The following is a 57,671-nucleotide window of genomic DNA, read 5'->3' on the forward strand; positions in this document are numbered from 1 at the left end:
GATGAAACGCCGCTAGGCAGCCAGTCTGGCGGCGTTTTCCCCTGCCCACTTGACAAATCGATCTCCATATCAGGATGACGTAGTGGGTCGCGCAGGATGACGTGGTGGGTCGCGCGGGGCGCGGGGGCGCGGGGCAGCGTGGCCCGGGGCAGCGGGGCGCGGGCTACATCAGGTCGCGCACGCGCACCGACAGGCAGGTCGGGCAACCCTCGAGCTTCTCGTACTCGCCGATCTCGACGGTGGTGACCGTGTATCCGAGTTCGCGCAGCAGGTCGGCGGTCTTGGGGGCAGACGCTGAGATGATCAGCTCGTTGTCGCCCAGAATCACGACGGCGGTGCCGTGCGGCTCGGGCACCGGCAAGAACCGGTCGAAGACGGCGGGGTTGTCGACGAACTCGGGGTAACCGATGACGGTGCCGTCGGGCAGCGCGGTCACGGCGGTCTTCAGGTGCAGCACCTTCGTGACGGGCACGGCGACGACCTTCGCGCCGAGCGGAGTGAGGTGGCGGCGCAGCTGCGCGATACCCTCGCCGTTGGTGCGGCCACCGCGGCCGACGTAGACCGTGTCGCCGATCTTGAGCACGTCGCCACCGTCGAGCGTGCCAGGCTCGCGAATCTCTGCGATCGCGCAACCGAGCTCCTCGAGCGCCTTGCGGGTGCCGTCAGTTTCGGGCTTGCGGCTGTCGGCACCGGGGCGGCTAATCACGGCAACGTTCTTGTACATCACGACGGTGTCTTCAATGAACACCGAGTCAGGGCAGTCGTCTGCGGGCTCAACCTCGATGGTCTCCCAGCCGTGCGCCTGCAGCGTCGCGACGTAGCCGCGCCATTCTTCGCGGGCGCGGTCGATATCAACCGTCACCTTCTCGATGTTGTCGACGATTCCGTCGTCGAGCTTCGAGCTGGGCTGGCGTACGAGGGCGATCTTCGACATGACTTCTATGCTTTCGGTTCTGCGGCTGGCTAACGTAGTAAGCGTACCTGCTGGGACAGCACCCCAGTAGTGGGAGGGGCAACGTGGCAGCGCGCAGCATGTTTCAGCGAGACCGGTCTGAGTTTGACAGGGGGCTCGGTTTTTTCGACGCGATTTACGGGTTCGCCGTCACGCTACTCATCGCCAACGTCGACCTGCCGCCGGCAGAGTTTTGGGCGAATCCAGTGCATCTGCTTTCGAGTGGGCTGGGCACCCAGCTCACGGGCTTTGCCATAAGCTTCGTGGTGATCGCCGTGTTTTGGTACAGCAACACCGAGCTCTTGGGCAAATTTCGGGGCATCGACGGCCCGATCATCGCGGCGAACCTCGTGACAGCGTGTCTGATCGTGGTGTTGCCGTTTACGACCCAGGGCATCAGCGACCCGAGCACGGCAGAGTTGCCGCTCGCGACGGCGATCTACGCGGTAAACGTGGCGCTCGCAATGGTGTCGCAGTCGGTCATGTTTGAGCTGGGGCGTGCCCGAGGGCTCATCGGCGAGGACGTGCCGCGCGCCGCCTGGTGGGCGGGGCGGCTCGATCTGGCGGCCCGCGTCACAGTGTTCGCCGTGTCGATCCCGGTCGCCTACGCTGCCGGGCCGACCTGGGGTCAGTTAAGTTGGTTGCTGCTGGTGCCGGTCGGTGTGATGATGGGCGGTTGGAGCGCTAAGGTCGCAGCCCGCGCGGCGTAGCCGCTGATCCGGTGCTGCGTGGCTCTGCAGCGTGAGCAGAGTGAGCAGAGTCGGTCTCGCGGGCGAGTGCTGTGAGGCCAGCGCCCACCAGCGACAGCACCGTCGCCCCCAGAAACAGCAGCCAGAATGCGCCCGCGGCCGCCACGAGGCCCGCACCGATGACGGGCCCGAGCAGCTGTCCGAGCGAGGCCGTCACGCCGACGACGCCCAGGTCGCGTGCGTTATCGCGTGAGCTCGGCAGCAGATCGGTCGCGAACGCGAGGCCGACGGTCGAGAATCCGCCGTAGCCCACGCCCATGAGCGCCGCCGCGACCATCGTCGCCGCAAACGTGGGCGAGGCGAGAATCACGACGCCCGCGCTCGCCTGCACGACCGCGCACGCGATCGTGAGCAGTCGCCTGTGCCCTACGCGGTCTGAGAGGAGTCCCACCACGATCGACGCGAGCACCACAAACACGGTGTACACGACGATGAGCAGCAGCAGGTTCTCTTCGGCCGCAGCGTGCTGTTGCCCGAGCCCATAGAGCAAAAAGAACAGCAGCAGCGCGGTGCCGAGAGCATTGCCGACGTTGACGATCAGGCGGCCGACGAGCATCCACCGAAAATCGCGGTCGGCGAGCGACGCCCGCAGGCTGCGGGCCGCCCTCGCTGCGATCAGCTCCGGATCGGTGGGCCCGGGCGCTGTAGGCTCGGCCGAGAACTGGGGCGAGAGCTCAGGCGAGAGCTGCGGCGAGAAACCCACGTTGCGCTCGGCAACGGGCGCCGGGACGGTGTGCCCGGAATCTGCGCGCAGTGGCGCGGGCGGATCGGGCAAGAGCAGCGCGGTTGCGGTGCCCACGACTGCGATCATGGCGGCGAGCAAGAGGTAGCCCGCGAGCACGCCGAGGCCGAGCAGCACGACAGCGCCGACGCCCAGCACGATGCCGAGCGCCTGAGATGAGCCGACGGCAGACGACGCGGCGCCGCGCTGCGCGACGGGCAGCTGGTCGGCGATCATCGAGGTGAACGCGGCAGAGGCCGTCGCGATGCCCACAGACACCCCCACCCACGAAGCGCCCACGAGCCAGGGGCCCGAGCTGAACCCGGTGAGCACCAAGCAGCCGGCCGCGAGCCACGCACCGCCGAGCGCCCACGGGCGGCGGCGATGCCCACTACCGCGGTCAGAAAGGGACCCGGCGACGGGGCCCGCGATCACGCCGGCGAGCCCGCCCACCCCCAGTACGATGCCCGATGACACGACCCCAGACACCCAGCCAGAGGCGCTGTCTGGGGTGTCGAGCTGCAGCGGTAACAAGAGCTGCAGCGGGGTGAGCTGCGCCGTCCAGATCACGAGCCACGCGAGCGTAAACAGGGTCAGCCACCACCCGCCCACCCGGCCTGACTTGTTCGAGCCCGTAAGCGATATTGCGGCCCGGGGCGTGCCGGGCACCTGCGCGGTCATGGCAGTAACCGCGAGACGTCGATACGCGAGTGCGCAATGACCCCGCGCAGCCAGTCATACGACGCCTTGGGGGTGCGCTCACCGGTCTCAAAGTCGACGTGCACGAGCCCAAAGCGCTGCGTATACCCCGCCGCCCACTCGAAGTTGTCGATGAGTGACCACACGGTGTACTCCTCGACGTCAACGCCCGCCGCGATCGCGTCTGCCACCGCCTGAATATGCCCCGCCAGGTACGCGATGCGGCGCTCGTCGGTAATGCGCTCGTCGGCCGTGGGGTCGTCGGTGTTGCGCTCGGCGGGGGCGGGCCCGGCTTGATCCGGAGCAGCGGCCTGGCGCGTGAGGTGATCGGGCTCGGGGAACGAGGCGCCATTCTCGCCGATGATGATGGGCGGCAGCGCCGCGCCGTAGGTATCGCGCATGCCGGTGAGCAGTTCGGTGAGCGCCGCGGGCACGATCGGCCACATTTCGCCGAAGCCCGTCGTCTGCGCGCCCGGAGTGGGCACGAGATCGAACGGCAGCGGGCTGCCCTCGGGGGCCGCGGCCACGGTCGTCGGGTTATAGAAGTTCACGCCGTAAAAATCGGGGCGCGCGCTGATCAGCTCCATGTCGCCCGGCTGGGCGGGCATCTCGGGCAGCCCCAGCGCAGCGAGATCTGGGTACTGGCCAGTTAGCACCGGATCAGCAAATACCCGGTTATGGATCACGTCGTAGGCACCCGCCGCGATCAGGTCGTCGACGGAATCTGTGAGCGGGCGCACGAGCGTGTGATTGTTGGTGAGGCCAACCTGCTGCGCGCCCGCCTCGCGCAGCACCCGCATGGCGAGCCCGTGGGCGAGCAGCTGGTGGTGCGCGGCGGGGAGTGCGCCAAAGAGCTCCTGCCTGGCGGGGGCGAGAGTACCGATCGCGTACCCCTCGAGCGCGGTCATGGCGGGCTCGTTGATCGTGTACCAGTGCTTCACGCGGTCGCCGAGGTGCGCGGCCACGACCGCCGCATACTCTTCGAACCTGTACGCGGTGTCGCGGTTCAACCAGCCGCCTGCTGCTTCGAGTGGGCTCGGCAGATCCCAGTGGTACAGGGTGGCAAAGGGGGTCACGCCCGCCTCGAGTAGTGCGTCGACGAGCCTGTCGTAGTAGTCGAGGCCCGCGCTGTTCACGGCCCCAGACCCCTCGGGCACCACCCGTGCCCACGAGATGCCGAAGCGGTAGCGGTCGAGGCCGAGCCCCTGAGCGAGGGCGACGTCTTCTAAGTAGCGGTGGTAGCTGTCGGGGCCGGGGTCTGCGGTCGATGCGTCTAACACCGCTCCAGGGGCGTCGACGAAGTCGTCCCAGATGGTGCGGCCGCGGCCGCCTAACGTGCGGGCACCCTCAACCTGAAACGCCGCGGTGGCCGCTGACCAGCGAATGCGGGGCGGGGCGCCGTCTTGAAGGTCTGGTTCAGCGGGGGTCGAGTGTGCGGTCACGGGCGTCCCTTCGATATACGACGCCCACAGCTCTCGTCGAACGAAGGCGTGACCGCGCACCGTTGCGCGGCGTGAAATTTACTGTATCCGCAGTGGTGCGAATAGGTAAGAGGCGATAAACTTGAGTCATCAACACTCAAGTTTGTTGGAGGGTGTTGCGCGGCACGGCTTGCGGGCGGTGACGCGCAGCGCTGATCCGGCGCTTGCACACAGAGAAAGGACCCCACATGCAGGCAAATTGGCAGCCCGCCCAGGGCGAGGGCGGCGACAGCGCGCTCGAGCAGTTCGGCGTCAACCTCACCGAGGTGGCCCGCTCGGGCAAGCTCGACCCGGTGATCGGTCGTGACGCAGAGATTCGGCGTGTCAGCCAGGTGCTCACGCGCCGCACCAAGAACAACCCGGTGCTTATTGGCGAACCAGGCGTTGGTAAAACGGCCGTCGTCGAGGGGCTCGCCCAGCGCATCGTCGCGGGCGACGTTGCAGAGTCGCTCAAGGACAAAGAGCTGATTTCGCTCGATATTTCAGCGCTCATCGCGGGGGCCAAATACCGCGGCGAATTCGAGGAGCGCATGAAGGCGGTGCTCGCCGAGATCAAGGAATCAGACGGCAAATACATCACCTTCATCGACGAGCTGCACACCCTCATGGGGGCAGGCGGGGGCGAGAGTTCGGTCGCCGCATCGCAGATGCTCAAGCCCATGCTCGCGCGCGGTGAGCTGCGGCTCATTGGCGCGACCACCCTCGACGAGTACCGCGAGTACATCGAGAAAGACGCTGCACTCGAGCGGCGCTTTCAGCAGGTGTACGTCGGTGAACCGACCGTCGAAGACACGATCGCGATCTTGCGCGGGCTGAAGGAGCGCTACGAAGCGCACCACAAAGTGACGATCGCCGACTCGGCGCTCGTGGCCGCCGCGGCGCTGTCGAACCGCTACATTCAGGCGCGCCAGCTGCCCGACAAAGCGATCGACCTGATCGACGAGGCAGCGAGCCGGCTGCGCATGGAGATCGACTCGGCCCCGGTCGAGATCGACGAGCTGCGCCGCGCCGTCGATCGGTTGAAGCTCGAAGATCTCGCGCTCAAGCGTGAGAAAGACGCGGCCTCGAAAGAGCGGCTCGCGAAGTTGCGCGAAGACCTCGCCGCGAAGCAGGCCGAACTGGACGTGCTCGAGGCGCGCTGGGAGCGCGAGCGGGCCTCGCTCAACCGCGTCGGCGAGCTGCGCGAAAAGCTCGACCAACTGCGCATGGAGGCAGAACTGGCGCAGCGCGAAGGCAAGCTCGAGAAGGCCTCGAAGCTGCTCTACGGCGAGATCCCGGTCATTCAGAAAGAGCTCGCCGAGGCTGAGCGCGCAGAGGAAGCGGGATCCGGCGCTGACGGCACCGGCGGCACCGGTGGTTCCGATGGCGATGGCGGCGAGCCCGCCGAGCCGCGCATGGTCAGTGACCAGGTGACCGACGAAGAGATCGCGGGTGTCGTGGCGGCCTGGACGGGCATTCCCGTGGGGCGCCTGATGCAGGGCGAGACCGAGAAACTGCTGTCGCTCGAGCGTGAGCTCGGCAGGCGGCTCATCGGCCAGGCCGACGCGGTTTCGGCGGTCGCCGACGCGGTGCGCCGCACGCGCGCCGGGATTGCCGACCCTAACAGGCCCACCGGATCGTTCCTGTTTCTCGGGCCCACGGGCGTCGGCAAGACCGAGCTCGCGAAGGCGCTCGCCGAGTTTCTCTTCGACGACGAGCACGCCATGGTGCGCATTGACATGTCGGAGTACGGCGAAAAGCACTCGGTGTCGCGGCTCGTCGGCGCCCCTCCGGGGTACGTCGGCTACGAGCAGGGCGGCCAGCTCACCGAGGCCGTGCGGCGTAGGCCGTACTCGGTCGTGTTGCTCGACGAGGTTGAGAAGGCGCACCCCGAGGTGTTTGATGTGCTGCTGCAGGTGCTCGACGATGGCCGGCTCACCGACGGGCAGGGCCGCACGGTCGACTTCAGAAACGTGATTCTGATTCTCACGTCGAACCTGGGCTCGCAGTACCTCATCGACGCCGACCTCACCTGGGACGAAAAGGAGGGCGCGGTGCGCGAGACGGTGCGCCGCGTGTTCAAGCCCGAGTTCATCAACAGGCTCGACGAGATGGTGATCTTTCACCCGCTGTCGGTCGAGGACCTCGCGCAGATCGTCGAGCTATCGATCGACCGCATGCAGGCGCGGCTCGCTGAGCGACGCCTCACGATTGGGGTCACCCCCGCCGCGCGGGCCTGGCTCGCGCAGGCCGGCTACGACCCCGTCTACGGTGCGCGCCCGCTGCGCCGGCTGATGCAGAAGCAGATCGACGACAAGCTCGCGCGCGCGATCCTCGCGGGCGACGTGCGCGACGGCGACACCGTGCGGGTCGACGTGGCGGCCGACGGCGAAGGCCTCGTCATCGCTTAGCGCCCTGTGATCCGGATCGGTGGGCCCGTGGGCTTCGATGTCCCGGGCCCACCGTTCCGGCCCCGCCGTTCTGGGCCTCGTTCTGGGCCTCGTTCCGGGCCCCGTTCCGGGCCCCGCCGATCCGGGCCCCGCCGTTCCGGGCCCCGCCGTTCCGGGCCCCGCCGTTCCGGGCCCCGCCGTTCCGGGCCCCGCCGTTCCGGGCCCCGCCGCACAGATGCCCCAGAAAGTTTGATACTGGGGCCCCTAAACCGAACTAACTGGGGCATTCGTGAGCCCGCGTGTTTGTCAGCCCGGGCCGTATCGCCAACACGAGTATCCTTAAAGCGTGAGTGGCGGGCTTGGACCGACCACGTACACATTCGGAAGCCCCCAATGCTACGGCAGCGGGGGTTTCTTGTTGGCGTCTGTTCCGAGCGACTCTTGTGCCGCCAAACTGGTTGTCGCGGTGCGGCAAAAGCTTCGGTACGAATATTGTGGTGTTTTGGCCTGTTCCGTTCGATATTTGTACCGAAATGCGACCACTCGCGGGGCGTACGCGTGCACACGCAAAACTGCCCATGATCGGCGGCCCTCCGTTCCGGGCCCGCCGTTCCGGGCCCGCCGTTCCGGGCCCCGCCGCACAGATGCCCCAGAAAGTTCGATGCGGGAGCCCCTAAACCAAACAAACTGGGGCATTTGTGGCGAAGTCGACCGTGTGGGAGTCCCGGGCCCACCGATCCGGCGTGAGGACCGCCACTGCGCTAAGCGCGCGGGGCCGCGGTCGAGCTGCGCACGATGAGCTCGGGCGCGATTGTGGGCAGCTCGCCCGCGGGAGCGCCCTCGAGCATCGCGATGAGTCGCAGCGCGGCGGCGCGGCCGAGATCTTCGAACGGCTGCCGCACCGTCGTGAGGGCGGGGGAGGCGTAGGCCGAAAGTGGAATACCGTCGACGCTCACCACCGAGACGTCTTCGGGCACCCGTTTGCCAGCCTCGTGCAGCGCACGCAACACCCCAAACGCCATTTCGTCGCTCGACACAAACACCGCGGTCGCGTCAGGAATAGCGGCGATCGTGCGGCCGGCCCGGTACCCAGACTCGGGGGTCCAGTCGCCCGGAATCACGGGCGGGGGCGTAATGCCGTGCGCTTCGAGCGTGCGCTGCCAAGAGGCGCGGCGCTCGTCGGTCTCAACCCAGTATTCGTCGCCTGACACGTGCCACACGGTCTCGTGCCCGAGGGCGAGCAGGTGTTCGACTGCGAGCTGCGCGATGCGCGACTGGTCAACAGCGAAGGGGGACTGCGGGTCGAGTTCGCTGCGCTCACTACGCACGGTGGGGGTGCGGTCGGTGCGGGTGCGCATCGCCGGGGTGTCGAGATCGATGGGCACTCCGAGAATGACGCCCTCGGCGCCCTGCCGTTCGAGCCGATCGAACGCCTCAAGAAACGCGTCGGTAGAGGCGTGCTCGGCGACCGCGGCGGTGGTCACGGTGTAGCCGTGTGCGGCGGCGGCCTGCTCAATGCCGACGCCGAGAGCGCCGAGCGAATAGCGGTCGTTCGAAACGATGATCACGCCGAGCAGGCGGGTGCGGCCCGAAGCGAGTGACGCGGCGGCGGCGTGAATGCGATAGCCGAGCTCGTCGACCGCCGCGAGCACCTTGCGGGCCGTGTCAGGGCGCACGCTGCCCTGGCCCGACATGACGCGCGAAACGGTTTGGGTGGAGACACCCGCGAGCTTGGCGACGTCGACCTGGCTGGGGGCTTTGTCGTGAGATGGGCGGCGGGGTGGCATGTGATTAATGGTAGCGATCAATCGCCCTCGCTGCCTAGCAAATTGTGTGCATCATTGCGATAATGTGAACGCAAACATTTTTCGAGGAGCCACCCACATGACTTCAACGCACAGCGTCAGTGTTGACGCGAACGTAGCGCCGCTGCTCACTTGGCGCGACGGCCAGCTGTACAGGGGCGACAAGCCGCACCGCATCCTCTCGGGGTCGATGCAGTACTTCAGGGTGCACCCCGATCAGTGGGAAGACCGGCTCATGCGTCTCAAAGCGCTCGGCCTCAACACGGTCGACACCTATGTGGCGTGGAACTTTCACGAGCGCCGCGAGGGCGAGATGGTGTTCGACGGCTGGCGTGACGTCGAACGCTACATCACGCTTGCGGGCGAGGCAGGGCTCGACGTGTTTCTGCGGCCGAGCCCGTACATCTGCGCCGAGTGGTCGAACGGCGGCCTGCCGCATTGGCTCACCGCCCGCACGGCAAACCTGCGCACGAGCGACCCCGTGTACCTGCAGGCCGTCGATGCCTGGATGGACGAGTTGATCGCACGCGTCGCCCCACTGCAGGCTGCCAACGGCGGCCCGATCGTCGCGCTGCAGGTCGAGAACGAGTACGGTTCGTTTGGCAGCGACCGCGCCTACCTCGAGCACCTGCGCGACGGGCTGCGCGCCCGCGGCATCACCGAACTACTCACGACCGCCGACGGCACGACGCGCGACATGCAGCTGCACGGCCAGGTCGCGGGCGCAATGCCCACGTTCACGTTCGGCTCAGGGGTCGACCGCGCCCGCGCGCTCCAGGACCCCGGCGTACCGTTTATGTGCAGCGAAATGTGGGGCGGATGGTTCGACCACTGGGGCGAAAACCACCACGTGCGCAGCGCCGCCAGCATGATGGGCACGATCGACGAGATCCTTAAGATCGGCGGTTCGTTCAGCCTGTACATGGCCCACGGCGGCACCAACTTTGGCTACTGGAACGGCGCCAACTACGACGAAATGCTGCAGCCCACCGTCACCAGCTACGACTACCACGCCCCCATCGGCGAAGACGGCACGCTCAACGACCGCTTCGACGCACTGCGCGCGGCGCTCGCCCCGCTCCACGACGCCCCGCTGCCAGCGCCCCCGGCAAACCCGCGGCTGCAGCCCGCAGCGAAGGCCCGGCTCGCGCACACCGCCTCGCTCACACGGGTGATCGAGGGCGCCCAGCCCGCGGGCGACCCAAGCGCGGCATCGCCTCGCCCGCTCACGTACGAGCAGCTCGGGGCCGAGGACGGCTACGTCGCTTACGAGGCAAACGTGTCATTCGAGGCCGGATCGCGCCTCGCCATCGACGGACTGCACGACCGCGCGGTCGTGCTCCTGAATGGTGCACACGTTGGGGTGCTCGCCCGCGACGGTGCGACCGAGCTCGCGCTCCCGGGGTCAGCCCGCGAGGCGCGTCTCACCCTGCTGGTCGAGAGTCTCGGTCGCATCAACTACGGTTCGCTCACCGGCGAGGGCAAGGGCATCATGCAGGCGGTGCGCATCGGCCGCCGCATCGTGCACGGCTGGACCCACCGCGTGCTCGGCGACGAGGTGCCGCGCGCCCACGCCGCTGCAGAGCTTGTGGGCTCTGCTGAGACCGTGGGCTCTGCTGTCTCAAGCTCCGGATCGACGGCCGACGCTGCCCTCTTCACGGCTGGGCCCGCCGACCCCTCGGGCGACGTCGCAGCAGCACGGCCTACTGGTTCAGCGGCCGCCACCCTCAGCGTGACCGAGCCGCTCGATGCGTGGCTCGCCTTCCCCGGCGGGGTGAAGGGGTCGGTGTGGCTGAACGGATTCTTGCTCGGCCGCTACTGGGAGGTCGGCCCGACCCACACGCTCTACGCCCCCGCGCCGCTGTGGCGTGCTGGCACAAACGAGATCGTCGTGTTTGACGCTGAGCGTCTGCCGTCGGCAGTCGAGGTGCGCGAAGGCCCCGAGTTCGGCCCCGAAGAGGAGTTCATCGGGGTGTGACCCGACCCGTGAGAGTTGGATCCTGCGATCGACTTCGTCGCCGCAGGATGACGTGGCGGTGTGGGGTGTAGCACGGTGCAGAGTCCTGCGGCCCCTCCCGTCATTCTGCGGGCGCCCTCTTTTGGTCATTCTGCGGGCGCCCTCTTTTGGTCATTCTGCGGGCACGGAGTGCATCGCAGAATCCAGCCCTGTCGATGAAGTTTGTGTGGGGTGTGGATCCTGCGATCGACTTCGTCGCCGCAGGATGACGTGGTGTGGTCGCCAGCCGCAGGATGACGTGGTGAGGTCGCCGGCCGCAGGATGACGTGGTGAGGTCGCTGGCAGCAGGATGACGTGGTGGTGTGTGGCGTACGATGGTCGCACCACCGACGTGAACGGGCGAAGGCCCGGTCTCACCGCTTGGTTGGGTCTGGCAGGAGCGGCGGCGAAGCCTGCGCGACCGGAGAGCGGTGAGACCGGGCCTTCGCCCGTTCACGTGACTACTTCAATTCCCCGCGCAGCTATCCCTTGACGGCGCCCGCGGCGAGGCCCGAGCGCCAGTAACGCTGCAGCGTGAAGAACAACGCGATCAGGGGCAGCACGCCCAGCAGCGCACCCAGCATCACCGCACCCTTGTCTGGGGAGAAGTAGTTCATCATGCCGTATAGGCCGAGCGTGACAGGCTTCAGCTCGGGGCTCGACACCATCATGAGCGGCAGCAAGAAGTTGTTCCACGTCGCCACAAAGATGAACAAGAAGATCGTCACCATCGCGGGGGCGAGTAGCCGCAGCACGATCGTAAAGAAGATGCGCGCCTCGCTCGCACCGTCAATGCGTGCCGCCTCGATCAGCTCGTCGGGCACCGACGACTGTGCGTAGACCATGCCCAGAAACACGCCAAAGGGTGAGGCCGCCGACGGCACAATGATCGCCCAGATCGAGTCGGTCAGCCCGAGCGCGTGAAACTCGATGTACAGCGGCACCGTGAGCAGGGCTACGGGCAAGAGCAGCCCACCCATGATCAACCCGACCATCAGTTTCTTGCCGGGGAAGGCGAACTTTGCCACCGCGTATCCCGCCATCACCGCGAGCAGCGTGCCGATCGCACCGGCCGCCGTCGAGTACAGCACCGAGTTGCCCACCCAGCGCCAGAACAGGCCCTGGGTCCAGCTCATCAGGCTGTCGTAGTTCGTGTCGAGGTTCCAGTTCGCAAACCAGAACCCAAACGACCCCGTGAGATCGGCGTTGTTCTTCGTCGACGCGACGATCAACCAGAACACGGGCACCAAGAAATAGAGCGTCGCAATCGAGAGCGCGACGATGCCGGCAACGCGCACCGCGGTCGACGGCGCCAGCGACCGCGGCGGCACGTCGGCCTCTGCCGCACGACGCCTGGCGCGGGCCGCGGCCACGGCGCGGCGATCTGCGGCAAGGGCCGGATCCGGATCGCTGGGCACGGTCGCGATGATCTTCGTCGTGTTGCTCATCAGTTTCCCTTACCGCGCTGCAGCAGCGCGTAGACGATAGCGAGCAGGCCCGCGATGAGAGCCATGAGCAGCGAGAGCGCCGAGGCGGGGCCCGCGCCCGAGGGGGAGACCTCGCCCATCATGGTGTTGTAGGTGAGCATCATGGGGGTGAAGTCCTTGCCCATCCACGAGTTCGCGCTCGCCATGATGACGGGCTCGTTGAACAACTGGATCGTGCCGATGATCGACAGCAGTACCGCGAGCAGAGCTGCGCCGCGCACCAGCGGCACCTTGATCTTGAGCGCGACCTGCATGCCCGAGGCGCCGTCGATGCGGGCGGCCTCGTAGAGTTCGCGGGGAATCGCCTGCAGCGCCGCGAGGAAGATGAGCATGTTGTAGCCGGTGTAGGTCCAGGTGGTCATGTTGGCCATCGACGCGAGCACCGTGCCGGGGCCCATGAAGTTGGTGCCCTCGGGGAGGAACGGCAGGATCGGTGAGACCTCTGGCGTGTAGAAGTAGAGCCACATCATGGCCGCGATGATGCCGGGAATCGCATAGGGCAGAAAGAACGACAGTCTGAAGAGGCCGGGGCGGCGCAGAATGAAGGAGTCGAGCAGCAGCGCGAGGCCGAGCGCGACGACGATCATGACCGGAATCTGGAACGCGGCGTAGAGCACGACGCGGCCCATGCCCGCCCAGAACGAGACGTTTTGGGCGGCGACCACGAAGTTGTCGAGGCCCACGAACGTGTCGACGAGCTCACCGCCGCCGTACAGCCCGCCGCCCGCCGACACCTGGGCGAAGAACGCCTCGCGCACCGACACAATAATCGGTACGAGAAACACGAGCAAGAACAGCAGCGCGAACGGCGCCATGAATGACCAGCCCGTGAACGCCTCACGGCGACGCTTGGTGGGGCGTCGCCGTGAGGGGGCACTGGCAGTGGCAGTGCGAGACATCAATACCTACTCTGACTGATTCTTAATTTACTCGGCGACGGGGAGGCCGAGGTCCTTGAGCGCTGCCACCATCGTGGTGTCTGCGGTGGTGAAGATGTCTGCCACCTTCGCCGAGCCGCTCGCGGCTGCGGCCGCCGTCTCATTCATCTTTGCGAGGGTGGCGAAGCCCGGGGCGTAGACGAAGTCGGGGTTGAGGTTCTCGGTGGCGGTGCCGAGCTCGGCGAGCACGTCTTGGCCACCGAACTGCTTCAGCATCTTCTCGCTCGTCTTCGGGGTGCCGGTCGTGGCGGCGACCACGAGGCCCTGCGAGCCGAGGTCATCGACCTGCGTGTTGAACCAGTCGTTGAACTGCATCGCCTGCTCGACGTATTCGCAGCCCTTCAACACTGCGACGCCCGAGCCGCCGTCGGGGCCGGTGAGCTGACCCGCGCCAAAGTCGGGCAGCTGCGCCACGCGCCACTGTCCCTCGGCATCGGTGCCGTCGAGCGAGTCGAGCATGAAGCCCGCCTCCCAGGCCGCACCAATGTGGCCGATTAGGCTGCCGTCGTCAATGGCCTTGGTGAAGCCCTCGCCCCAGCGCTCGGTGGTGAGGGTCTGCTTGTTGTCGATGAGCCCCTGCCAGAACGAGGCGACGCGCTCGGTGCCCGCGCCGGTCGTGTCGACCTGCCACTCGTCGCCGGCCGTCTTGAACCACGCGTCGCCCGCAGACGCCGCCTGCGCGGTGAGCCAGTTCTGCGCCTCGTCGGGGGTGAACGCGGTGACAAACTTGTTCGCATCGGCGGCGGTTGCAGACGCTGCGGTCAGATCGTCGAGCGTCTTGGGGGCTTCGATGCCCAGCTTCTCGAACTCGGCTTCGTTGTAGAAGTAGACGAGCGGGCCCGTGTCTTGCGGCAGACCGACAACGGCGTCGCCCACCTGCATGCCGGCGTAGGCGCCGCTCGAGAAGTTGCCCTTGTACTTCTCGGCCTCTGCGGCGACGTCTTCGAGCATGCCCTTCACGTACAGCTGCGGCACCTCGCCGTAGCCGACCTGTGCGAGGCAGGGCGCGTTGCCCGCCTTCTGGTCAGTCTCAAGCTTGAGCACCATGTCTTGTGGCTTGCCATCGAACTTGGTGGCCTTGACCTGAATCTCGGGGTGCTCGGCGTTCCAGCGGTCGACGATGTCGCCTACCGGGGTCATGCCCTCGCCATCGGGAAGTCGGTGCATGTACTCGATCGTGACGGGATTGTCGGCCGAGGCCGCTGCGTCGCCGGCCTTGCCGCTGTCGCCGCTGCTGCAGGCCGCGAGGCCAAACGCCGACATTGCGCCGACCGCCACGATGGCGGCCGTGCGAGTGAGTCGTTTGTGAGGTGCCATCTTGCTCTCTCTTCGTTGAGGGTGAGTGTCTCGTTGGGGTGCTTCGGTAACGGAGCTGATGCGGTGCCGTGAAAATCTGCCGCGTGAGTGGCGTGAATCCTAGGGGCCGTACACAACATTAAAGCGATAAATGTTTGCGTTCACAAGTCTAATTTTTGAGAATGTCAAAATGCCCCAACGCCAATGGCGCCGGGGCATACGTGAGAATTGCGCGGGCTACTGCTCGCGCGCGGCCCCTGCGCCCGGGATGACCGCAAACACGTGAGGAGTCGTGAGCCCTTCGCGCGCGAATGCCGCCAGCACCGCCGCGGTCACCTGTTCGGCGAGGGAGACGTCAATGAGTGCGATGGCCGCGCCGCCAAAGCCGCCGCCGGTCATGCGTGCCCCGAGCGCCCCCGCCGCGATTGCCGCCTCGACGGCGAGATCGAGCTCGGGCACCGACACCTCGAAGTCGTCACGCAGCGACACGTGGGACGCGGTGAGCAGTGGGCCGATACTGCGCGGGCCAGTCGCCGCGAGCTGCGCGACGGTCTCTTGCACGCGCGAGTTCTCGGTGACGATGTGCCGTACACGCCTAAACGTCACATCGTCGAGCGTGTGCTCGGCGCCGGGCAGGTCTGCAATCGTGACCGTGCGCAGGCTAGGGTGGCCGAGCGTCGCGGCCCCCTTCTCGCACGAGGCACGACGCTCGCCGTATCCGCCCGTCGCGTGAGCGTGGCGCACACGGGTGTCGATGACGAGCAGCTCGAGGTGTTCGTCACCAAAATGCAGTGGCACGAGATCAGTGGTGAGGTCGCGGCAGTCGATGAGCACGCCGTGGTCGACTTCGCCAAGCAGCGTGGCCGTTTGGTCCATGATGCCGGTGGGGGCACCCACGGCTTCGTTTTCGGCGCGCTGCCCCGCGCGGGCCAGCGTGCGACGGTCAAAACCGAGCCCCCACAGCTCGTTGAATGCGACGGCGGTGGCGCTTTCGAGCGCCGCCGACGACGAGAGGCCGGCGCCCAGCGGCACGTCAGAGGTGAAGAGCAGGTCGTAGCCGGTGAGCGGGCCGGTGTCTGTGGCGGTCTCGGTGTTTCTGCCCGTGTCGGGATGTGAGCCGGTGTCAGTGGTGTTGCTAGCGCCGCCGTTGCTGCCGCCGTTATTGCCGCCGGCCTGCTCGAGCAGCGCCCACGCGACGCCGAGTGGATACGCCGCCCACTCGGGCACCGGGGGCAGATCTGCCGCCCCTGCATCTTCACGCCGCGGAAACAGCCTCGTGAGATCAGCGATGCCTACCTCGACGGCGTCTGCGAACGCGTCGGTCGCGACGCGCAAGCGTGCGTCTGCGCGCGGCGCGGCCGCGACAAAGGTGCGCTGACCGATCGCAAACGGCAGGGCAAAACCCTCGTTGTAATCGGTGTGCTCACCGATCAGATTAACGCGGCCGGGCGCAGACCACACGCCTGCGGGCTCCCGGCCAAACCGTGCGAGAAACTCGGCCGCAGCACGAGGGCCCGCGGGCTCTAGGGGGGATGAAATGGCGTGTGCGTCGCTCATCGGGCGGAGTCCTCTGATTTGGGTGTTGGAAAATCTGGGTACTGAGAAGCTGTGGGTGTTTGGGAGGCGCGGGCGCCTAGTGAGCGGCGTGCGTAGCGGCTGGCGCGACGTCGACCGGCCACGGGGTGCGCTCAAGCGCGGCGCGCAGCGCGGCGGCGGCGGCTTCGGGCGCGACGTCACCGATCCAGGCCCCCATTGCGGCCTCTGATCCGGCGAGAAATTTCAGTTTGTCGGCCGAGCGGCGGGGAGATGTGAGCTCGAGCCGCAGCCGCACTGCATCGCGGCCCACGGCGACGGGCGCCTGGTGCCAGGCGGCGATGTAGGGCGTGGGGGTGTCGTACACGCCGTCGACGGCGCGCAGCAGCCGCAGGTAGAGCGGGGCGAGCTCGTCGCGCTCGGAGGCGGTGGTCTCGGCGAGGTCAGCGATGTGGCGGTGCGGCATGAGATGCACTTCGAGCGGCCAGCGCGCGGCAAACGGCACGAATGCGCTCCAGTGCTCTCCCTCGAAGATGAGGCGCTCGGAGGCGCGCTCGGCGTCGAGCACGCGCGCGAACAGGTCGCGGCCGTGGGTCTCGATGCTGCGCAGGAGCCCGCGGGTGCGCGGCGTGATGACGGGGTAGCCGTAGATCTGACCGTGCGGGTGCGGCAGCGTCACACCGATCTCGCGGCCGCGGTTCTCAAACGGAAACACCTGCGCAATGCCGGGCAGCGCCGAGAGCGAGGCCACGCGATCTGCGAGCGCCTCGATGACGGTGCGGGCGCGCGTCGGCGTGAGGGAAGCAAACGACCCCTCGTGCTCGGGTGAGAAGCAAATCACCTCGCATCGACCGTGTGAGGGCTGCGCAATGCCGGTCGCTGGGTCGGCTGCCTCGAGCGGCACGCCGGTCTCGGTGCGTAGCGCCGGATCAAATTCCCCGGGCAGCGTCGGGCCGAACGACGGTGAGCGGTTCTCAAAGACCGCGACGTCGTACATCGACGGTACCTCTGACGGGTTTGACGGGGTCTGCGGGGCGAGCGGGTCGAGCTCAGCTGGTGGCAAGAAGGCGCGGTTCTGGCGGTTGGTGGCCACCGAAACCCAGTCTCCCGTGAGCACGTCGTAGCGCATGTGCGCGGTCTCGGGGCGCGGGTCGAGCGGGCGGGGGTCGACGTGCCGTTCGGCTGCGAGCCGCGTGTTGGGGTCGTCGAAGTAGATGAGCTCGCGGCCGTCGGCGAGCTGTGTGGAACGCTTGGTGACGCCCGCGCCAAGCTCTGTCACTCGCGCCGCTGCAAGAGTAGTGCTCGGCTCGCTGGCGGGGGTGCTGGCGGGGGTGCTGGCAGAGGTGCTGGTAGCGGTGCTGGCAGCGTCGGCAGCGTCGGCGGCATCAAAAATGTTCACGCAAACATCGTACGGTTTGGCGGGGTGCGCGGTCAATGCGTGGGGTCATTGTGCGCGGCAGGCAGGCGGTGTCTGGTCTCGTGCGCCAGGTTGTGGGCTGAAGGCCCGGCATCGAAATAATGAGACGGCACGTTAAATACGAAATTACCGTGGTGTCTCGATATCTACGTGCCGGGTCGTTCGACCGAGTGCTAAAGTGCCGCGATGCGCCACGTCACCTCGTGCGATGCACCCGGTGCGAGGGTCACGAGCCCCGTGTCGAACGGGTAGGCGCCCGCGTTGAATGCGTCGGGCGCGCAGGTTTGCGGCTCAACCGCGAGTGCGGCACGGTTGCCCTGTACCTCGTCGCCCAGATCGCAGGTGAACACCTGCACCCACGGGCAGGTGGAGTCCCAAGTGAGTTCGACGCCGGTAAAGCCGTTGCCGTTCTCGTTGTCGTTGCTGTTGCCGGGGGCCGGGGCGGTCACGCGGGCGCGGGCTGTGCGGCGGACCGCGCTGCTCTCGCCCGCGCTGCCTGCGCTGCCCGCGCTGCTCTCGCCCGCGCTGTCCGCGTCGTCCCCCCAAGCGATGCCGGTGAACGCGTGATCGATGCGTGAAGTGCCCAGGGGGGCCGCGAACCCGGCCCACGGGGCGAGCCGTTGCGGGATCAGGCGATCCGGCGCGACCTCGAGACGCGAAGCGACCTCGAGCTCGAGGGTCCAGGAGTCGACGGGCCCCTCGCCCGCGATGAGATAGGGGTGCGTGGCGGCGCCGTAGGGCGCGGGCTCGCGCGAGAGGTTCTCGGCGGTGAGGCCGTAGCGCAGGCCGTCGTCGCCGAGCGTGAAGTGTGCGGTGAGGCGCAGTTGCCAGGGGTATCCGGGGGTGGGTTCGAGCGTTGCCGTGAGCTCGAGCGTGTTGGCCGTGTGCGGCCTCGCGGGCGCGAACGTGAGCGCGTGCGCGAGACCGTGTATGGCGTGGTGTCGGCCCTGCTCGTTGATGGGTAGCTCGCGCACCTCGCCCGCGAACAGGTAGCGGCCGTCGACCACGCGGTTGGGCCAGGGCGCAAGCAGAGCGCCCGCGAAACCGGGGGCGTGGGGCGCGTCGGCGGGGGCGATAAGGTCGCGGCCGGCGTGGGTGAGCCTCGAGAGGGTGGCGCCCGTGGCGAGCACTTCGGTCGCGTAGTCGCCGTGGGTGAGGCGGTAGCTGTGCTGAGCGTTAGGTGCATGCTGGTTGTGAGTCACCGGGTCTCCTCGTGGTCGGAGCTTGTGTGGTCTAGGGCTGGCGGGGCGAACCCCTGCCCCGACTCTACGGCCGGGCGGTCAGCGGCGTCTATGGCCGTGAGCGCGCAGCAGACGAATCAAAAACCAATGTCACAAAACGATAACGAATTGGGTTAGGCTGTCTGAAATTGCGCAACGAAGCGCAAGAGAGAGGCGCACATGCAGACGAGTTCTTGGCAGCGGTTACCACCGCGCACAGGGCTGATTGCGTGGTTGCTCGTCACCGCGCTTTTGGTGTTGTTTGGCGCCGCTCCGCAGGCTTCAGCCTCGAGCATTATGCAGCTGCACGGTGCGCTGCACCGCGATGGCAGCGTCAGTATCGTCTCGCACAGGGGCGCGGCCGCGCTCGCCCCCGAGAACACGCTCGCTGCCATGCGCGTCGCCATCGATCAGGGCGTCGACTTCGTTGAAACCGATGTGCAACTCACGAGCGATGGAGTGCCGGTGCTGCTGCACGACCTTACTCTTGATCGCACCACCAATGGCAACGGGCCCGTCGCGATGCGTGACTTCGCTTACGTGCGCTCCCTCGACGCGGGGTCTTGGTTCGATGCCGCCCACGCGGGTGAACAGGTACCCACGCTCGAAGAGTTTCTTGACGTACTTGAGACCGCCAACGTGCGTGCGCTCGTCGAACTCAAGGGGGAGTGGACGAGCGAACAGCTCGCCGCTGTGGGTGACCTGTTGCAATCGCGCTACATGGTGAACCGGGTAGCACTGCAATCGTTCGACGAAGCGACGCTGCGCGGGCTACAAGAAATCGCGCCGCAGTTTGCGCGCGTGATGCTCACGCGGGAATGGGACGAGGCGATGGTGCAGCTCGCGCGCGAGCTCGAAGTCTCGGCGGTGGGCGGGCGGCCGAAGCTCATTGACCGCGACCGTAGCCTGCTGGGTGACCTGCGCAGCGCTGGCATTGGTTCGCTCGCCTACACGCTCAACAAGCCCGGCCGGTGGGACCGCGCGATCGAGCGGGGTATCGATCTGATCGTCACCGATGACCCCGTGCATCTGGGGTCGTGGCGCAGCGACTTAGAGGCGGCCGCAATCGAGGGGGCAGAGGTGTAGCGTGGAACACATGGAGACTATTTCGCTGTCGAATCTAGCAACAGAGCTGTTGGTACTCGCGCGCGCGGCTTCAAATAAGCGCTTCGCCCGCACCCTCTACGGCGGGCGCGGGCGGGCACTGCGGCAAACGGTCATCGCCATGCGTGGCGGCGAACGCATGGCCGAGCACAAGAGCCCCGGCGAAGCGACGCTGCAGCTCATCACGGGCCGGATCGAGCTGCGCGGTCTCACCGAGTCGTGGCTGCTTACGCCTGGCGACATCGTCGAGATTCCCGACGAGGTGCACTCGGTCGAGGTGCCCGAGGATTCAGTGTTCTTGCTCACCGTTGTCAAGGTCGAAGCCGCGCAGGCGGCTTAAGCGCCCCGCCGCTAAATAGTCGCCCCCGTCGACACCTCACCCACTCACCCAAGGAGCACCAGTGCAGCCTCTCCTCTTGCCGCCCAACCCGATTCAGCATTTCTACCGGGGCGGCGACCGCATCGCGGCGCTGCGCGGCATCGAACAGGCCACCGAGTTTCAGCCCGAGGAGTGGATCGGATCGACGGTGTCGCGCTTCGGTGAACCCGGGGTGGGGCCTGCGATCACGGCCGAGGGCCCGCTCGCAGACCTCGTCGCTGCGAACCCCACTGCCTGGGTGGGCCCCACGGCGAGCAGCGCAACCAGCACGGCAAACCCAGCAGACGTCGGCGTACTCGTGAAACTCCTCGATGCGCGCCAGCGGCTGCCGGTGCACGTGCACCCCGACCGCGCGTTCGCGGCCGCCCACCTCGACTGCCCGTACGGCAAGACCGAGGCGTGGTTTGTGCTCGACGCCGAGCCCGGCAGCGCGCTCTACCTGGGGTGGAAGGACGACGTTGACCCCGCCGAGCTCGCCCGCCGCCGTGACGCTCAAGACAGCGAGTGGATGCTCGCGCACATGAACGAGATTGAAGCCCGCGCGGGCATGGGCGTGCTCGTGCCCGCCGGCACCGCGCACGCGATTGGCACGGGCGTCTTCGTCGCCGAGCTGCAAGAGCCCACCGATTTTTCGATCTTGCTCGAGTGGTCGGTCACCACCTCGACTCGTGACGAGTCGCACCTCGATCTCGGCTTCGATACCGCGATGGGAGCTGTCTCACACGCCCGCCTCGCGGCCACCGATCTCGCCGCCCTCATCGTCGAGACCGACGCCCCGCAGCCCGGGCCCGTGCCCCTGCTGCCCGCCGCGGGCGACCCGTTCTTTCGGCTCCTGCGCGGCACGGGCGGCAGCGGCGAGCTGCCAGCTTCGTACGCGGTCGTGATCGTGACATCCGGATCCGGATCCCTGCGCTCTGCCGCGGGCGAGACCGCGGTCGCGAGCGGTGAAGCCTACGCGGTACCGCACGCATTTGGCCCGTGGCGGGTGACGGGCGACGCGGTCGTGCTGGCGTGCCTGCCGGGCGCGGGCTGGCCGGGCACGCTCTCTGCGTAGCGCCGCGGGCTCTTGCCCGCACACTACCAGGGCGCAGCACCTGGGAGAATAGGCGGGTGACTCACGCCGAAGATCCCACCAACCAGCAGTCCGCCGCCGCCCAGCAGCTCGACCCCGCCGCCGGCGTAACCGGTGCGGCAAGCGCAGCTGGCGCGCACCCCGAGCGCAGCACCTGGGGCGTCGGCCCGTGGCCCGGCGGCGAAACCGAGTGGCCCACCGAGGAGTTTTACGACCGCGAGTTGCTCGCGCACGGCGACTCGCGCAACGTCATCGACCGCTACCGCTACTGGACGATGGACGCGATCATCGCCGACCTCGACGAGCAGCGTCACAGTTTTCACGTGGCGATCGAGAACTGGCAGCACGACATGAACATCGGCTCGATCGTGCGCAGCGCCAACGCGTTCGCCGCCGACACCGTGCACATCGTCGGCCGCCGACGCTGGAACAAACGCGGCGCCATGGTCACCGACCGATACCAGCACGTCGAGCACCACACAGACGTCGAGGCGCTCACCGCCTGGGCGCGCGCGGAGGGTATGCCGATCATCGCGATCGACAACGTGCCCGGCTGCGTGCCGATGGAGACCTTCGACTGGCCCGAGCGCTGCGTCATGCTGTTTGGGCAGGAGGGGCCCGGGCTCTCTGACGAAGCGATCGCGGCGGCCGAGGCGGTCGTCGAGATTACACAGTATGGTTCGACCCGTTCGATTAACGCTTCGGCCGCCGCCGCGGTCACGATGTATAGCTGGGTGCAGCAGCACTCGGCACTGCGGCCGCGGTAACGACCAACTCCAGGCGCCTACTCGACGTCGCCGCGCCACCGCAGTGCCCAGCCCGCGGCGACTGCCACGGCGGCGAGCCCGGCCAGCACCGCGAACCCGGCCCAAATGCCGAGCGCGGCTGAATGCTCACCCGCGGCTGAGGGATCGAGGGCGGCCATGTTGTTCATGACGCTGGCGCCCACGAACGCATCGGTGGCGGCGCCGGGCAGAAACTTGGCGACCTGCGCGCTCCACTCCCAAAACTGGGCGCCCATGCGAGCGACGGGCTCGATGAACTGCGTGAACACGAGCGCGAGCACGATGGCGAAGGCTTGGTTCTTGACGAGCACGCCGACGCCAAACCCAAACACGGCCCACACACCGATCGCGAGCACCACGCGAGTAAGCAGCGCCCAGGTCTCGCCGGTGCCCAGCATCGGGTCGGTGCCCGTCGCGCTAAACACGGGGAGTGCGGCGGCGAGGGCACCCGCGACGCCTGCGACACCGAGTCCGAGGCCGACAGCGAACACGGTGACGGCCTTGCTGGCGAGCACGAATCCGCGGCGCGGCTCGAACAAGAACGCGAGCCCGAGGGTGCGGTGACGTAGCTCTCCCGTCACCGCGAGCGCACCAAACAAGAGCGGTACGACGTAGCCGAACGTCGACACCGACGAGTAGACGAGATTAGCCAGTGTCTGCGGGGGGAGCGCGGCGCCCGGGGCCGCTGCGGCTCCTGCGGCAGCGGCTTCAGCGGCTCCAGCGGCAGCCGCTTCGGGCATCGCGTTAAACATAAACACGAAGACGGCAGCCATCATGGCCGAGTACGCGGCAATGACGAGCGCGAGGATCCACCACAGTTTCGTGGCGCGCACCTTGCGCAGTTCGGCCGACAGGCTGCGAGCGAAGCGGGTCATGATGCGGCTCCTTCGGTGAGCTCAAGGAAACTCTGTTCAAGCCCCGACTCGGGGGCGCTCAAATGCGCGAGCGGCACCCCCGCCGCGAACGCGATCTCGCCGACCTGCTGCGGTGCGAGGCCTGCCACGCTGAGCGGCTCGCGCTGCGCTGACAGTGCCGACAGCGCTGACGGTGCCGACTGCGGTGCCTCTGCTGGCGGCGATGACCGCGGTGCGTGCGCGCCCGGCAGGAGCTGCTCGGGGGCGGGCGATGATCCGGAGCCTTGCGCGTGTGCGCCGTGACCCGCGGTGTCGGTGACGGTCGCGCCCGCTTCGGCGAGGGCCGCAGCGAGCCTCGCGCGGCCCTCGCGCGTGGCCGCGTCGACGAGCACGGTGCGCGTGCCCCGCTGCAGATCGGCGAGCGGGCCCGCGAAGGCGAGCTGGCCGCTCCGGATCACGACGACGTCGTCGACCGTGTGCTGTGCCTCGCTCAGCAGGTGCGACGACAGGAGTACGGTCTTGCCCTGGCTGGCGAGGTGGCGCAGAAAGAGTCTGATCCAGCGGATGCCCTCGGGGTCGAGGCCGTTGACGGGCTCGTCGAGCACGAGTACGTCGGGGTCGCCGAGCAGCGCCGTGCCGAGGGCGAGGCGCTGGCGCATGCCGAGGGAATAGCCGCCGGTCTTACGCTCGGCCGCGTGGCTGAGGCCGACCAGGTCGAGCACCTCGTCGACGCGGGCTTGTTTCGCCCCGATGGCGCGGCGTGCAATGTCGAGGTGGGCGCGGCCGGTATGAGCGGGGTGAAAGTTAGCCTCGAGCGAGGCACCGACGGTGAGGGCCGGGCGTTCGAGCTCGGCGTAGCGCTTGCCGCCGATGGTAGCGGTGCCCGAGTCGGGGCGGGCGAGCCCGAGCAGCATGCTGAGGGTCGTGGTCTTGCCTGAACCGTTGGGCCCGAGAAACCCGGTGACGCGGCCAGCGTGCGCGGTGAAGCTCAGGTTTTGCACGGCGTGAACCGTGCCGAACGATTTGGTGAGGCCTGAGACCTCGATGGTGTGGGGCATGACGCCTCTCCTGGTTTTATAGTTGTATTAGAACTATAACAAACAGGTATTGGCTGGCGTCAAGTGGCTGGCATGGAAAATATGCGCGAGAAGTTCCGCTTATGAGTGGAGCTAAAGCGGAAGTTCTCGCGCATATTTTTGTGCACGGGGCCTGGCCGGGGCCGGCCAGGGGCCGGGAGCCAGGGGCTAGCGGCTAGTGGCCGCCGCCCGTGTACGGGCCGAGCACTGCGAGGCGCTCCATGTGCGACTTCAGCGCGAACCGGGGGTCGACGGTCGTGTCCTCGCCCGCGACCAGCTGCGCTGCCCACTCGCCCAGCTGCGGCACAAACTTGAAGCCGTGACCCGAGAGCCCCGCAATCGTTACGATGCGGCCCGAGTCGGTGCGATCGACGACGGGCAGACGGTCTGGCGTGTACGCGCAGTGGTGCACGCTCTCGCGCACGGGCTCGGGGTTGATGCCGTCGAACAGTTCGGCGGCGCGCTGCCCGATACGGATCAGCTGCTCACGCGTGTGGTGCTTGGGCACCTCTGAGACGTCGCGGTAGACGGGCCAGTCGGGGTTCGTGCACGCCTTAAACGCGTAGCCGTCGAAGCTCGGCGCACCAAAGAAGTGCACCGACCCCACGTCGCGCAGAAACACGGGAAACCGCTCGGGTACGAACAGTTCGGGGCGCTCGGGCATAAACCACGTGAGTCCGAGTACCTGCAGGCGCAGCAGCTCGTCGAGCTCGGGCGAGAGCCTGGACGACCATGATCCGGAGGCGACAACGACCCGCTGGGCCAGCCAGGCCCCCTGCGTCGTACGCACGACGACACCGTTCGGGCGCTCTTCAACATCGATCACCGAGGTGTTAAAGAACAGCTGGGCGCCGTTCGCCTCGGCCACGTTGAGGGCGCTCATGATGGCGACCTCGGGGCGCAGGCCGCCGCCGTGCGCGTCGAGCAGTGCGACGTCGCCGTCGTTGATGCGGTGCTGCGGGTACTCGCGGCGCAGTTCGGCCGTGTCGAGCAGGCGGTGCTTCAGATCGAACTCGCGCACCGTGCCGAGTGCGGTCTCGAAGTCAGGAAAGCCCTCGGGTGCGATCGACAGGCAGCCGACCTCGGTGTAAATGTTGCGGCCCGAGTCGGCCTCGAGCTCGCGCCACAGCGAGCGCGAGCGCTGAATCATCGGCACATACGTGCCGCCCTCGTGCACGGCCGTGCGAAACACGCGCGATTCGCCGGCGTATGAGGCGTGTGAATTGACGCGGCCGTACTGCTCAATGCCGACGACGCTTAAGCCCTCGCGCTTGCTCAGCTGCCACAGCGCCATCGCGCCGACGCTGCCCGCGCCGATGACGAGAACATCGGTTTTCTGGTAATCCATGATGGTTCGCTTTCAAATTTGAGTCGGTGAAAAGTAGGGCCGCAGCGCTAGGCGAGCGCCGGCGTCTCCCACAGGTTGAGCGACGTACCGATGCCGAGCTTCACGGCGTTGCGGTACACGTGGGTCGCCCAGGCGACGTCTTCGACGGGCATACCACCCACCGAGAAGATGAACACCTCGTCGTCGTTCTGGCGCCCGACGGCCGAGCCGCCGATGATCTCACCCAGGTCGCCGAACTCTTCGCGCGTCATGCGGCCGTCGTTCACGCGGTCGACGAGGTGCATGCCCCAGATACCCACGGTCTCGTGCACGGGAGAAGGGATCTCTTCGGCCCACGCCTCGTAGATCTTGCGCGCGTCTGCCACGTGGCGGGCGCGCTGCGTGAGCGACTCCTCGAGCGCGAGGTGTGCCGAGCAGCAGATGAACGCGCCGGGCTTGACCCACTCATCGGCCACGTAGGGGTAGTTCTCTGACCCCATCTTGCTGGGCACCGCGATACTCACGATGTCTGAGTCGCGCACCGCCTGCTCCATGCCATCGACCTGCTCGATCGTGGTGATCTGCGGAAACTTCTCGCGCGCCCACGCGATAAACGTGTCGATGCCGCCCTGGCTGCGGCCCGCCACCTTCACGTGGTTGATCTCGGGGCGCACCGCCATGAACGCCTCGAGCGAGGTGCGGTTCATGGGGCCGGGGCCCACGATGCCCACGACCTTCGCGTCTTCGCGGGCAAGGAATCGGGCGCCCACGCCCGGAATCGCGCCGGTGCGGTACGCGCTCAGCAGGTTTGCTGACATGAGCGCGAGCGGGGCGCCCGTGTCTTTGTCGTTGAGCGTGAACATGAGAATCGAGCGGGGCAGTCCGCGCTGCTTGTTCTCGACGTTCGAGCCGTACCATTTGCAGCCGGTCACCTGGTAGTCGCCGCCGAGATAGGCGGGCATCGCCATGAACCGGCGGTCGGGCCCGTCGACGGGCATGCCGGGGTGCGTCTCGGTCTCGGGGAAGTACACCTGCGCACCGTGCGCGTTGTTCTCGGGGCCGGCCATGCGGTAGTCGCCGCGGGCAAACAGGTCGAGCACGTCGGTCATCGCGTCGACGCACGCGGGCATGTCGGTGACCCCGGCTCGAATCATGTCGGGCTCGTTGAGGTACAGAAAATCGATCTTGGTGTCTGGCACGGCTGCGTGTCCCTTCGGTGGTCACCCGGCTGCTGTGCCGGGTGCGGGGCAACAACGCCCCGCGAGTAGCGCCAGCCTAAAACTATCCAAATGGATAGTCAAGTTCGCGCGCCAAATTGCGCGCTCATCTGCGCGCTATTTTCGCGCCGGATCGCCTCCCGGTGCGGACTACGCGGGGATGGCCTGTCTCACGAGCGTGCGCACGTGCTCGAGCGCGGGCGCGGCATCACCGGGTGCCACGAGCTGCTTAAACACGATGCCGTCGAGCGTAAACCAGATGAGGTCTGCGAGCGGGGAATCGTGTACCCCGAGCCTGGCAAGCTGCGCGACGATCGCGTCGCGGTACGCGGTGTAGTGGCGCGTGGCGAGCTCGTGCAGCTCGGGCCGCCTGCGCGCCTCGAGTAGCAGTTCGTACTGAAACGACTGGATCTCGCTCTCGCGTTCTGCGAGCGAATCGATGCCCGCCGCGAAGTCGTCGACGCTGGTGACAGCCTCGACCATGTTTGAGCCCGCAAGGCTCTCGCCGATCGCAAACTCCATGGCCTCGGCGATGAGCTGGTCGCGCGTACCAAAGTGGTGGCGCACGAGCCCGTGCGAGACGCCCGCCTCGGCCGCAACGGCCCGGTATGTGAGCGCGCGCAAGCCACCACCAGCTACCACCACGATGGTGGCGCGAAGAAGCGCCTGGCGCCCCGCTGCATCAGTCATGCCTCGAGCGTAGCGCTTCGGTGCTCACCGGGCGCCCACCAGCAAACCGCCAGTCGCCCACCAGCAGGCGCTAGCCGATCGCCGCGAACCGCTCGACGTCGGCGGCAGTGCCGCTCACGATGATCAAATCGCGCGGCGACACGACGGTGTCTTGGGTCGCGTGTGTAAACGGCTGGCCGGGTGTTTTTACCCCCACCACGGTAATGCGGTAGCGGGTGCGCACCCCGCTCTCGGTGAGCGAGCGGCCTCGAATCGAGCGCGGCGGGTACATCTTCGCGATCACGTAATTGTCGTCAAACTGAATGAAGTCGAGCATGCTGCCGCTGAGCAGGTGGGCGACGCGCTCGCCTGCCTCGCGCTCGGGGTAGATCACGTGATTTACGCCGATACGCTCGAGGATCTTGCCGTGCGACAGTGAAATCGCTTTCGCCCAGATCTGCGGCACCCCGAGGTCGACCAGGTTCGCGGCGATGAGCACGCTCGACTCGATTGAAGCGCCCGTCGCGACGACTGCGATCTGAAAGTCGTCGGCGCCGATCTGTCGCAGCGCCTCCATCGAGCGCGCGTCGGCCTGCACCGCGTGGGTGACGCGGTCGGCCCACTTCTGTACGAGGCCCGCGTCGGTGTCGACGACGAGCACCTCACGGTCTTGACGGTCAAGCTGGCCCGCGGTGGCGGCGCCAAAGCGGCCGAGGCCGATCACAATTACCGGTGCATCACTGCGAATATCAACCAACGATCGGCCTTTCTTCGGGGAGGGTAAACAGCCTTGAACGGCTGGTAGCGGCAACGGCCGCGGCCAGGGTGACGGTGCCCACGCGGCCAGCCCACATGGTGGCCGCGAGCACATACTTGCCCGCATCGGGCAGCTCGCCAGACAGTCCAGTCGACAGCCCGCACGTGCCAAAGGCAGAGATCACTTCAAACAGCACCACGTCGAGAGATCTGCCGGTCATCTGCATGAGTACGACCGTAGAGATGAGAACGATTGTGGCGCCCCAGATGAGCACCGATACCGAAACACGCAGCACCTCGTTGGGGATCCGGCGGTCAAAGACCTGCATGTCTTTGTAGCCGCGAGCCTCGGCGTAGGCCGCGAGAAACAGCACCGCGATGGTCGTCACCTTGATGCCGCCCGCGGTCGAGGCAGAGCCGCCGCCCACAAACATGAGCATGTCCATGACCAGCATGGTCGACCCGTTCATGTCGAGCGGGTCGACAATGCCGAGCCCACCAGAGCGGGTCATCACCGACATGTAGGCCGAGCTGAACATGGTTTGGCCGAGGCCCTCGTTGCCGAAAGTGGCGGGGTTGTTCCATTCGAGGCCCGCGATGACGAGCCAGCCAAACACCACAAAGATGAGCGTGGTCGTGAGGGTTAGCTTGGTGTGCAACCCGAGGCGTTTGTGCGCGCGCCAGCCGCCGCCCACCACGTAGCGGTACAGCGCAAAGATGACGGGAAACCCGATCGCACCGAGAAACACGCCGATGCCCAACACGCTGAGCATGTACATATCGGTCGCGAACATGTCGAGGCCGCCCTTGAGCGGCACGAAACCCGTGTTCGTGAAGGCCGAGGCAGCGAGGTAGAAACCGTTCCACAGCGCGTGCCAGAAATCGTAGCCCGCGGCCATGAGCCGCGGCGTTATGAGTAGGGTCAGCGCCAGTTCGATGACAACCAAGCTCGTGGCGACGGCAGCGAGCAGCCCGCCAATGTCGCCGAGCCCCACAGCCTGGCTCTCTGACACGTCGCGCCCCATGCGCATCGGGTTCGTGTCGCCCGCCGCCATGAGTCGCTGCCGCAGCCCCAACCGCCTGGTCACGGTGAGGCCCAGGATGCTCGCGAGTGTGAGCACGCCGATGCCACCGATCTGCAGGCCCGCCAGGATGACTATTTCGCCAAACAGCGACCAGTGCAACGCCATGTCGACCGTTGAGAGCCCGGTCACACAGATCGCCGAGACGGCGGTGAACAGGGCGTCGGCGAGCGGGGTGATATTGCCGTCGCGGCTGGCGAACGGGAGTGAAAGCAGAGCCGTCCACAGCAGAATGAGAGCGGTAAACACGAGCAGGGCGAAACGCGCCGGCGATGAGTGGATCATGGCGCTGACCCACGCCTTGGGAGCGAGTGCGACAGAGCCGCGACGGCTCAATCTGAGTGCCCTCACTGCAACTTCTTTCTGCGCGCGTGACGTGCGAGACATCGGGGTGTTAGTGGGCGCATACTGCCGCGCCCAGAGGTTTCATCGTACACACGGTGGCGCTCAGTGTGAAGCGGGGCGCCGGGGCGCCGGGGCGCCGGGGCCACGCGGGCGGTGGCCCCGGCTGCGCCCCAGGCCGTAGCCCTGCAAGTCAGAGCGAGTCGACTACGCTTAGGGTATGCCAGACATTTTTGGAGTCATCGCCGACCAGACGCGGCGCGACATCCTGCAGGCGCTGCTTGAGCGACACCGCACCGATGCCGAGATGAGCGTGTCTGAAATCGTGGCGCAGCTCGAGATTAGCCAGCCCACCGTTTCGAAACACCTCAAAGTATTGCGCGAAGCCGAGCTCGTAACCGTGCGTGAAGACGGCCAACACCGCCTCTACTCACTCAACATCGAGCCGCTCGAAATGGTTGAGGACTTTGTGATCCCGTTTCTTACCGCCGGGTTTGATACCGAGGTGACAGTCGAATATCTCTCAGAGTCGGGCGAGCGGCTGGAAGGCCCGGGTGACGTCGATTCGTTTCAAGAGTTTGACGAAGACGGCGACCCATTGCTGCCCGAAGAAGCCTTTGCTGCGGCCGAACGCATGGGGCGCGCGGCCGCTCGCGCCGAGAGTCGTGTAAAGGAACTGGTTGCGCGTTTCAAGCTGCGCGGCTAAGTTTTCGAGCCGATTGGCAACGTTTTGCGGCGAGTTTGCTTGTGAATTCGCGCTTGGGGTTGGCGATCAGGTACGATAAGTGTTTTGTGGGCCCCGAATCCGACGGCCCTTTAGACGTTGTGAGGTGACCGTGGGTTCAGTAATTAAGAAGCGCCGTAAGCGTATGTCCAAGAAGAAGCATCGCAAGCTGCTTCGTAAGACGCGTCACCAGCGTCGCAACAAGAAGTAGTCGAGGCGCGTAACGCGCAATCGATGGTGGGCGTCGAGTCTTTGGACTCGGCGCCTTTTGCTTTGTTCGCCGCGTAGACTTAAGGCTCGTGAGTACAGTTCAGATCACCCTCATTGGCAAACCCGGCTGCCACCTGTGTGACGACGCACGTGCAGTGATCGAGACGGTGCGTGACGAACTAGCAGCGCGCAACGTGGCGACGACACTCACTGAGCTGAACATCCTGAACGACCCGGCACTCGCGCGCAAGCACTCCGAGCACATTCCGGTCGTGCTCATCGGCGCACGCCGCCACGCGATCTTGCGCGTGGACCAGGCAAAACTCACCGCCGCCATCGAGAAGGCTGCGGCGCGGCCGTCGTGGCTGCGTCGGCCGTAACTCGCCACGCTATCGATACTCCCACCTCGAGTCTCGACCTCGTGTCCCGGCTTCGAGCCCACCGAAAGGACCACCATGACCCTGCGTCACATTGTCAACTGGAAGCTCAGCGGCGACACCCGTGAGGCGCGCGACGCCCATGCCACCGAGATCATCGCGGCGCTTACGCCGCTCGCTGAGCTGGTGCCCAGCGTGCGCGCGCTCTCGGTGCACCGCAACGAGCTGTTCGACGGCGACAACTGGGACGTTACGCTCATTTGTGACTTCGACGACGCGGCTGGCCTCGCCGCCTACGCTTCCCATCCGGATCATGTCGCAGCCGGTGCGATCATCAAGGGGCACGCGATCGGCCGCGTCGCCACCGACTTCACGCTGTAGCGCATGAGCGAGACGGGGGAGCAGTGCACCGCAGCCGGGGGCGTGCCGCAACCAGGGGAGCCGACGGCGCAGCCGCGATCAGAGCAACCGCAGCTGAAGCGCAGCCTGCAGGCGCGGCACTTGCAAATGATCGCCATCGGCGGAGCGATCGGCACGGGGCTGTTTCTCGCCTCGGGTGGCACGATCGCGCAGGCCGGGCCCGGCGGCGCGCTCGTCGCGTATGCGGTGATCGGCATCATGGTGCTGTTCGTGATGCAGTCGCTCGGCGAAATGGCGACGCACCTGCCCGTCTCGGGGTCGTTTCAGACCTACGCCACCCGCTATGTGAGCCCCTCGTTTGGGTTTGCGACGGGGTGGAACTACTGGTTCAACTGGGCGATCACCCTCGCCGCCGAGCTGGTGGCTGCTGGCGTGATCATGTCGTATTGGTGGCCGAGCGTGCCTGGCTGGGTGTGGGCGGCGATCTTCCTCGCCGTACTCACCGGGCTCAACGCCATGTCGGCGCGCGCGTTTGGCGAGGGTGAGTTCTGGTTCGCCGCGATCAAAGTGGCGACCGTGCTCGTATTTCTCGTGCTCGGCGTACTCATGATCCTGGGTGTCATGGGCGGCAAAAGCCCGGGGTTCTCAAACTGGACTACCGGTGACGCGCCGTTTGCGGGCGGCTGGCTGTCGATCGTGTCGGTGTTCATGATCGCCGGGTTTTCGTTTCAGGGCACCGAGCTCGTGGGCGTCGCCGCCGGTGAGAGCGAGAACCCGCGCAAGAACATGCCGCGTGCGATTCGCACGATCTTTTGGCGCATCATGCTGTTCTATATCGCGGCAATCGCCATCATCGGGTTTCTGCTGCCCTACACCGACCCGAGCCTCATTGCGTCGGCCGACGGGGGGAGCGTCGCGGCCTCACCGTTCACGATGGTGTTTGAACGCGCGGGCATCGGTGTCGCTGCGGGGCTCATGAACGCGGTGATTCTCACGGCGGTACTGTCTGCCGGCAACTCGGGGCTCTACGCGTCGACCCGTATGCTGCAGGCGCTCGCGGTCGAAGGCAAAGCGCCGCGTGTATTCGCCAGGCTCAACGAGCGCGGAGTGCCCATCATGGCGCTGGCCGCCACCGCCGCGATCGGCATGTTCGCGTTCGTGTCAAGCATCGTCGGCGACGGCGCGGCCTACGTGTGGCTGCTCAACGTTTCGGGGCTGTCGGGCTTCATCGTGTGGGTGGGTATTTCGTGGTCCCACTTCAGGTTTCGCAGGGCGTGGTTGAAACAGGGTCACTCGTTGAAGGAGCTGCCCTATGTGGCGCCGCTGTTTCCGCTCGGTCCGCTGCTCGCGCTGATCGTCATCATCGTGGTCATACTCGGCCAAAACACGCAGGCCGTGATCGACGGCCGCGTACTCGAGGTGGTCTCCTCGTACATCGGCCTGCCCGTGTTCTTGCTCGTGTGGGCGATTCACCGCATCGTGGTGGGCCGCCGCGCAGGCCTTGTGCCGTTGCGTGATGTCGACGTGCGCGGCTTCGACGCAGAATGACGAGGGAAAGGCGCGCCCCCCACCCCGTCATTCTGCGTGAGCTTGCGAATCGCAGAATCCAGTAGGGCTGCTAGGAATCGCTGCGACCTCGCCCGCTACGCGCTCGCGAGCGCGGGGCTCGGCGCGTGGGGCTGCTCGGGCGCTCGGCTGGGTTCTGTGCTTCGCTCCGGATCGCGGGCGGGGTACGCGTTGCCCTGATAGTCCAGGTAACCGAGCTGAATGTCGATCTGATCGGCGAGGTATTTGGCGTCGTGCCACACGCCCCAGATAAAGCTTGAGCCGCGGCGCGACTGCCAGGGCAGCCCCAAGAAGTAGATGCCCGCCTCGCTCGATACCCCGCGCTGCTGCTTCGGTTTGCCGCCCTCGTCGAACGCGTCGACCTTGAGCCAGCTGTAGTCGGTGCGAAACCCGGTCGCCCACACGATCGAGGTGATGCCCGCTTCGGCGAGGTCGACCTCGAGCACGGGGTGGACAACGCACGCTGGATCCGGACCCAGCACGTGGGCCTCGGGCTCCTCAGGCAGATCGAGGCCGTTGCGCGCGATGAACTCGTCGGCCTCGCGCAGGATCGACAGGTAGTTCTCGTCGCCGCGGTGAATATTTGTGGCGAGGTCGGTGCCAAACGTGACGACACCGTTGGCGTATGCGTTTGCGCGCCCGACGAGCGTGATGCCGTTCGCGGCGAGATCACGAAAATCGATGGTGCGGCCGCCGTCGGCGCCGCTCACCGCGATCGTGACGTGCTCGGCGCCCTGCGGGGGCGCAGCGGCCTCCCACTTGCCGAGCACGCCGAGCCACCACACAAAACCGCGGTCGCGGTAGCGCTGCGGTGGGCGGTCGTGGGGGCCGACGGCGAGGTGCACCTCTCGGCCCGACTGCCGCAGCTCATTGGCGATCTGTACGCCAGAGGATCCGGCGCCCACGACGAGTACGCCGCCCGCGGGCAGCTGACCCGGGTTCTTGTACTGACTCGAGTGGATCTGGTGCACGCCCTCGCCCGCGGGCACGAGCGGTGGGATCGCGGGGTTTTGAAACGCGCCGGTCGCGGCGACGACGTAGCGGGCGTGAATCGTGCCCGCGGTAGTTTCGGCGATGTAGCCCGAGCCGCCCTCGTGCTTGGTGACGCTCAGTACCTCGACGCCGCAGCGAACGGGGGCGTTGATCTTCGCGGCGTACGCCTCGAAGTAGGCTGCGACCTGCTCCTTCGTGGCAAACGCGTCGGGGTCGACGTCTGCGAACTCGAGGCCGGGAAACCGGTCGTGCCAGGCAGGCCCGTTCGCGACGAGCGAGTCCCAGCGCTCTGAACGCCAGCGCTCGGCAATGCGGCTGCGCTCGAGCACAATGTGGGCGATGCCCCGTTCGCCGAGGTGCTCACTCATGGCGACGCCGGCCTGGCCCGCGCCGACGACGAGGACTTCGGTGACCTCGATCTCTTGGCTCGACATACTTCGTTCTCCGCTCGAAATAGCTTGAACCCGGCGGGCCCGGCAAACATCGCTGTTTGCGCCGCACAGTTTGCTGCTGTGTGGCCCGCAGTGGGAGCGCATCGTGCGGGCTCCCCGGGTAGTTACAGCAAACATGAACGGGGGCCACGAGGCCAATACAGCTTCGCGGTGCACTGCATCAGTTTTTCTGATGAAGACGCCGTCGCGTATCGGCAAATCACATGGCGGGCCGGGGCGGGCCGGGGCGGGCCGGGGCGGTTCAGCGTGGGGTAGTTACGCGCCCGCCACGATGTCGCGCACCGCCGCGGCGACCGCGTCTGCCCGGGCCGAACGCTCCACCTGTGAGAGGGTCGACGCCGTCACGCCCAGGCTCGGCACTTGATCGCTGATCTCGACGATCGCGGTGCGGTTGCCCGAGTAAGTCTGGTTGATCTGCGGCCGCTGGTTGAGAATGGAGAACCCAAGCCCCGTGGCGACGAGCGACCGCACTGTCTCGTAGCTCGACGTGCGGTACTTGATGTTGGGCGTGATGCCGTGCTGGCGCAGCATGCCTAGAAAGTAGTCGTTGCTATCGGGTAGATCGAGCAACACAAACGGGTCGCCTGAAAGCTCTGCGAGTGCGAGCTCGGTGCGCGCGGCGAGTGGGTGATCAGCGGGCAAAATCACGTGGGGGCGCACGTGCCCGAGCACCTGGTGCGTTATCCCCTCGGCACTCGTGAGGTTGTACATGATCGCGATCTCGGCGCGGCCCCCGCGCAGCGCAGCCAGGCACTCTTCGTAGTCGCCCTCGAGAATGTCGACGGTGAGCTCGGGGTGTTCACGCTGCAGGGCACCCAGTAGCTGCGGCTGCATAAACGGGGCGAGCGTGTTGAAACAGGCGATGGTGATCGACCCGCGCACCTGATCTTGGTCGGCGCGAATATCTTCGATCGCGTCGGTGAGTAGACCAAAAATGCGGTGCGTGTCGCGCAGCAGGCTCTCGCCAGCCTTCGTCAGTATGAGCCCCTTCGAGTGCTGTCTGATGAAGAGGGCGGCGCCGAGCGACTTCTCGAGGTGCGAGATCGCCGTCGACACGGCCGACTGGGCAACGTGCAGATTGAGGCTGGCCGCGGTCATGTTGAGCGTCTTCGCGCACTCGGCGAAGTAGCCCAGCTGGGTGAGGGTAATGGCGAAGCGTTGCGTCATTGCGAGCGTCCTAACAGTCAATCTGATTTACTGATGACCTATTTATGTTTTGACTATTTTACAGATACTTATGCACCCCGAACAATAGTCGTGAAGCGCAATTAGCGCACCACCCACTCGACGAGGAGAACCACGTGGCTGAGCCGACGCATCTGCGGTTGAGAATGTTCAACACCAAAGAAACGTACCCCGAGCAGAACCTCGACAACGACCTCTGCCAGGCCGTCGTAGCAAACGGCGTCGTCTACCTGCGCGGCCAGATCGGGCAAGACCTCGAGACCCGCGAGTCGGTGGGCATCGGTGACGTGACCGCGCAAACCGAGCAGGCCATGGCCAACATCAAGATGCTGCTCGAAGAAGCCGGCAGCAAGCTCGCAGACATCGTCAAAGTGACGATCTACATCATCGACCCGCGCTACCGCGAAGACGTGTACCGCACCGTCGGCAAGTGGCTCAAGGGCGTCTACCCAGTCTCGACCGGCATCGTCGTGCAGGCGCTCGCACGCCCCGAGTGGCTCGTCGAGATCGACGCCACCGCCGTGATCAGCGAAGCGCCCACCGACGCGCCCACCGACGCGCCCACCGACGCGCCCACCGACGCGCACAGCGAGGTGACGAAGTGACCTTCTCACTCATTCTGCGCGACCCCGCCACCGGCGAGTTTGGGGCGGCCATCTCGTCATCATCACCCGCGGTCGCCGCCCGCTGCCTCAACCTCGCCGACGGCGTAGGCGCCGCCAACTCACAGAACGTGACTGACCCGAGGCTCGGGCCCAAGCTCATCAATGAGCTTCGATCCGGATCGAGCGCAGCAGAAGCGCTCGCCGCCGTGGTCAGTGCGGCAGACCCCGAGACGATTGATTACCGGCAGCTGCTCGTGCTCGATCATGAGGGCCGCGCGGCGGTGCACTCGGGCGGGCGTGCGCTGGGCATCTTCGGGTCGGCCGTGCGCGAGAATGCCGTCGCCGCGGGCAACATGCTCGCGAGCCTCGACGTGCTCGACGCGCTCGTCGACACCGCGCTCGCGACCGGCGGCCGCATCGAGGAGCGGCTGTACGCCGCGATGCAGGCGGCGATGGCCGCGGGCGGCGAAGAGGGCCCGGTGCACTCGGCCGGTCTCGCGGTCGTGAGCGACGCCGGTTGGCGCGTCACCGACCTGCGCGTCGACTGGCACGAAGCGCCGATCGACGAGCTGGGCCGTGTCCTCGCCGAGTGGCTTCCGCAGCGCGACGACTACGTGCACCGCGGCCTCAACCCGGTCGTAGCGCCATCGTACGGGGTGCCGGGCGATGAGTAGCGAGCTGAAGGCGCGCGTGCGCGAGCGGTGCTCGGCCGTGGATGCTGAGTTGGTTGCGCTATCGAACCAGCTGCACGCAGACCCCGAGCTGGGGTGGCAAGAGCACCGCTCGTCGGTCGCCGTCGCCGCGGTCCTCGCGGCACACGGATTCGAGATTGAGCAGCCCTACCTTGGGCTCGAAACCGCGTTTCGTGCGCGGTTTGGGGCGGGCGAATTCACGGTCGGGTTTATGGCCGAGTACGACGCGCTGCCCGGCCTCGGCCACGCCTGCGGGCACAACCTGATCTCGGCGATGTCGGTGGGCGGCGCCCTCGCGCTCGCCGCGGTTGCCTCCGACCTGGGCGTCAGCGTTGAGGTCATCGGCACCCCCGCCGAAGAGGGTGGCGGCGGCAAGATTGAGCTGCTCGAGCGCGGTGCGTTTCAGAACCTCGACTTCGCGCTGATGGCGCACCCCGCCCCCGTCGACGTGGCCGAGGCCCGGCCGTTTGCCGTGGCGCACTGGCACGTACAGTTCGACGGCAAGGCAGCGCACGCGGCCGCCTACCCTGAGCGGGGCGTCAACGCGAACGACGCGTTCTTGATCGCGCAACTCGCCATATCGCTCTTGCGGCAGCAACTGCCCGCATCGGTGCGAGTGCACGGCGTGCAGACCCGCGGGGGCGAAGCCCCCAACGCGATCCCCGAGCGCACTGAGGGCCGCTGGTACGTGCGCGCCGACACGATGGAGCAGCTGCTCGAGCTTGAAGAGCGCGTGCTCAAGTGCTTCGAAGCGGGCGCGCTCGCGACGGGCGCGAAGCTCACGGTGACTCCAGAAAGTGCGCGATACGCCGAGATGCGCACCGACGAGGCCGCCCTCGACTTTTACCGCGCCAACGCGGTCGCACTCGGCCGCGACTTCAACGTCAGCCCCGAAGCGGCGACCATGAACCGCGCGTCGACGGACATGGGCAACGTGTCCCAGGTTGTCAACGCCATTCACCCCTACATCGGGGTCGGCGGCACCGCCAGCAACCACCAGCTGGAATTCGCCGCCGCCTGCGTGGGCGACACCGCCGAGCAAACCCTGCGCGATGGCGCGCTGGCGCTCGCGTGGACCGCCCTCGACGTCGCGCTCGCGCGCCGCGTCTAGATCACTGAAGGTACGAAGGAGTACATCAATGTCCAACTCGCAACCCATGCGCGAGCTCTCAGAGCTCGTCGATAAGAAGAGTCTGCGCAAGAGCGTTGTCGCAGGCTCCATCGGTGTGTTTGTGCACTGGTTCGACTGGGCGGTGTATGCCTACCTGGCGGGCACCATTGCAGTCGTGTTCTTCCCCGAGTCGAATAGCACGACGGGTCTGCTGGCCGCGTTTGCCGTGTTCGCGGTGTCGTTTCTGGTACGGCCTATTGGCGCGATCATTTTTGGCAGGCTCGGTGACCGACTGGGGCGCAAGCAGACGCTCTCAGTTGTGATCCTGGCGATGGCGATCTCGACGCTGGTGCTCGGACTGCTGCCGGGTTATGACACGATCGGATTGGTCGCCCCGATCCTGCTCATCGCGACGCGCGTTGTGCAGGGGCTCGCCGCGGGCGGCGAGTTTGGCAGCGCAGCCGCGTTCTTGGGCGAATTCTCGCCGGCGAAGCGTCGCGGCTTTGGGGTGAGCTGGCTCGAGTTCGGTAGCTTGCTCGGGTTCTTGGCGGCCTCGTTCGTGGTGTTCCTGCTGAACGTTGCCTTCGACCACGCGCAGATCGTTGAGTGGGCCTGGCGTATTCCGTTCTTGATTACGGTGCCGCTCGGATTCATTGGCCTATACATTCGACGCAAGATCGAAGACACCCCAGAGTTTGAGCAGCTGAAGCAGCTCGAGACGGTCTCTCACGCTCCCGTACGTGAGGTGTTCAAGCGCAACAAACGCGAGTTCATTCAGACCTGCGGCATGGAAATCTTCATGAACGTGACCTTCTACGTCGTGCTGGTCTACCTGCTCACGTATCAAGAGGTCTACATTGGCTTTGACGCTGGCCGGGCCGCGCTGCTGTCAACGATGGCATCTGCGCTGGGTCTCATTGTTGTGCCGCTCGCTGGCATGGCCTCGGACCGATTTGGGCGCAAACCCGTGTTGATGACGGCGGCGATTGCACAGACGCTCCTCTCGGTGCCGCTGTTCTTGCTCATGGGCCAGGGCGGTGAAGTCGCGGCGTTCGCATCCACTCTCGGTTTGGCGCTCATTCTTGCGATCATCCTGGGCACTCACGCGGCGACCGTGGTAGAGCTTTTCCCCACACGCACCAGGCAGACGGGGCTTTCGATCGCGTATGCGCTCACCGCCGCGCTCTTTGCGGGCACCTCGCCCTACATCCTCACGTGGCTCCTTGAGATCACGAACAACATGTTGGTGCCCGGTTACTTCCTCACCGCGGTGGGGGTCATCGGCATCATTACCGTCGTTTCGATTCCCGAGACGCGCGGCACCTCGCTCATCAAGCCGCAAGATCTCGAGACAGCGACGGTGCAGTTGCCGGTCGAGCTGCTGGAGCCGAGCGCGGGCGACCGAAACTAGTCGTGGAGGGCCGCCGCGCAGGCCTTGTGCCGTTGCGTGATGTCGACGTGCGCGGCCTCGACGCCTAACTGCCCAGGCTCGCCCCTAACTGATAAATACTTGGCGCTTGTTGTGGTTTCTTACCTAAGAAACCACAACAAGCGCCAAGTATTCGCGTGTGCAGGCTACAATCTCGCGATTTCGCGGCGCGGGCGCACCACCACGTCGGTAATCTGCACGTCGGCGGGCGCGTCAACTACGTAGCGCACCGCGGCCGCCACCGACTCTGGCCGTATGTAGAGCTCGGGCCGGTACGCCGCCTCGCCGACCATGCCGCGCAGCATTGCCGTGTCGGTCTGGCCCGGCGCGACGGTCGCCACGCGCACGAAGTGCGGCTCTTCGTCGATGCGCAGCACGTCGGCCACGGCCTTGAGCGCGTGCTTGCTCGCACAGTACAGCGCGCTGCCCGGCACGGGCCGCGTGCTCGCCCCCGATCCGATGAACACGACCGCACCCCGCGACGCGCGCACGAGCGGCAGCACCGCCCGCGTCAAGAGCGCCGGAGCGGTCACATTCACCGCCAAAATCTGCTGCCACGCTGACTCGTCAGCATCGGCGACGCTCACGTTGTTGCCGATCGCGGCCGCGTGCACGAGCACGTCGAGCCGATCGAGCGTCGCCACGCGCGCCGCCACGGCCGCGGAGTCGGTCAGCTCGAGCTCCCAGCCGGTCGCCCCGTCGCCCGCTTCGGCGACGGCCGCCGCGAGCCGCGCAGCGTCTCGGCCCACCAAAATCACGCGGTGGGTGCGGCCCAGGTCGCGCGCGATCTCGCGCCCCATACCGCCCGAGGCTCCGGTGACGAGCGCGACCGGCCGCTCTGATTCGTTACGCATGCAAAACTCCTTCTCGAGGCGCTGCCAGCGGCAGCATGGCGCGTGAGTGACGTGCGATCCGGATCGCGCTTCGCGCCACCCGATCAGTCTCTCGCAATAGTGGTGGGTCGGTACCCGGCATGGGGCTAATCACGGTGTCGTGCAGGGTCTGGTCGGCCGGAATCCCCGCGACGTGCACCGCAGCGTCAAGGGTTCCGTCGGCGTGCACGATGCGCCCCGACGCGGGGTCGACGTCGAAGCCGCCCGTCGACACACTCTGCGGGGCTTTGCTGTCGACATCGGCGCTGGCATGAGCACTGGGATCGACGTTGGCATCGAGGTTGGGGCGGGTGCCGTCGCCGGCGCTGGCCTCGGCACGGGCAGCGCGAGATTTCACGTGAAACGACCGGGCGCGGCCCGCGCGCAGTAGTCCCAGGGCGACGGGGTCGGCCGACTGATCGAGCGAGTGAAAGTGCATCCACGCATCGACAAGGGCGGTCGCTTCGACGCGTGACCCGGCCACGAGCGGCGACTCGGCGGTGAAGTGTGCGGTTGTCACGCGTGTGGCGGGGGAGCCGTTCTCGCCCGTCACAGTGCCTGCAATTGTGCCTGCAATCGTGCCTGCACCCGCGGCTCCGAGAATTGTCTCGGTAGCGACTTCAACGGTGGCCGCGGGGCCGATAAACCGCACAAGCCCCGCGGCGCTGAGCGCGAGCAGCTGCCGGTTGCGAAATGCGGGCGGGCCCGAGCCGACCATGCCGCCGACCTCAAACAACAGCTTGAACCCCGAGACACGTGACTCGGCGTCGAATCCGCCGAGTGAACCGATGCGGCTCGCGACCGCCCGGGCCGCGCTGATCGACCATAGCCCGGCCTTCACGGGGCTGTCGACGCCCAGCTCAGCTTCGTGCAGGTCGTGCGCGACGCGGCCGCGCACCCACGCGTCAAACTCGCCGGGTGACGCAAACTGCTCGTGCACGGGCGCCGCTTCACCCGCGAGATCAAACCGCAGCGCCTCGTCGGCAATAAACGGCTCGACCACCCGCGCCATGTGCTCGATCGTGTCGAGCAGCGATGCAGTGGCAGCGGCAGTACTTGCACAGGCACCGAGTTCTGCGTCGCGTTCAAGCACCGCCTGCTCGAGCGCGGTTTCGAGCACAGCTAGCTCATCCACGGAGCCCGGGCGCACGCGTTCGAGTGTGGTGGCGTGGTCGAGAAAGGCGTCTGCGACAATGCGCGGCCACAGCCTGCGGTCAAAGTTGATGGGGCGCGGTTCGTGGGCCCAGTCCACGCCGCGCAAGAATCGCTGCGAAGGCCTGGGTGGCAGGCCGCCGTACAGCGACTTTGAACGAAACGGAACACCGCGGCGTGACGTCACGTGTACGACGGGCTCGGCGCCGCTCGCCATGTAGCGCAGGCCGCCCGGGGCACCAGCGTCGTCGACAAACCGACCGCCACGGCCAAGCGTTAAGAGCGAGAGCGTGTCAAAAAAGCTCATGCCGAGCCCCCGCATAATGACGGATTGGCCCGCAGGGATGGCCGAGAGATCCTGCTCGATCGGGCTCGCCGGCCGCACCCAGATCGGGGCTGAAGGGCGGGCGGTTAGGCCCATACCGGAGGTGGGTGCAGTACCTACGGTGGGGGTGCCGCTGGCAGCGGAAGCACCGCCTGCGTCGGGCTCACTGTTTGCGGAGGGCTCGCTTTCTGCAGTCTGCGCACCCATCTGATCTGACAGCGCTCGCTCAGCCCGCGTCTCGGCCACGGGCAGCCAACCGGTCGAGAGAATCACCGCGTCGGCGACCACGGTGGAGCCGTCGTCAAGCGTCAGCCGCTCACGTTCCGTCGAAAATCCGTCGCAAGAGGCACCGACATCACCGACATCACCGACATCACCGCGGTCGTTGAGGGCACCGTGGTCACTGAGATCACCGAGGTCACTGAGATCACTGAGCTCACCGAGGGTGCCGATGCCGCTGAGGTCGCCAATACCACCCGTATAACTGGTGACGCGTGCAACGTCGGTAACGCGGGCCCGGTGTCTGATCACCCGCACCCACGCGGGTAGGAGCGCGAGGGCGCGGTCGAAGCACCACGCGAGGTACTCGCCGTAGAGCGCCCGGCTCGGGTGCGACTCGGGCCGCATGTCGGCGAGCTCTTCGGCGTAGTCCTCGGCGACCCCGGCGCGCACTGGATGCGCTAGAAATTCGTCAACGTGCGTGACGGGAATCCCCGTAAGCACCGAGTCAGAAAAATATGCGCGGGTTGTTCCGCTTATGGGACGGTCTAAAGCGGAAGAACCCGCGCATATTTTGGAGGTGGCGGAGGTGGCGGAGGTGGCGGAATGGCTAGGGGTGGCCGAAAGGTTGGAAGCGGCCGACGAAATGGCGGCGGCCCCGGCCGCGCCAACCGCGCCAACCGCGCCAACCGCGCCAACCGCGCCAACCGCGCCCACCGCGCCCACCGCGCCCGCCGCCCCCACCGCGCCGACCTCACGCACAAGCACCGCCCACTCGTATAGCGTCGGCCCCTCGCGCACCGGCCCCGTGATCGTCGCGCCCGGCTCAGTGAACAACGTAACCGCGTGGGCGAGCGTGTTCATGCACAGGTCGCGGGGCTGATCAGTGCGCCAAATGCGGCCGGGGCCGTGCGGGGCATCGTCGATGACATGAATGTGAAGCCCGGCGGCGAAGCCGCGATCCGGACCCTGGTCGATCGAATCAGCAGAAAGATGCGCGCCGATGCGCTCTAACAGGGACGTGCCGCGGGGGCCAGCGCCCACGACCGCGATCGACGGGGTGGGCGATACATGTTGCTCGTTCATGGCGTTGTGTTACACCGTCGCTTTCATTGTTGTTATGCCAGACATAACAATAGCTTCATTGCGCGGAGCAGATCGAGCGCCGCTGTCACAGAACGGAACACTCATGAATAAGCGTCACTTCTCGTTACTCACCGCCCTGGCGGCGGCGGCCACCGCAGGCGCGATGGCGCTCACGGGCTGCTCAGCGGGCGGGGCAGGCGGCGGGGGTGCGGCGGCAAACGCGGCGGGCGAGAACACCCTCACCTACCTGGAACCACTGACGTGGAACGCGCTGTATCCGCCGTCTGGTGGGTTCTACCCCAACGGCGGCGTGCTGAACCAGATCACCGATCGGCTGCTCTACCAAAACCCCGAGTCGCTCGAGCTCGAGCCGTGGATCGCGGCGGCCCTGCCCGAGGTGAACGCCGACGCGACCGAGTACACGTTCACACTGCGCGAGGGTGTCACCTACTCAGACGGCACCCCGCTTGACGCCGAGAACGTGGTCAAAAACTTTGATCTGTACGGCAAGGGAGACACAGAGCGCGCGCTGCCCGTGTCTGAAGCGATCAACAACTACGACCGCGGCGAGGCAGTCGACGAACACACCGTCAAGTTCTTCTTCACCGCGCCCTCGCCGGGCTTTGGACAGGCGGTCTCGACGATCAACTCGGGGCTCGTCTCAAACGAGACGCTCGATCGCTCGCTCGAAGAGTTTGGTCCGGGCAACGCGACCGAGATCATCGGCAGCGGCCCGTTCGTCGTCGCCGACGAACAGCTGGGCAGCGAGTTGTCGCTCGACGCGCGCCCCGACTACGACTGGGCGCCCGCCTCGCGCACACACCAGGGTGCGGCCCTCGTCAACAGCGTGGATATCATCGTCGCGGGCGAAGACAGTGTGCGCGTGGGCACCGTCGTCGCAGGTCAGGCAGACATCGCTCGCCAAATTCCCGCGCCCGACGAGCCACAGTTTCAGGCCGCGGGGCTCGGCCTCTTGGCCGCCCCCACCAACGGCGTGACGAACAGCTTGAACTTTCGCCCGACGAATGAACTTGTCCAAGACGTAGATGTGCGCCGCGCAATCATCGCGGGCATCGACCGGCAGGCGATCGTCGACACGCTCTTCAGCGACAGCTACCCGCTCGCCACCGGCATTCTCGCGAAGACCGCCGCAGGCTACACCGACACCTCGAGCTTCTACGAGTACGACCCGGCTCAGGCCGCCAAACTGCTCGACGACGCCGGGTGGAAGAAGGGCGCAGACGGCGTACGCGAAAAAGACGGTGCGAAGCTCAGTCTGACCTTCAACGAGGCGCAGCCGCAGCCCCGTTCGAAAGAGGTGATCACGCTGATTCAGGAGCAGCTGGCCCCGCTCGGCGTTGAAGTCAACCTGTTCGCCGGTGACTACGCTGCGCAAGAAGAGGCGGGCCGTGACCCCGGCACGATCCAGGTGTACCACTCGATGGTCGGCCGCGCAGACTACGACGTGCTCAAGTCGCAGCTGCACACGAAGAACCGCAACGTGCTGCGCCAGCTTGCCCCGACGGGCGAAGTGCACGACGCGAAGCTAGACGAACTGCTTGAACAGATCGCTTCGGTACCCACGAGCACCGAACGACAGCAGGCCTCCGCCGCCGCGCAGCAGCACATCGCCGAAAACGCATACGTGCTGCCGCTGTTCGAGGAGCCGCAAACGTACGGTGTGCGCGGTGGCGTTGAAGGCTTTACAACAGAAGCCGTCGGCCGGCCCTCCTTCTACGACGTCAGCCTGAACCAGTGAGCCTGGCCTTCCTCGCGCGGCGCATCGGGCAGGCGCTCGCCGTGCTCGCGCTCGCCTACACCGGCGCGTTCGTGCTTTTGCAGGCGCTGCCGGGCGACGCTGTGATGGCGCGCTTCGGGAGCCCAGATCTGGGGCTCACCACCGAGCAGCTCGCCGAGATCAGTGCAACCTATGGCGCCGACGAGCCGCTCTTCACCCGCTACTTCGCCTCGCTTGCGGGGTTCTTGACGGGCGACCTGGGCACGTCGGTCGCGAGCGGCGCGCAGGTGTCGGCGCTGCTCGCCGAGGCCCTACCGCAGACCCTCACGCTCGCGGTAATCGCAATGACGGGCGCGATCTTTCTCGCCGTCACGATCGCCTTTACCGCGAGCTTTGGCCGCGGCCGGCTGCTGCGCAACGCGGTGCGCAACCTGCCGCCCCTGTTCGTGTCGCTGCCCGTGTTTTGGATCGGCATCGTGCTGATTCAGGTGTTCTCGTTCAAGCTGGGCCTCATCCCCGTGATCGGTGCGACCCCCGGCCAAGCGCTCGTGCTGCCCGCGATCACGCTCATGATTCCCATCGCGGCGCCGCTTGCGCAGGTGTTTCTGCGCAGCATTGACGAGGTACGCGAGCAGCCGTTCGTGAACGTGGTGCGGGCCCGCGGGGCGAGCACGTCGTGGCTGCTGTGGCGCAACGTGGCCCCGAACGCGCTGCTGCCCGCGCTCACCATGGCGGGGCTGCTGTTTGGCGAGCTCGTGGGTGGCGCGATCGTCACCGAGGCCGTGTTCGGCCGCGTCGGCATCGGCAGCCTCACCGCGCAGGCCGTCGCCCAGCGCGACACCCCGGTGCTGCTCGCGATCGTCGTCATCGCCGCGGCCGTGTTCGTGACGATCAACCTGGTCGTCGACCTGCTCTACCCGGTGCTTGACGCCCGGCTGCGGTCCGAAAAGCCCGGCGACAAGGCTGGTAACAAAGCCAGCAAGTCTTCTCGCTCAAGTGCTGAGCCCGCTCTCGAAGGAGCTACGTCATGACCGCCACCGTGTCAGTTTCTGAACAGGCTCCTGCGCACTCTGCTGCGCAATCACCCGCTCTCGCGGGTTCCGGATCAGGCCGAGCGGCGCTCACCCGGCTGCGTGCCACCGCCGGGTTGGTGCTGCCCGCCGCGATCCTGCTCGTTGCGATCGCGTGGGCGCTCGCGCCGGGGCTGTTCACGTCGGTGAGCCCCACCGAGCAGGTGGGGGCCGCGCTGCAGGCGCCGGGCGCGGGCCACTGGTTTGGCACCGACGCGACTGGCCGCGACGTGTACGCCCGCGTGATTTACGGGGCATCGCAGTCGATCACGGCGGCGCTGATCGCGGTGCTCGTGGGGCTCGTCGCGGGGTCCCTCATCGGCGTGACGGCGGGGGCGACCGGCGGGCTCGTGGACGATGCGCTGATGCGAGTCGTCGACGTGCTGCTCGCGATTCCGACCCTCTTGCTGTCGCTCAGCGTGGTCATCTTGCTCGGCTTCGGCACCGCGAACGCAGCGATTGCGGTGGGCGTGACCTCGGTCGCGGTATTTGCTCGGCTTGCGCGAGCACAGGTGGTCAGCGTGCGGGCGAGCGAATTCGTCGAGGCCGCCTACGGTTCGGGCGGCACATTCTGGGGCGTCCTGTGGCGGCACGTGCTGCCGAACTCGGTGACCGCGGTGATCGCGCTCGCCGCCCTGCAACTGGGCTCGGCCATTCTGCAAATCTCGACCCTCGGATTTCTCGGCTACGGGGCGCCGCCGCCCACCCCCGAGTGGGGGCTGCTCATCGCAGAGGGCCGCAACTATGTCGCCACCGCCTGGTGGCTGACCGTCTTACCAGGGCTTGTCGTGGTGCTTGTGGTTGTTGCCACGAACCGGCTCAGCCGCTTCATCGAACGAGGAGAGAACTCATGAGCTTGGACCTCTCGCACACCCGCGATCTTGCCGTCACCGCGGCTACGGAATCATTGGGCACACGTGGCCGTGATCCGGAGCGTGATTCTTTACCCGATCCGGCCGCGAGCGAGGCGCGCGCCGGGGGTGCTGACGCGGCACCGCTGCTTTCGATTCGTGACCTCGCCGTGCAGTACCGCACCAGCGCGGGCGTGGTCGACGCGGTGCGCGGCGTAAGCCTGGACCTCACCGCGGGCGAGGTGACAGCGGTCGTGGGGGAGTCAGGCTCGGGCAAATCGAGCGTCGCACAGGCCGTGATCGGGCTGTTGCCGGCGAACGGGCGCGTGGTGCGCGGCAGCATTGCGTTCAATGAGCGCAGGGCCGGCGTCACCGAGCTGACCGGGCTCGCTGAGCGGCACTGGCACGACCTGCGCGGCCGCTGCATTGCGCTGATTCCGCAGGATCCGCAGGGCTCGTTGAACCCCATCGCGACGATCGGGGCGAGCGTCGCCGAGTCACTGCGCCTGCATGGCTGGCGCGACCGGGCGAAGGTGCGGGCCCGCGTCATCGAGCTGCTCGAACAGGTGGGCATCGACGACGCCCCCAGGCGTGCGAAACAGTACCCGCACGAGCTGTCGGGCGGCATGAAGCAGCGTGTTCTCATCGCGGCGGCGATCGCTTCGACTCCCGAGCTGATCATCGCCGACGAACCGACGAGCGCGCTCGATGTGACCGTGCAGCGCACCGTGCTCGACCTGCTCGACGACCTGCGCCGGGAACAGGGCACGGGCGTGTTGTTCATCACGCACGACCTAGCGGTGGCGGCCGACCGCGCGGACACCGTTGTCGTGATGCGCGGCGGCGCCGTCGAGGAGACCGGGCCGGCGGCGCGCGTGCTGTCTGCCCCCTCTGCTGAGTACACGCGGCAGCTCATTGCCGATGCCCCCGCTTTTGGCAGGGTGGTCTCGCGCGGTGTGGGTCGTACTGCGCCCTCGTCATCGTCTGCGTCTTCCCCAACGTCATCCTGCGCAAGCTTGCGAGTCGCAGGATCCACACCGCTCCCGCCCACCACGCTGCTCGAAGTAACTGGTCTACGACAGGAGTTTCGTGGGCCCCGCGGCGAGACACCGTTTGTCGCGGTTGGAGATGTGAGCTTCACGGTGCCGCGCGGCACCACACACGCGATCGTGGGGGAGTCTGGCTCAGGTAAAACCACGACCGGCCGCGCGATTGCGGGGCTCGCCCGCCCCACGGCAGGAAGCATTCGCGTGCTTGCAGCCGCAGAGGTCGAAGTGACCGGCCTGGCGGGGGCCGCGCTGCGGGAGTATCGCCGCACCACCCAGCTGGTGTACCAAAACCCGTACGCATCCCTCGACCCGCGCCGCACCATCGGCCAGACCCTCGCCGAGCCGCTGCGCAACTTCAACATTGGTACGCGCCGCGACGCGGGGGCGCGGGTAGCGAGCGCCCTCGAACTGGTAGCACTGCCCGCCACCTTCGCGAAGCGTAAACCCCACGAGCTCTCGGGCGGGCAGCGGCAACGGGTGGCGATCGCCCGGGCCCTCATCGTCGAACCTGAAATGGTCGTACTCGACGAAGCGGTGTCGGCGCTCGATGTGACCGTGCAGGCGCAGATCTTGCGGTTGCTCGCCGACCTGCAGCGGGAGCTGGGCCTCACCTACGTGTTCATTTCACATGACCTCGCCGTGGTGCGGCAGATCTCTGACACGGTGTCGGTGCTACAGCGCGGTCGGCAGGTCGAGCACGGCAACGCAGAGCAGGTGTTCACGCGGCCGCAGCACGACTACACCAGGCAGCTGCTCGGCGCTATTCCGGGCCGCGGCAGAACAGCCTCAACACTCACACTGATAGGAAACTCCAATGACTGACACCCTAACCGTGCCAACGGCAGCTCATCACCCGGAAGCCGCCGAAGGTGCAGATACCACGGGACTCCCCGACATCATCGATGCGCTCGCCGCCGTCACACCTGGCAGCGCTGCAGACCTCGCCCGGGCGCGCAGGCCCGAGGCACGCAGCCACGCCCAGGGCAGCTTCACGGCGCTGTTCGTGCCCGCGCCAGACACCGCCCAAGAGGTGACGCTGGCCGAGCGCGCTGCCGTCGCACTCTTCGTGGCGCGGCTGCACGAGCAGCCCGCGGCGGCCCGATTCTATGGGGCGCTGCTGCGTGAAACGGGCGGCGGCCCGGGCCTCGAGCCGCTCATTGTGGCCGAGGCGCGAAACGCGGCGGGCACCGGCCCCTATGGCACGTTTCATGCCGACAACATGACCGAAAGCGTCGCGGGCCCGGTGTATTCGGTGGACTCGGTCGAAGCCGCCTACGCGTTGGGGGACAGGCTCGCAGCGGCTCTCGAGCACGCGCACCTGCTCGTGCTGCACCCTCGCGATGCGAGCCGGGAGCACCTGGGCCGGCTACTTGAGGCTGGCTGGAGCACGACCGGTATCGTCACGCTCTCACAGTTGGTCGCGTTCCTCACCTTCCAACTGCGGGTCGCGGAAGGAATCCGGGCAATAGCGCACGGCGCTGGTGCTGCCCGAGACCTTGAACAATTGGCGCGCGAGGTGGCTGAGGCAGCGAGGCACCGATCCGGAGCGGGTGGGGAGCAACCTGTCTCGGTGCGCGAAGAGCTGCCGACGGCGCCCCGCGTGACCCAGCCGCCGCGCTTCACGCGCGAGGCGCTGGGATGGAAACCGTGGCTCACACCGCTGCCCGCGGCCGAATTTACCGAGCGGCATCATGCCGCACTCATTGAGCCGGATCGCATTCACATGCCGTACTTTCGGCTGTTGGCGCGTGACCCCGAGGCGCTGCGCGAACGCACGCTCACCGACCTCGACATTTTCTTCAACACTGATGCGGGGCTGCCGCGGGCCGAACGCGAGATGGCGGCGGCAGCGTCATCGCGGTTCACGGGCTGCGTGTTTTGCGCCTCGGTGCATGCGCGGGCAGCGGTCGAACAGGGGGCGGCTGCGGGCGATATCGATCGGCTGCTGGGTGAGGGTGTGAGCGGGTTTGCGTGGGCTGGGGGTGCTCCGGCGAGCTACGGGCCCAGATGGGACGCAATTATTGGTGCGACGATCGCACTGACACAAACACCGAGCCGGCTGGGTGCGTCAGAGGTCGCGGCGCTCACCGCGGCGGGCCTTGACGACCTCGAGCAGCTCGACGTGGTGCAGGCGGGGGCTTTCTTTAACTGGGCGAATCGGCTGATGCTGTCGCTGGGGGAGCCGACCGAATAGCAGGCACGGGCCTTTACCGCCCTCTCGCGCGTGCCGCTTTTAGCTGAAGCTCTGCGGGAGTTGCTATTGACTGTCAGCTTTTGGTTGTCATCCTGCGGGAGCTACTTTTGGTTGTCATCCTGCGGGAGCTACTTTTGGTTGTCATCCTGCGGGAGCTTGCGACTCGCAGGATCCACGCCCACGGTCCATGCCCGCTGGTGTCTACGCATACCCGTTGGCTTGTGCGTAGGCCCGCTGGTCGGCTGGTTTGAAGCGCCGCGCCCTCGCGGCGCCGAGTTGCATCCCGTAGGTGATGGGGAGTGGTGTCGCGAGCTCGGTCTGGGTGAGCTCGAAGGTGGGTGCTGCCGCTCGGGCCGTGGTGGCGGCAAGGTCAGGTCGCCCGGTCACACCCGGTGGTGATTGTGGTGCCCGGGTGACTGGTGGGGGTGGGTTTTCGAGGATGATGGGCGGAGTTCTCCCCTCGGTGTCTGGTGGTGGATGGAGCATGAAGGGGCCGCGCCCGTCGCGGGTGATCTTCCATCCGTAGTTATGGAGCTGCAAATGGTGGGTGGCGCATTATGACGACCGGTGGATTATGCCGACTCGGGGCGCATTGGCCTTGTAAACACCAGCTTCCCGCGTCTCGACGGTCGGCATAATCCGGTTCTGTAAGTCATGCTTCTTACTCATCTCGAGTGAAGGAGAAGCAATGGTGAATCGGGTTTCTGTTGTGAGGGTTCGTGGCCCGCTTGAGGGCGTGGCGGACCAGTTTCGGGCAGTGTTGGTGAGAACCGGCTACACGCCGTTGAATGCGACCGATCATTTACGGCTGATGGCGCATGTGAGTAGGTGGATGTCATCTGAGTCGATTGTGGCTTCTGACCTGACCGATGAGGTATTGGACCAGTTTCTGGTGGCACGCCGATCTGCTGGGTACGCAAGCCTATTGACGCGTCGGGGGCTCATTCCGCTAGTTGAGTTTCTGCGCGCTGAAAGAGTGATGCCTCTCGCGGTAACGCCGGAACCGACTGCTTTGGATGTGCTCTTAGACCAGTTTGCGGTGTTCCTGGAGCAAGAACGAGGACTGGTCGCGACGACGATCGCGCAGCGGATACGAACCGCCCGCAGCTTTCTCGCTTCCTGCGAAGCGCCGGAATTGATTGATGCGGCTTGTGTGTCATCTTATGTGAGCGCGCAATGTCGTTCGATGCGAGTGTCGTCTGCGAATTTGATGCTTACCGACGTCAGATCGTTGCTGAGGTTTTTGCATGTTACTGGCCGGCTGGGGACGGATCTTTCGCCGGTGGTACTCGGGGCTGCTGGGTGGCGGCATTCGGGGCTTCCGAAAGGCCTGTCCGACGCAGATGTGTCGGCGTTGTTGGCGGCATGCCAGTCGACGCGGTCCTCAGCGCGACGCGATCGAGCTGTCATGCTGTTGCTGATTCGGCTGGGTCTACGGCGCGTGGAAGTGTCTCGCCTGACGCTGGATGATATTGACTGGCGCGCGGGCGAGCTTGTGATCACGGGGAAAGCGAATCGGATGGAGCGACTCCCGCTGCCTGTTGATGCAGGCCAAGCGATCGCTGAGTATTTAGAGAAGGGGCGTCCCCGCGACGTGGCCACGCGGTCAGTGTTTCTCACAGTGGTGGCACCGCATAGGCCGTTGAGTGCCGCGGGGGTGGGCGGTGTTGTCGCGGTGGCTGCTAGGCGTGCGGGATTACCGCCGGTTGGTTCGCACCGGTTACGGCATACCGTTGCGACTACGCTGCTGAATTCCGGGGCAGATTTGCTCGAGATCGGCCAAGTGCTGCGACACCGAAACCTCTCGACAACGGTCATTTACGCGAAAGTTGATCTTCGCCAGCTTCAGCCGTTGGCTCAGTCCTGGCCGGTTGTCGGTCATGACGTGCTCGGTCAACTTCGATTGCTGGCTCCAGCTTGGCCGGGAGGACAGCCGTGAGCGCGTTAGCTGATGGCGTGGCTGAGTACCTCGCAACGCGGCGTGCTCTCGGATTCAAACTCGAACACACCGAACGATTTCTCCGACAGTTTGTCGCCCATCTTGACCAGGCGGGTTTCGTGACCATCTCTGTCGATGTGACAGTGGCCTGGGCCTGCACACCAGCTGATGCAGATCCCTACTGGTGGGCGTCCAGATTGGCGGCAGTGCGCGGGTTTGCGCGCTGGTGGTCCGTGTTCGATCCAGCTACCGAGATCCCCGGTCCTGAAATACTTCCGTTGTCACAGCTGAGCCGACGCGCAGATCCTTACCCCTACAGTGATGACGATATTGCTGCGCTCATGGCCGCAGCGCGGAACATACCGTCCCCTCTCCGGGCAGCCACCTATGAAACGCTCGTCGGGCTCTTGGCGGTAACGGGGATGCGTGTTGGTGAGGTGATCAACCTGGACCGGTCTGATCTTGATACCGCGCAACAGACGCTGACGATTCGGGGCACTAAATTCGGTAAGACCAGGCTCATCCCGGTCTCTTCCAGCACCCTTGAAGCGCTCACCGCCTATGGCGAGGAACGTGCGCTACATGCGCCTCACCTACACACACCCGCATTGTTCGTCACGGCCCAAGGCAAGCGGCTTTTCTACCAGAACGTCCACCATGCTTGGCTTGGTTTGTGTCAGCGAGCTGGCCTGGAAGCCATTTCGGCACGTTGCCGACCCCGCCCGCATGACCTGCGACACCGCTTCGCGATCAACACACTCATCGGTTGGCATCGTGATGGCGAGAACGTGCATGCCCGACTGCCCGCTTTATCGACCTACCTCGGTCACCTCAACCCCCGCGACACGTACTGGTATCTGCGGGCAGCTCCGGAACTCATGGCGTTGGCCGCGGACTTCCTTGAGAAAGGAGAGCAACAATGACTGCGCTGGCGCCGACTCTGCAAAAGTTCTTTACCGACAGGCTGGCCCGTCAACGTGACGTGAGTTCGCATACCATCGCGGCGTACCGCGACACGTTCCGGCTCCTCCTCGAACACGTCCACACGCACACCCGAGTCTCACCAGCGCAACTTGATCTGACTGACCTTGATGCTGACGCCATTGTGGGTTTTCTCACTCACCTTGAGCAAGACAGGGGCAATAGTGTTCGTACCCGCAACGCGCGGCTTGCCGCGATTCATTCGTTCTACGCATTCGCGTCGTTCGAGCATCCCGAACACGCCGCCCTCATCCAACGAGTCTTGGCGATCCCCGCGAAACGCTACGACAGAGCCCTCATTAGTTGGCTCACTGACACGGAACTCACGGCCCTGATCGGGGCGCCCGACACGAGCACTTGGCTCGGACGTCGAGACCATGCCCTTCTCACCACCGCCGCGCAAACCGGTCTGCGTGTCAGTGAACTCACTGCTCTCACCATTGATGACGTGAAGCTTGACGTTGGAGCTCATGTCGTGCGCCTCGGCAAAGGCCGAAAGCACCGGGCTACTCCGCTCACCGCCAGTACCGTGAAAGTCCTACGGGTCTGGTTCAAAGCACACGACGGGGCTCGCGTCGACCCAGTGTTCCCCACTCGGCAATATCGACGTTTGAGTACTGATGCTGTTGCGAAACTTTTACGCAAGCATGTGGACGCAGCGGCTACCGGGTGTCCCTCGCTGGCAACAAAAACAGTCACCCCGCACACCTTGCGGCACACTGCTGCGATGAGGTTGCTACACGCTGGGGCTGACATCGCCACCATCGCTCTTTGGCTCGGGCACGAAAGCATAGAAACGACCAGTATCTATCTCCACGCCGATATGACGATCAAGCAACGTGCGATCGATCGAACCACTCCGATTGGAGGGAGGGCTGGCCGCTATCAAGCCCCAGATAAGCTCATCGGGTTTCTCGAGAGCCTCTGAATTATGCCGACCCAGGGATCGTGGAGCCCAGTGTTTACGGGCTCATTGTGTCCCTGGTCGGCATAATCCGCCGGTCGTCATAATGCAAATTATGCCGACGTCGGCATAAGGCGCATAGGGCGATCCCTCGATCGATGTCGGTGCGGCCCTGGTCGGAGTGCCAGTGGTCAATATGGTGTGCTTCGCAGTACGAAGAGGGCCGGTCACAGCCTGGCCAGCGACACCCGCCATCACGGGTGGCGAGGGCGATGCGTTGGGCCCCGTTGTAGAGCCGCTGTTCGCGCCCCACGTCGAGGGGGTTGTAGTCTTCGTCGACCGTGACGTGCACGACACCGGCGTTGCAGCGCTGCTTGGCGACGACTGAGTCGGAGGTGATGGTGAGCCCGTCTTCATACCAGGCGACCACCCCGACCGGGTCAGCCGGAGGCTGCGCGGCCGGTGTCTGTGTGTCTGAGGGTTGCTGCGCCTCGGGGGTGGCGCCGCTGGCCGTCTGCCGGAGCGCCTTCTTTGCCGCTTTGGCGGCTTTCGAGGCCGTCTCGGCGGCGCGGGCTTCGGCCTGCTCAGCGAGGTACTCGGCCCGGTTCACGACCTGCACCACCCGCACGCCCACCTGCCTCGTACCGAACACGGTCTGCTGGTCAGCGACCGCGCCCGACTGGAGCAGATCGATGAGCAGGTCGTGCGAGATCTGATGGTGGGTGCGCTCGTCTTGCGCGAGCTCTTCCCCCGCGGCCTGCTCTGCCGGGTCGATGAAGCGGGGCCCGCCCCGTCGGGGGCGCAGCGCGCTCGCAAAGATCGTCTGAATCCACGCCCCCGCGTCATCGTCACAGGTGAGGCGGGCATGGAACTGCCCATTCGGGTCCGTCCACCACCTGAATGAGCGCGCCTCATACCGCTCGTTACGCCGCAGCGTCGCCCCCTCGGGGTCGAGGAGGTCACGAATCGCGCGCGCGTGGCGGCGCAGCTCTTCCACCCGGGTATGCTGGGCGGCCTCGATCAGGTCGAGCCCGGCCTGCCACCACAGCACCAGCAGAGCTGCTTCACACCGGCCCCCGCAGTCCCCGTCATCAAAAAGATCTACCGTGGGGGTGGGCGAATGCCCGGAAGCGTGGAGGGCCGCGTAGGCGGCCGTGTGGAACGCACACGCCGGCGCTACCGCAGCGCCATCTGCCACGGTGCCTACGGCGGGAGTGTTTGGTGCGGGGGTGCGGGGCGGAGTGCCGAGGCCCTGCCTGATCGCATCGTTTTGTGGGTCGGTGAGCAGGTCACGTGACACGGCCCGGTCAAGCACGGAATGCCACGGCACCGCCAACACCAGCTCCGCCTCAGCAGCTGCGGTTTCAAGAGCAGTCGAGCCACCGTCGTCATCATGACCCTCGGCGTCGCTGGCGCTGGCTTCGAGGGCGCGCTTCGCGGCGAGCGCTTCGCGCTGCTCGAGGGCTTCGCGTTCGGCTGTTTCGCCGGTGAGGATGCTTTCTCCTACCCGCACTTTGCGGGAGGCTTCACCCCACGAACTGCCGGTGAGGTGCTGCATCATCTCAACACTCGTTTTGAAGCCGCTCGCCTGCGCGACGCCGGGCTGCCCGGCACGTTTCGCAGACCGCGTTCCCACCGCCCCGGCACTGAGCACCTGCAGCTCAGTGAACTTACGCATCACCTGCGCCACGATCTTTGCGAAGTCGATGGCGCCCTCGTCGGTGAGCGCGTTTACGACCGTGCGGGCGTCTGCGCCGGGGCAGTCGGCCGGGAACAAAGCTTGCACGTGCGCCATGAGCTGCACGATCTCGTCACACTTCGCCTGCATCCCCAGCCCGCTAGTGGCATCCGCCGTGGCGGTTTCAGTGCCCGCATCAGCACCCTCGCTCGCAGCCTCAGTGAAGAGGCCCGCGAGGGGTTCTTCGTGCTGGGGTGAGGGTTTGGCTTCCATACCCTATTGTCTCACGGATCGTAGATTTATTCGAGTGAAGTTATCCACAGATTTGGCGTAATCACGCCAATTTTCGGTCGAAACAGGGGGCTGTGGACGACTCGTCGTACAGAGCGATGGATGCTGCGACTCGCAAGTGCCGAGACCACTTGCACGGGAAGAGAGAAACGCTGGCGCGTTTCTTTCCAAACTTCCCGCCCGCGCAGCATGGCAAAACGGACAGACGCGCAGCATGACTGAACCGAGGCAGGCAGCCGTCCAATGAGAACCGCCCTCAGCAGGGCACCTGCTCGCCACGGTCGGCCCAGGCGACGTTACGCAGCCACTTACCGTGGGTGTTTCCGCCTGCGCTGGCAGCGTCGCGCACAACTTCACAAGTGAGGGAAGTGTCGTTACCGGTGCGCTGAAAGACAAAATAGATGTAGTTATCGTCAGAGTTATCGAGCGCCGGGCGCAAGAAGGAGGTGCATAAGAAATCGGTGCGAGAGTATTCTGAGCCCGGAAACAGCTTGAGATACCGTTCAATGTCGGCCTTGTAATCGGTTGGCGTCCAAGAGGTGCCCACGACCGCTATCTGTGTGCCGTCACAGGCGGGCAGCGAGATTGGCTGCGCGAGCCCCAAGTCACCGCTCGGGCGTTCACGCGATTCTTGGTAGCGGGTCGACATAAAGATGTCTTTCAGCTGCTGGTACAGCGCCGACTTGCTGAACTTCTCTGCATCTGCGTGAGTCTCGAATTTTAAGCGGTCGATAAGCGCGACATCGCTATGTGGTGCGGTGCCATCGTTCACGTCCACCCCAAAGCTGGTGGTGGTTGCGAAACTCAGATCAAAGCGTTCGGTCGGGTTCTCGGACTGTGCGGCAAAGCGCATGGCGACACTGCTGGCCGGTGATTTGCTCTGGTCAGAGGCGTCGAGGACTTCCTCTCCGGTGAGGCCCAAGACGGGGTACAGGCCGCCGTCTGCCGCGGCGGTAGTGAGGTAATAGAAACTAACCGGCCCATGGGCTGAAAGCGCAACAGGCTCTGCATCAATGATCTCGATTGTCGAGACCGCGGGCACGGCCACGCTCCACTCTTGCGGGTAATCGAACCAAACTCCGAGCCCCTCGTGGTGATAGGTCGAAACCGCCTCTGGAGTAGCTGCCTCGCCAGAGGAATCTGCGCTCCGTTCGGCCGTCTGCGGGGCGGCACCCGGCCCCGGCCCTGAACTGTCGCGCGATCCGGAACCAGCTGGCCCAGCGTCGTCCCCGAACAAGCCGGGCACGCCAGCCAATAGTGTGCAGCCCGTGAGTAGCGACACTGCCGCAGCTCCGGCCAGGGCCGCGGCCGCTAGGCGGCCTGCACGCGACGAACGAAGCGGCATAATTTCTTCTCCAAGGTGATTCAGAAGCAGTGCAGATCATTCTGCCAGCTCAGGCATCGATTCGGCATGAGGTTCAACGTCGTGCGCGAACACGATTGCGCGTAAGGCTCGTCGCGGGCCATGCTGGGCATATGGCATCGCACGAACCCACTGACTCGACGGCCCCTCACTTGCCCCCTGCTGCCGCGTGCTCAGCTGAGCACGCTGGTGCGCACTCAGCTCCGGATCCGCAGGCCAACCCTGCTGAGTTCTGGGAGCGGCGCTATGCCGAGGCCGGGCAGGTGTGGTCGGGCAGGGTGAACCGAGTGCTGGCCGAGGTCGCGGAGCGCTGGGAGCCCGGGCGATCGCTCGATCTGGGGTGTGGTGAGGGCGGTGACGTGCTGTGGCTCGCCGAACACGGCTGGAGCGCGACCGGCATCGACCTGTCGCCCACGGCCGTGGCGCGAGGCATCGCCGAAGCCTCGGCCCGCGGGCTCGAGAGCGCGCGATTTATTGCCGCCGACCTGGGGGAGTGGACGCTGCGCGCTGCTGAGGTCGATGGCTCAGGCGAGCCGTTCGACCTCATCACCGCGAGTTTCATGCAGTCGCCCGTTGAGCTGCCGCGGGAGCTGATCTTGCGCACGGCGTTGACGCGGATCGCTCCCGGCGGCCGGCTCGTGATCTTGTCGCACGCGGCTCCGCCGCCGTGGGCGAAGAACCACCCCGGCGAGTTCTTGTCACCGGCCGGTGAGCTCGCATTGCTCACACTGGGGCTCAGCCCAGAGGGGCGAGAGGTCGACGGGTGGATCGTCGAGGTCGCCGAGGTGCGAGAACGCACAGCTGCGGGCCCAGACGGCCACGAACACCACCTTGAAGACACGGTCGTGGTGGTGCGAAAGAACATGCCGCATGACGTATAACTCTTTGTGGCGTAGCCTGGAGGTATCTGCCAGATGGCGGGTTGTCTG

The 57,671-nt window shown here is 66.2% G+C and carries 49 protein-coding genes; 25 read left to right on the plus strand and 24 right to left on the minus strand.

The window, feature by feature from the left end:
• Positions 1-163: 163 nt before the first annotated feature.
• Complete coding sequence (ddaH, locus tag ACXR2T_RS12300) at positions 164-934, minus strand: dimethylargininase (RefSeq protein WP_458839921.1); 771 nt, start codon at positions 932-934, stop codon at positions 164-166.
• 83 nt (positions 935-1,017) lie between these two features.
• Between ddaH and ACXR2T_RS12305 the strand changes: the two genes are divergently transcribed.
• Positions 1,018-1,662, plus strand: coding sequence for a TMEM175 family protein (locus tag ACXR2T_RS12305; protein WP_458839919.1), 645 nt, complete (start codon positions 1,018-1,020; stop codon positions 1,660-1,662).
• Here ACXR2T_RS12305 and ACXR2T_RS12310 read toward each other — a convergent pair.
• Positions 1,637-3,103: an MFS transporter gene (locus ACXR2T_RS12310; protein ID WP_458839917.1), complete on the minus strand. Its 1,467-nt coding sequence runs from the start codon at positions 3,101-3,103 to the stop codon at positions 1,637-1,639. The two genes, ACXR2T_RS12305 and ACXR2T_RS12310, sit on opposite strands and share 26 nt — an antisense overlap.
• Positions 3,100-4,563, minus strand: a complete 1,464-nt coding sequence (locus tag ACXR2T_RS12315; protein ID WP_458839915.1) for a glycoside hydrolase family 1 protein — start codon at positions 4,561-4,563, stop codon at positions 3,100-3,102. The genes ACXR2T_RS12310 and ACXR2T_RS12315 overlap by 4 nt, the downstream gene beginning before the upstream one ends.
• A gap of 227 nt (positions 4,564-4,790) precedes the next feature.
• On the opposite strand from ACXR2T_RS12315, the gene ACXR2T_RS12320 reads away from it, so the two are divergent.
• Positions 4,791-6,992, plus strand: coding sequence for an ATP-dependent Clp protease ATP-binding subunit (locus ACXR2T_RS12320; protein ID WP_458839913.1), 2,202 nt, complete (start codon positions 4,791-4,793; stop codon positions 6,990-6,992).
• A gap of 740 nt (positions 6,993-7,732) precedes the next feature.
• On the opposite strand, the gene ACXR2T_RS12325 is transcribed toward ACXR2T_RS12320, so the two are convergent.
• Positions 7,733-8,758: a LacI family DNA-binding transcriptional regulator gene (locus ACXR2T_RS12325; RefSeq protein ID WP_458839911.1), complete on the minus strand. Its 1,026-nt coding sequence runs from the start codon at positions 8,756-8,758 to the stop codon at positions 7,733-7,735.
• Positions 8,759-8,855: 97 nt separating this feature from the next.
• Between ACXR2T_RS12325 and ACXR2T_RS12330 the strand changes: the two genes are divergently transcribed.
• Positions 8,856-10,754, plus strand: coding sequence for a glycoside hydrolase family 35 protein (locus ACXR2T_RS12330; protein ID WP_458839909.1), 1,899 nt, complete (start codon positions 8,856-8,858; stop codon positions 10,752-10,754).
• Between the two features lie 500 nt (positions 10,755-11,254).
• On the opposite strand, the gene ACXR2T_RS12335 is transcribed toward ACXR2T_RS12330, so the two are convergent.
• From ACXR2T_RS12335 to ACXR2T_RS12360, 6 genes are all read right to left on the minus strand, one after another.
• Positions 11,255-12,220, minus strand: coding sequence for a carbohydrate ABC transporter permease (locus ACXR2T_RS12335; protein ID WP_458839907.1), 966 nt, complete (start codon positions 12,218-12,220; stop codon positions 11,255-11,257).
• On the minus strand, positions 12,220-13,158 hold the full coding sequence (locus ACXR2T_RS12340; protein ID WP_458815991.1) for a carbohydrate ABC transporter permease: 939 nt from the start codon (positions 13,156-13,158) through the stop codon (positions 12,220-12,222). The genes ACXR2T_RS12335 and ACXR2T_RS12340 overlap by 1 nt, the downstream gene beginning before the upstream one ends.
• Positions 13,159-13,185: 27 nt before the next feature.
• Entirely contained in the window at positions 13,186-14,514 is a 1,329-nt protein-coding gene (locus ACXR2T_RS12345; RefSeq protein ID WP_458839905.1) for an ABC transporter substrate-binding protein, read from the minus strand.
• A 216-nt stretch (positions 14,515-14,730) separates the two neighbouring features.
• Positions 14,731-16,050, minus strand: coding sequence for a galactokinase (galK, locus tag ACXR2T_RS12350; protein ID WP_458839903.1), 1,320 nt, complete (start codon positions 16,048-16,050; stop codon positions 14,731-14,733).
• Between the two features lie 76 nt (positions 16,051-16,126).
• Positions 16,127-17,305 carry a galactose-1-phosphate uridylyltransferase gene (gene galT / locus ACXR2T_RS12355; RefSeq protein ID WP_458839923.1) on the minus strand — a complete coding sequence of 393 codons (1,179 nt, stop codon included), beginning with the start codon at positions 17,303-17,305 and terminating at the stop codon, positions 16,127-16,129.
• 311 nt (positions 17,306-17,616) lie between these two features.
• On the minus strand, positions 17,617-18,645 hold the full coding sequence (locus tag ACXR2T_RS12360) for an aldose epimerase family protein (protein WP_458839901.1): 1,029 nt from the start codon (positions 18,643-18,645) through the stop codon (positions 17,617-17,619).
• Positions 18,646-18,843: 198 nt separating this feature from the next.
• Here ACXR2T_RS12360 and ACXR2T_RS12365 point away from each other — a divergent pair, with 198 nt between their 5' ends.
• The 4 genes from ACXR2T_RS12365 to ACXR2T_RS12380 all read left to right on the plus strand — a co-directional run bounded on the left by ACXR2T_RS12365 (position 18,844) and on the right by ACXR2T_RS12380 (position 21,985).
• A complete protein-coding gene (locus ACXR2T_RS12365; RefSeq protein ID WP_458839899.1) occupies positions 18,844-19,749 on the plus strand; it encodes a glycerophosphodiester phosphodiesterase in 906 nt (301 codons plus the stop codon).
• Between the two features lie 10 nt (positions 19,750-19,759).
• Complete coding sequence (locus ACXR2T_RS12370; protein WP_458839898.1) at positions 19,760-20,107, plus strand: cupin domain-containing protein; 348 nt, start codon at positions 19,760-19,762, stop codon at positions 20,105-20,107.
• Positions 20,108-20,168: 61 nt separating this feature from the next.
• The gene (locus tag ACXR2T_RS12375) at positions 20,169-21,200 is read left to right on the plus strand and encodes a class I mannose-6-phosphate isomerase (protein WP_458839897.1); all 1,032 of its coding nucleotides are present in this window, start codon (positions 20,169-20,171) and stop codon (positions 21,198-21,200) included.
• A gap of 56 nt (positions 21,201-21,256) precedes the next feature.
• Positions 21,257-21,985, plus strand: coding sequence for a TrmH family RNA methyltransferase (locus tag ACXR2T_RS12380; RefSeq protein WP_458839895.1), 729 nt, complete (start codon positions 21,257-21,259; stop codon positions 21,983-21,985).
• 17 nt (positions 21,986-22,002) lie between these two features.
• On the opposite strand, the gene ACXR2T_RS12385 is transcribed toward ACXR2T_RS12380, so the two are convergent.
• From ACXR2T_RS12385 to ACXR2T_RS12415, 7 genes are all read right to left on the minus strand, one after another.
• A complete protein-coding gene (locus ACXR2T_RS12385) occupies positions 22,003-22,878 on the minus strand; it encodes an ABC transporter permease (protein ID WP_458839894.1) in 876 nt (291 codons plus the stop codon).
• Positions 22,875-23,915: an ATP-binding cassette domain-containing protein gene (locus tag ACXR2T_RS12390; protein WP_458839892.1), complete on the minus strand. Its 1,041-nt coding sequence runs from the start codon at positions 23,913-23,915 to the stop codon at positions 22,875-22,877. Before ACXR2T_RS12390 ends, ACXR2T_RS12385 begins: the two co-directional genes overlap by 4 nt.
• Before the next feature lie 193 nt (positions 23,916-24,108).
• A complete protein-coding gene (gene solA, locus ACXR2T_RS12395) occupies positions 24,109-25,281 on the minus strand; it encodes an N-methyl-L-tryptophan oxidase (protein WP_458839890.1) in 1,173 nt (390 codons plus the stop codon).
• Between the two features lie 47 nt (positions 25,282-25,328).
• Positions 25,329-26,459 carry a tyramine oxidase subunit B gene (locus ACXR2T_RS12400; RefSeq protein ID WP_458839888.1) on the minus strand — a complete coding sequence of 377 codons (1,131 nt, stop codon included), beginning with the start codon at positions 26,457-26,459 and terminating at the stop codon, positions 25,329-25,331.
• Between the two features lie 168 nt (positions 26,460-26,627).
• Positions 26,628-27,167, minus strand: a complete 540-nt coding sequence (locus ACXR2T_RS12405; RefSeq protein ID WP_458839886.1) for a TetR/AcrR family transcriptional regulator — start codon at positions 27,165-27,167, stop codon at positions 26,628-26,630.
• Between the two features lie 70 nt (positions 27,168-27,237).
• Positions 27,238-27,903, minus strand: a complete 666-nt coding sequence (locus tag ACXR2T_RS12410) for a potassium channel family protein (protein ID WP_458814642.1) — start codon at positions 27,901-27,903, stop codon at positions 27,238-27,240.
• Positions 27,896-29,269: a TrkH family potassium uptake protein gene (locus tag ACXR2T_RS12415; protein ID WP_458814640.1), complete on the minus strand. Its 1,374-nt coding sequence runs from the start codon at positions 29,267-29,269 to the stop codon at positions 27,896-27,898. The genes ACXR2T_RS12410 and ACXR2T_RS12415 overlap by 8 nt, the downstream gene beginning before the upstream one ends.
• Before the next feature lie 277 nt (positions 29,270-29,546).
• Between ACXR2T_RS12415 and ACXR2T_RS12420 the strand changes: the two genes are divergently transcribed.
• From ACXR2T_RS12420 to ACXR2T_RS12440, 5 genes are all read left to right on the plus strand, one after another.
• Entirely contained in the window at positions 29,547-30,032 is a 486-nt protein-coding gene (locus ACXR2T_RS12420; RefSeq protein ID WP_458839884.1) for an ArsR/SmtB family transcription factor, read from the plus strand.
• Positions 30,033-30,162: 130 nt separating this feature from the next.
• Positions 30,163-30,261, plus strand: coding sequence for a 30S ribosomal protein bS22 (locus tag ACXR2T_RS12425; protein ID WP_005504750.1), 99 nt, complete (start codon positions 30,163-30,165; stop codon positions 30,259-30,261).
• 88 nt (positions 30,262-30,349) lie between these two features.
• Positions 30,350-30,640, plus strand: a complete 291-nt coding sequence (locus tag ACXR2T_RS12430) for a glutaredoxin family protein (RefSeq protein WP_458839882.1) — start codon at positions 30,350-30,352, stop codon at positions 30,638-30,640.
• A 75-nt stretch (positions 30,641-30,715) separates the two neighbouring features.
• Positions 30,716-31,018: a Dabb family protein gene (locus ACXR2T_RS12435; RefSeq protein ID WP_458839880.1), complete on the plus strand. Its 303-nt coding sequence runs from the start codon at positions 30,716-30,718 to the stop codon at positions 31,016-31,018.
• Positions 31,019-31,021: 3 nt separating this feature from the next.
• Entirely contained in the window at positions 31,022-32,545 is a 1,524-nt protein-coding gene (locus tag ACXR2T_RS12440) for an amino acid permease (RefSeq protein ID WP_458839878.1), read from the plus strand.
• A gap of 95 nt (positions 32,546-32,640) precedes the next feature.
• On the opposite strand, the gene ACXR2T_RS12445 is transcribed toward ACXR2T_RS12440, so the two are convergent.
• Together ACXR2T_RS12445 and ACXR2T_RS12450 are read right to left on the minus strand one after the other, a co-directional pair.
• Complete coding sequence (locus ACXR2T_RS12445; protein WP_458839876.1) at positions 32,641-33,990, minus strand: flavin-containing monooxygenase; 1,350 nt, start codon at positions 33,988-33,990, stop codon at positions 32,641-32,643.
• A 273-nt stretch (positions 33,991-34,263) separates the two neighbouring features.
• Positions 34,264-35,175 carry a LysR family transcriptional regulator gene (locus ACXR2T_RS12450; protein WP_458839874.1) on the minus strand — a complete coding sequence of 304 codons (912 nt, stop codon included), beginning with the start codon at positions 35,173-35,175 and terminating at the stop codon, positions 34,264-34,266.
• A 134-nt stretch (positions 35,176-35,309) separates the two neighbouring features.
• Between ACXR2T_RS12450 and ACXR2T_RS12455 the strand changes: the two genes are divergently transcribed.
• Genes ACXR2T_RS12455 through ACXR2T_RS12470 form a run of 4 tightly spaced genes read left to right on the plus strand, consistent with a single transcriptional unit; the run spans position 35,310 to position 39,012 of the window.
• Complete coding sequence (locus ACXR2T_RS12455; protein ID WP_458839873.1) at positions 35,310-35,798, plus strand: RidA family protein; 489 nt, start codon at positions 35,310-35,312, stop codon at positions 35,796-35,798.
• Positions 35,795-36,472, plus strand: a complete 678-nt coding sequence (locus ACXR2T_RS12460) for a DUF1028 domain-containing protein (protein ID WP_458839871.1) — start codon at positions 35,795-35,797, stop codon at positions 36,470-36,472. Before ACXR2T_RS12455 ends, ACXR2T_RS12460 begins: the two co-directional genes overlap by 4 nt.
• Positions 36,465-37,601 carry a M20 family metallopeptidase gene (locus tag ACXR2T_RS12465; RefSeq protein WP_458814622.1) on the plus strand — a complete coding sequence of 379 codons (1,137 nt, stop codon included), beginning with the start codon at positions 36,465-36,467 and terminating at the stop codon, positions 37,599-37,601. The genes ACXR2T_RS12460 and ACXR2T_RS12465 overlap by 8 nt, the downstream gene beginning before the upstream one ends.
• A 28-nt stretch (positions 37,602-37,629) precedes the next feature.
• Entirely contained in the window at positions 37,630-39,012 is a 1,383-nt protein-coding gene (locus ACXR2T_RS12470; RefSeq protein ID WP_458814620.1) for an MFS transporter, read from the plus strand.
• Between the two features lie 164 nt (positions 39,013-39,176).
• Here the strand turns inward: ACXR2T_RS12470 and ACXR2T_RS12475 are convergent, their stop codons facing one another.
• Both ACXR2T_RS12475 and ACXR2T_RS12480 read right to left on the minus strand, forming a co-directional pair.
• Positions 39,177-39,884 (minus strand): SDR family oxidoreductase, encoded by a 708-nt coding sequence (locus tag ACXR2T_RS12475; protein WP_458839869.1) that lies wholly within the window; start codon positions 39,882-39,884, stop codon positions 39,177-39,179.
• On the minus strand, positions 39,877-42,684 hold the full coding sequence (locus ACXR2T_RS12480) for an FAD/NAD(P)-binding protein (protein WP_458839868.1): 2,808 nt from the start codon (positions 42,682-42,684) through the stop codon (positions 39,877-39,879). Before ACXR2T_RS12480 ends, ACXR2T_RS12475 begins: the two co-directional genes overlap by 8 nt.
• Positions 42,685-42,787: 103 nt before the next feature.
• Between ACXR2T_RS12480 and ACXR2T_RS12485 the strand changes: the two genes are divergently transcribed.
• Genes ACXR2T_RS12485 through ACXR2T_RS12505 form a run of 5 tightly spaced genes read left to right on the plus strand, consistent with a single transcriptional unit; the run spans position 42,788 to position 49,586 of the window.
• Positions 42,788-44,443: a TIGR04028 family ABC transporter substrate-binding protein gene (locus ACXR2T_RS12485; protein WP_458839867.1), complete on the plus strand. Its 1,656-nt coding sequence runs from the start codon at positions 42,788-42,790 to the stop codon at positions 44,441-44,443.
• Positions 44,440-45,453 (plus strand): ABC transporter permease, encoded by a 1,014-nt coding sequence (locus tag ACXR2T_RS12490; protein ID WP_458839866.1) that lies wholly within the window; start codon positions 44,440-44,442, stop codon positions 45,451-45,453. The genes ACXR2T_RS12485 and ACXR2T_RS12490 overlap by 4 nt, the downstream gene beginning before the upstream one ends.
• Positions 45,450-46,346 carry an ABC transporter permease gene (locus ACXR2T_RS12495; protein ID WP_458814610.1) on the plus strand — a complete coding sequence of 299 codons (897 nt, stop codon included), beginning with the start codon at positions 45,450-45,452 and terminating at the stop codon, positions 46,344-46,346. The genes ACXR2T_RS12490 and ACXR2T_RS12495 overlap by 4 nt, the downstream gene beginning before the upstream one ends.
• Complete coding sequence (locus ACXR2T_RS12500; RefSeq protein ID WP_458839864.1) at positions 46,343-48,214, plus strand: dipeptide ABC transporter ATP-binding protein; 1,872 nt, start codon at positions 46,343-46,345, stop codon at positions 48,212-48,214. The genes ACXR2T_RS12495 and ACXR2T_RS12500 overlap by 4 nt, the downstream gene beginning before the upstream one ends.
• Positions 48,207-49,586, plus strand: a complete 1,380-nt coding sequence (locus tag ACXR2T_RS12505; RefSeq protein WP_458839863.1) for an alkylhydroperoxidase domain protein — start codon at positions 48,207-48,209, stop codon at positions 49,584-49,586. Before ACXR2T_RS12500 ends, ACXR2T_RS12505 begins: the two co-directional genes overlap by 8 nt.
• Positions 49,587-49,787: 201 nt before the next feature.
• Here the strand turns inward: ACXR2T_RS12505 and ACXR2T_RS12510 are convergent, their stop codons facing one another.
• Entirely contained in the window at positions 49,788-49,973 is a 186-nt protein-coding gene (locus ACXR2T_RS12510; protein ID WP_458839861.1) for a hypothetical protein, read from the minus strand.
• Positions 49,974-50,274: 301 nt separating this feature from the next.
• On the opposite strand from ACXR2T_RS12510, the gene ACXR2T_RS12515 reads away from it, so the two are divergent.
• From ACXR2T_RS12515 to ACXR2T_RS12525, 3 genes are read left to right on the plus strand one after another with little or no spacing between them, the layout of a single operon-like run.
• Positions 50,275-51,525, plus strand: coding sequence for a tyrosine-type recombinase/integrase (locus ACXR2T_RS12515; RefSeq protein ID WP_458839859.1), 1,251 nt, complete (start codon positions 50,275-50,277; stop codon positions 51,523-51,525).
• Positions 51,522-52,448 (plus strand): tyrosine-type recombinase/integrase, encoded by a 927-nt coding sequence (locus ACXR2T_RS12520; RefSeq protein WP_489945537.1) that lies wholly within the window; start codon positions 51,522-51,524, stop codon positions 52,446-52,448. The genes ACXR2T_RS12515 and ACXR2T_RS12520 overlap by 4 nt, the downstream gene beginning before the upstream one ends.
• Positions 52,445-53,434 (plus strand): tyrosine-type recombinase/integrase, encoded by a 990-nt coding sequence (locus ACXR2T_RS12525; protein WP_458839855.1) that lies wholly within the window; start codon positions 52,445-52,447, stop codon positions 53,432-53,434. Before ACXR2T_RS12520 ends, ACXR2T_RS12525 begins: the two co-directional genes overlap by 4 nt.
• 34 nt (positions 53,435-53,468) lie before the next feature.
• On the opposite strand, the gene ACXR2T_RS12530 is transcribed toward ACXR2T_RS12525, so the two are convergent.
• Both ACXR2T_RS12530 and ACXR2T_RS12535 read right to left on the minus strand, forming a co-directional pair.
• The gene (locus tag ACXR2T_RS12530; protein WP_458839853.1) at positions 53,469-55,361 is read right to left on the minus strand and encodes an HNH endonuclease signature motif containing protein; all 1,893 of its coding nucleotides are present in this window, start codon (positions 55,359-55,361) and stop codon (positions 53,469-53,471) included.
• A gap of 274 nt (positions 55,362-55,635) precedes the next feature.
• Positions 55,636-56,724, minus strand: a complete 1,089-nt coding sequence (locus ACXR2T_RS12535; RefSeq protein ID WP_458839852.1) for a hypothetical protein — start codon at positions 56,722-56,724, stop codon at positions 55,636-55,638.
• Positions 56,725-56,855: 131 nt separating this feature from the next.
• Between ACXR2T_RS12535 and ACXR2T_RS12540 the strand changes: the two genes are divergently transcribed.
• Positions 56,856-57,623, plus strand: coding sequence for a class I SAM-dependent methyltransferase (locus ACXR2T_RS12540; RefSeq protein WP_458839851.1), 768 nt, complete (start codon positions 56,856-56,858; stop codon positions 57,621-57,623).
• Positions 57,624-57,671 lie beyond the last annotated feature (48 nt).

Source organism: Leucobacter faecis, assembly GCF_054456635.2.

What these genes read in the sequence shown, in the direction of transcription:
- ACXR2T_RS12475 (WP_458839869.1), bottom strand. Translation starts at nt 39,884, where the DNA reads ATGCGTAACGAATCAGAGCGGCCGGTCGCGCTCGTCACCGGAGCCTCG.
- ACXR2T_RS12335 (WP_458839907.1), bottom strand. Translation starts at nt 12,220, where the DNA reads ATGAGCAACACGACGAAGATCATCGCGACCGTGCCCAGCGATCCGGAT.
- ACXR2T_RS12480 (WP_458839868.1), bottom strand. Translation starts at nt 42,684, where the DNA reads ATGAACGAGCAACATGTATCGCCCACCCCGTCGATCGCGGTCGTGGGC.
- ACXR2T_RS12370 (WP_458839898.1), top strand. Translation starts at nt 19,760, where the DNA reads ATGGAGACTATTTCGCTGTCGAATCTAGCAACAGAGCTGTTGGTACTC.
- ACXR2T_RS12515 (WP_458839859.1), top strand. Translation starts at nt 50,275, where the DNA reads ATGGTGAATCGGGTTTCTGTTGTGAGGGTTCGTGGCCCGCTTGAGGGC.
- ACXR2T_RS12405 (WP_458839886.1), bottom strand. Translation starts at nt 27,167, where the DNA reads ATGACTGATGCAGCGGGGCGCCAGGCGCTTCTTCGCGCCACCATCGTG.
- ACXR2T_RS12500 (WP_458839864.1), top strand. Translation starts at nt 46,343, where the DNA reads ATGAGCTTGGACCTCTCGCACACCCGCGATCTTGCCGTCACCGCGGCT.
- ACXR2T_RS12465 (WP_458814622.1), top strand. Translation starts at nt 36,465, where the DNA reads ATGAGTAGCGAGCTGAAGGCGCGCGTGCGCGAGCGGTGCTCGGCCGTG.
- ACXR2T_RS12505 (WP_458839863.1), top strand. Translation starts at nt 48,207, where the DNA reads ATGACTGACACCCTAACCGTGCCAACGGCAGCTCATCACCCGGAAGCC.
- ACXR2T_RS12535 (WP_458839852.1), bottom strand. Translation starts at nt 56,724, where the DNA reads ATGCCGCTTCGTTCGTCGCGTGCAGGCCGCCTAGCGGCCGCGGCCCTG.
- ACXR2T_RS12495 (WP_458814610.1), top strand. Translation starts at nt 45,450, where the DNA reads ATGACCGCCACCGTGTCAGTTTCTGAACAGGCTCCTGCGCACTCTGCT.
- solA (WP_458839890.1), bottom strand. Translation starts at nt 25,281, where the DNA reads ATGGATTACCAGAAAACCGATGTTCTCGTCATCGGCGCGGGCAGCGTC.
- ACXR2T_RS12485 (WP_458839867.1), top strand. Translation starts at nt 42,788, where the DNA reads ATGAATAAGCGTCACTTCTCGTTACTCACCGCCCTGGCGGCGGCGGCC.
- ACXR2T_RS12440 (WP_458839878.1), top strand. Translation starts at nt 31,022, where the DNA reads ATGAGCGAGACGGGGGAGCAGTGCACCGCAGCCGGGGGCGTGCCGCAA.
- ACXR2T_RS12345 (WP_458839905.1), bottom strand. Translation starts at nt 14,514, where the DNA reads ATGGCACCTCACAAACGACTCACTCGCACGGCCGCCATCGTGGCGGTC.
- ddaH (WP_458839921.1), bottom strand. Translation starts at nt 934, where the DNA reads ATGTCGAAGATCGCCCTCGTACGCCAGCCCAGCTCGAAGCTCGACGAC.
- ACXR2T_RS12470 (WP_458814620.1), top strand. Translation starts at nt 37,630, where the DNA reads ATGTCCAACTCGCAACCCATGCGCGAGCTCTCAGAGCTCGTCGATAAG.
- ACXR2T_RS12435 (WP_458839880.1), top strand. Translation starts at nt 30,716, where the DNA reads ATGACCCTGCGTCACATTGTCAACTGGAAGCTCAGCGGCGACACCCGT.
- ACXR2T_RS12540 (WP_458839851.1), top strand. Translation starts at nt 56,856, where the DNA reads ATGGCATCGCACGAACCCACTGACTCGACGGCCCCTCACTTGCCCCCT.
- ACXR2T_RS12320 (WP_458839913.1), top strand. Translation starts at nt 4,791, where the DNA reads ATGCAGGCAAATTGGCAGCCCGCCCAGGGCGAGGGCGGCGACAGCGCG.
- ACXR2T_RS12420 (WP_458839884.1), top strand. Translation starts at nt 29,547, where the DNA reads ATGCCAGACATTTTTGGAGTCATCGCCGACCAGACGCGGCGCGACATC.
- ACXR2T_RS12530 (WP_458839853.1), bottom strand. Translation starts at nt 55,361, where the DNA reads ATGGAAGCCAAACCCTCACCCCAGCACGAAGAACCCCTCGCGGGCCTC.
- ACXR2T_RS12340 (WP_458815991.1), bottom strand. Translation starts at nt 13,158, where the DNA reads ATGTCTCGCACTGCCACTGCCAGTGCCCCCTCACGGCGACGCCCCACC.
- ACXR2T_RS12310 (WP_458839917.1), bottom strand. Translation starts at nt 3,103, where the DNA reads ATGACCGCGCAGGTGCCCGGCACGCCCCGGGCCGCAATATCGCTTACG.
- galK (WP_458839903.1), bottom strand. Translation starts at nt 16,050, where the DNA reads ATGAGCGACGCACACGCCATTTCATCCCCCCTAGAGCCCGCGGGCCCT.
- ACXR2T_RS12385 (WP_458839894.1), bottom strand. Translation starts at nt 22,878, where the DNA reads ATGACCCGCTTCGCTCGCAGCCTGTCGGCCGAACTGCGCAAGGTGCGC.
- ACXR2T_RS12390 (WP_458839892.1), bottom strand. Translation starts at nt 23,915, where the DNA reads ATGCCCCACACCATCGAGGTCTCAGGCCTCACCAAATCGTTCGGCACG.
- ACXR2T_RS12525 (WP_458839855.1), top strand. Translation starts at nt 52,445, where the DNA reads ATGACTGCGCTGGCGCCGACTCTGCAAAAGTTCTTTACCGACAGGCTG.
- ACXR2T_RS12445 (WP_458839876.1), bottom strand. Translation starts at nt 33,990, where the DNA reads ATGTCGAGCCAAGAGATCGAGGTCACCGAAGTCCTCGTCGTCGGCGCG.
- ACXR2T_RS12330 (WP_458839909.1), top strand. Translation starts at nt 8,856, where the DNA reads ATGACTTCAACGCACAGCGTCAGTGTTGACGCGAACGTAGCGCCGCTG.
- ACXR2T_RS12415 (WP_458814640.1), bottom strand. Translation starts at nt 29,269, where the DNA reads ATGATCCACTCATCGCCGGCGCGTTTCGCCCTGCTCGTGTTTACCGCT.
- ACXR2T_RS12325 (WP_458839911.1), bottom strand. Translation starts at nt 8,758, where the DNA reads ATGCCACCCCGCCGCCCATCTCACGACAAAGCCCCCAGCCAGGTCGAC.
- ACXR2T_RS12365 (WP_458839899.1), top strand. Translation starts at nt 18,844, where the DNA reads ATGCAGACGAGTTCTTGGCAGCGGTTACCACCGCGCACAGGGCTGATT.
- ACXR2T_RS12450 (WP_458839874.1), bottom strand. Translation starts at nt 35,175, where the DNA reads ATGACGCAACGCTTCGCCATTACCCTCACCCAGCTGGGCTACTTCGCC.